This window comes from Brevibacillus sp. AF8, from assembly GCF_021270385.1.
Classification (GTDB): Bacteria; Bacillota; Bacilli; order Brevibacillales; family Brevibacillaceae; genus Brevibacillus.
This window is the reverse complement of record NZ_JAGQDN010000010.1, coordinates 57,672-115,342: the sequence shown is the minus strand read 5'-3', so window position 1 is coordinate 115,342 and position 57,671 is coordinate 57,672. Positions and strand designations below refer to the sequence as shown.

The 57,671-nt window shown below is 48.5% G+C and carries 50 protein-coding genes (1 of these 50 only partly in view); 12 read left to right on the top strand and 38 right to left on the bottom strand.

The genetic code is table 11. The annotated features are described in order from the left end of the window. The 8 genes from KB186_RS15070 to speE form a co-directional block, all read right to left on the bottom strand. Positions 1 to 927, bottom strand: partial view of a heterodisulfide reductase-related iron-sulfur binding cluster gene (locus tag KB186_RS15070; protein ID WP_173610434.1) — the start only. It extends 1,149 nt beyond the left edge of the window; 927 of the gene's 2,076 nt are visible here — the first part of the coding sequence; it begins with the start codon at positions 925 to 927; its stop codon lies beyond the left edge, outside the window. 267 nt (positions 928 to 1,194) lie between these two features. Beyond that, entirely contained in the window at positions 1,195 to 2,559 is a 1,365-nt protein-coding gene (gene kamA / locus KB186_RS15065; protein ID WP_173610433.1) for a lysine 2,3-aminomutase, read from the bottom strand. 164 nt (positions 2,560 to 2,723) lie between these two features. Then, positions 2,724 to 4,142, bottom strand: a complete 1,419-nt coding sequence (locus KB186_RS15060) for a sigma-54 interaction domain-containing protein (RefSeq protein ID WP_232773909.1) — start codon at positions 4,140 to 4,142, stop codon at positions 2,724 to 2,726. A 77-nt stretch (positions 4,143 to 4,219) separates the two neighbouring features. Further along, a complete protein-coding gene (locus KB186_RS15055) occupies positions 4,220 to 4,612 on the bottom strand; it encodes a hypothetical protein (protein WP_173610431.1) in 393 nt (130 codons plus the stop codon). A 74-nt stretch (positions 4,613 to 4,686) separates the two neighbouring features. Next, complete coding sequence (locus KB186_RS15050) at positions 4,687 to 5,100, bottom strand: YwiB family protein (RefSeq protein WP_173610430.1); 414 nt, start codon at positions 5,098 to 5,100, stop codon at positions 4,687 to 4,689. A gap of 55 nt (positions 5,101 to 5,155) precedes the next feature. Next, a complete protein-coding gene (locus tag KB186_RS15045; RefSeq protein WP_173610429.1) occupies positions 5,156 to 6,400 on the bottom strand; it encodes an MFS transporter in 1,245 nt (414 codons plus the stop codon). Between the two features lie 179 nt (positions 6,401 to 6,579). Next, entirely contained in the window at positions 6,580 to 7,449 is an 870-nt protein-coding gene (gene speB / locus KB186_RS15040) for an agmatinase (protein WP_017252411.1), read from the bottom strand. Positions 7,450 to 7,468: 19 nt separating this feature from the next. Further along, positions 7,469 to 8,302 carry a polyamine aminopropyltransferase gene (gene speE / locus KB186_RS15035; RefSeq protein ID WP_026043396.1) on the bottom strand — a complete coding sequence of 278 codons (834 nt, stop codon included), beginning with the start codon at positions 8,300 to 8,302 and terminating at the stop codon, positions 7,469 to 7,471. A 196-nt stretch (positions 8,303 to 8,498) separates the two neighbouring features. Between speE and KB186_RS15030 the strand changes: the two genes are divergently transcribed. Then, on the top strand, positions 8,499 to 10,550 hold the full coding sequence (locus KB186_RS15030) for a transglycosylase domain-containing protein (protein WP_232773908.1): 2,052 nt from the start codon (positions 8,499 to 8,501) through the stop codon (positions 10,548 to 10,550). Positions 10,551 to 10,601: 51 nt separating this feature from the next. Here KB186_RS15030 and KB186_RS15025 read toward each other — a convergent pair whose 3' ends face one another. From KB186_RS15025 to KB186_RS14985, 9 genes are all read right to left on the bottom strand, one after another. Further along, on the bottom strand, positions 10,602 to 10,859 hold the full coding sequence (locus tag KB186_RS15025; protein ID WP_015893678.1) for a hypothetical protein: 258 nt from the start codon (positions 10,857 to 10,859) through the stop codon (positions 10,602 to 10,604). 240 nt (positions 10,860 to 11,099) lie between these two features. Further along, on the bottom strand, positions 11,100 to 11,597 hold the full coding sequence (locus KB186_RS15020; RefSeq protein ID WP_173610426.1) for a YwhD family protein: 498 nt from the start codon (positions 11,595 to 11,597) through the stop codon (positions 11,100 to 11,102). Between the two features lie 97 nt (positions 11,598 to 11,694). After that, the gene (locus KB186_RS15015) at positions 11,695 to 12,012 is read right to left on the bottom strand and encodes a hypothetical protein (protein ID WP_173610425.1); all 318 of its coding nucleotides are present in this window, start codon (positions 12,010 to 12,012) and stop codon (positions 11,695 to 11,697) included. Positions 12,013 to 12,038: 26 nt separating this feature from the next. Continuing rightward, positions 12,039 to 14,825, bottom strand: coding sequence for a lipase/acyltransferase domain-containing protein (locus KB186_RS15010; RefSeq protein ID WP_232773907.1), 2,787 nt, complete (start codon positions 14,823 to 14,825; stop codon positions 12,039 to 12,041). Positions 14,826 to 14,891: 66 nt separating this feature from the next. Beyond that, positions 14,892 to 18,839, bottom strand: a complete 3,948-nt coding sequence (locus tag KB186_RS15005; RefSeq protein ID WP_232773906.1) for an ABC transporter permease — start codon at positions 18,837 to 18,839, stop codon at positions 14,892 to 14,894. Positions 18,840 to 18,877: 38 nt separating this feature from the next. Further along, entirely contained in the window at positions 18,878 to 19,780 is a 903-nt protein-coding gene (locus KB186_RS15000; RefSeq protein ID WP_232773905.1) for an S-layer homology domain-containing protein, read from the bottom strand. 36 nt (positions 19,781 to 19,816) lie between these two features. Next, positions 19,817 to 20,206, bottom strand: coding sequence for a thioredoxin family protein (locus KB186_RS14995; protein ID WP_173610500.1), 390 nt, complete (start codon positions 20,204 to 20,206; stop codon positions 19,817 to 19,819). Positions 20,207 to 20,389: 183 nt separating this feature from the next. Then, positions 20,390 to 20,920 (bottom strand): YwgA family protein, encoded by a 531-nt coding sequence (locus KB186_RS14990; protein WP_173610421.1) that lies wholly within the window; start codon positions 20,918 to 20,920, stop codon positions 20,390 to 20,392. Beyond that, positions 20,913 to 22,208, bottom strand: coding sequence for an HD domain-containing protein (locus KB186_RS14985; protein WP_232773904.1), 1,296 nt, complete (start codon positions 22,206 to 22,208; stop codon positions 20,913 to 20,915). The genes KB186_RS14990 and KB186_RS14985 overlap by 8 nt, the downstream gene beginning before the upstream one ends. Before the next feature lie 196 nt (positions 22,209 to 22,404). Between KB186_RS14985 and KB186_RS14980 the strand changes: the two genes are divergently transcribed. Next, positions 22,405 to 23,256 (top strand): CPBP family intramembrane glutamic endopeptidase, encoded by an 852-nt coding sequence (locus KB186_RS14980; RefSeq protein ID WP_173610420.1) that lies wholly within the window; start codon positions 22,405 to 22,407, stop codon positions 23,254 to 23,256. 59 nt (positions 23,257 to 23,315) lie between these two features. Here KB186_RS14980 and KB186_RS14975 read toward each other — a convergent pair whose 3' ends face one another. The 5 genes from KB186_RS14975 to KB186_RS14955 all read right to left on the bottom strand — a co-directional run bounded on the left by KB186_RS14975 (position 23,316) and on the right by KB186_RS14955 (position 29,807). Then, complete coding sequence (locus KB186_RS14975; RefSeq protein ID WP_173610419.1) at positions 23,316 to 26,426, bottom strand: efflux RND transporter permease subunit; 3,111 nt, start codon at positions 26,424 to 26,426, stop codon at positions 23,316 to 23,318. After that, positions 26,423 to 27,655: an efflux RND transporter periplasmic adaptor subunit gene (locus tag KB186_RS14970; protein ID WP_173610418.1), complete on the bottom strand. Its 1,233-nt coding sequence runs from the start codon at positions 27,653 to 27,655 to the stop codon at positions 26,423 to 26,425. The genes KB186_RS14975 and KB186_RS14970 overlap by 4 nt, the downstream gene beginning before the upstream one ends. Before the next feature lie 31 nt (positions 27,656 to 27,686). Beyond that, positions 27,687 to 28,313, bottom strand: coding sequence for a TetR/AcrR family transcriptional regulator (locus tag KB186_RS14965; RefSeq protein ID WP_173610417.1), 627 nt, complete (start codon positions 28,311 to 28,313; stop codon positions 27,687 to 27,689). A gap of 127 nt (positions 28,314 to 28,440) precedes the next feature. Then, on the bottom strand, positions 28,441 to 29,169 hold the full coding sequence (locus KB186_RS14960; RefSeq protein ID WP_173610416.1) for a bactofilin family protein: 729 nt from the start codon (positions 29,167 to 29,169) through the stop codon (positions 28,441 to 28,443). Positions 29,170 to 29,183: 14 nt separating this feature from the next. Then, positions 29,184 to 29,807: a YhbD family protein gene (locus tag KB186_RS14955; protein WP_232773903.1), complete on the bottom strand. Its 624-nt coding sequence runs from the start codon at positions 29,805 to 29,807 to the stop codon at positions 29,184 to 29,186. 139 nt (positions 29,808 to 29,946) lie between these two features. Between KB186_RS14955 and KB186_RS14950 the strand changes: the two genes are divergently transcribed. Continuing rightward, on the top strand, positions 29,947 to 30,960 hold the full coding sequence (locus tag KB186_RS14950; RefSeq protein WP_232773902.1) for a hypothetical protein: 1,014 nt from the start codon (positions 29,947 to 29,949) through the stop codon (positions 30,958 to 30,960). A 96-nt stretch (positions 30,961 to 31,056) separates the two neighbouring features. Here KB186_RS14950 and KB186_RS14945 read toward each other — a convergent pair whose 3' ends face one another. Next, on the bottom strand, positions 31,057 to 31,989 hold the full coding sequence (locus tag KB186_RS14945) for an RluA family pseudouridine synthase (RefSeq protein WP_232773901.1): 933 nt from the start codon (positions 31,987 to 31,989) through the stop codon (positions 31,057 to 31,059). A gap of 551 nt (positions 31,990 to 32,540) precedes the next feature. Further along, complete coding sequence (locus KB186_RS14940) at positions 32,541 to 33,653, bottom strand: aminopeptidase (protein WP_232773900.1); 1,113 nt, start codon at positions 33,651 to 33,653, stop codon at positions 32,541 to 32,543. 569 nt (positions 33,654 to 34,222) lie between these two features. On the opposite strand from KB186_RS14940, the gene KB186_RS14935 reads away from it, so the two are divergent. Together KB186_RS14935 and KB186_RS14930 are read left to right on the top strand one after the other, a co-directional pair. Continuing rightward, entirely contained in the window at positions 34,223 to 35,470 is a 1,248-nt protein-coding gene (locus KB186_RS14935) for an MDR family MFS transporter (protein ID WP_173610411.1), read from the top strand. Positions 35,471 to 35,550: 80 nt separating this feature from the next. Continuing rightward, positions 35,551 to 36,198, top strand: a complete 648-nt coding sequence (locus tag KB186_RS14930; protein ID WP_173610410.1) for a hypothetical protein — start codon at positions 35,551 to 35,553, stop codon at positions 36,196 to 36,198. A 53-nt stretch (positions 36,199 to 36,251) separates the two neighbouring features. On the opposite strand, the gene KB186_RS14925 is transcribed toward KB186_RS14930, so the two are convergent. Together KB186_RS14925 and KB186_RS14920 are read right to left on the bottom strand one after the other, a co-directional pair. Then, positions 36,252 to 38,966 (bottom strand): DUF4855 domain-containing protein, encoded by a 2,715-nt coding sequence (locus tag KB186_RS14925; RefSeq protein ID WP_232773899.1) that lies wholly within the window; start codon positions 38,964 to 38,966, stop codon positions 36,252 to 36,254. A 36-nt stretch (positions 38,967 to 39,002) separates the two neighbouring features. Continuing rightward, positions 39,003 to 40,160 carry a THUMP domain-containing class I SAM-dependent RNA methyltransferase gene (locus KB186_RS14920; RefSeq protein WP_173610408.1) on the bottom strand — a complete coding sequence of 386 codons (1,158 nt, stop codon included), beginning with the start codon at positions 40,158 to 40,160 and terminating at the stop codon, positions 39,003 to 39,005. Between the two features lie 207 nt (positions 40,161 to 40,367). Between KB186_RS14920 and KB186_RS14915 the strand changes: the two genes are divergently transcribed. Further along, a complete protein-coding gene (locus tag KB186_RS14915) occupies positions 40,368 to 41,174 on the top strand; it encodes an Fpg/Nei family DNA glycosylase (RefSeq protein WP_173610407.1) in 807 nt (268 codons plus the stop codon). A 17-nt stretch (positions 41,175 to 41,191) separates the two neighbouring features. On the opposite strand, the gene KB186_RS14910 is transcribed toward KB186_RS14915, so the two are convergent. Next, positions 41,192 to 42,100 carry a GNAT family N-acetyltransferase gene (locus KB186_RS14910; RefSeq protein ID WP_173610406.1) on the bottom strand — a complete coding sequence of 303 codons (909 nt, stop codon included), beginning with the start codon at positions 42,098 to 42,100 and terminating at the stop codon, positions 41,192 to 41,194. A gap of 143 nt (positions 42,101 to 42,243) precedes the next feature. On the opposite strand from KB186_RS14910, the gene KB186_RS14905 reads away from it, so the two are divergent. Together KB186_RS14905 and KB186_RS14900 are read left to right on the top strand one after the other, a co-directional pair. Beyond that, a complete protein-coding gene (locus tag KB186_RS14905; protein ID WP_232773898.1) occupies positions 42,244 to 42,648 on the top strand; it encodes a 2Fe-2S iron-sulfur cluster-binding protein in 405 nt (134 codons plus the stop codon). 33 nt (positions 42,649 to 42,681) lie between these two features. Beyond that, on the top strand, positions 42,682 to 43,323 hold the full coding sequence (locus KB186_RS14900) for a thiamine diphosphokinase (protein WP_173610404.1): 642 nt from the start codon (positions 42,682 to 42,684) through the stop codon (positions 43,321 to 43,323). A gap of 80 nt (positions 43,324 to 43,403) precedes the next feature. Here KB186_RS14900 and KB186_RS14895 read toward each other — a convergent pair whose 3' ends face one another. Next, positions 43,404 to 44,093 (bottom strand): uracil-DNA glycosylase, encoded by a 690-nt coding sequence (locus tag KB186_RS14895; RefSeq protein WP_173610403.1) that lies wholly within the window; start codon positions 44,091 to 44,093, stop codon positions 43,404 to 43,406. 223 nt (positions 44,094 to 44,316) lie between these two features. On the opposite strand from KB186_RS14895, the gene KB186_RS14890 reads away from it, so the two are divergent. Further along, positions 44,317 to 44,832, top strand: a complete 516-nt coding sequence (locus KB186_RS14890; RefSeq protein WP_015893706.1) for a stalk domain-containing protein — start codon at positions 44,317 to 44,319, stop codon at positions 44,830 to 44,832. 202 nt (positions 44,833 to 45,034) lie between these two features. Further along, positions 45,035 to 45,886, top strand: a complete 852-nt coding sequence (locus tag KB186_RS14885; RefSeq protein WP_221867326.1) for an arylamine N-acetyltransferase — start codon at positions 45,035 to 45,037, stop codon at positions 45,884 to 45,886. 52 nt (positions 45,887 to 45,938) lie between these two features. On the opposite strand, the gene KB186_RS28455 is transcribed toward KB186_RS14885, so the two are convergent. Next, a complete protein-coding gene (locus tag KB186_RS28455; protein WP_312027523.1) occupies positions 45,939 to 46,307 on the bottom strand; it encodes a DUF6713 family protein in 369 nt (122 codons plus the stop codon). Positions 46,308 to 46,513: 206 nt separating this feature from the next. On the opposite strand from KB186_RS28455, the gene KB186_RS14880 reads away from it, so the two are divergent. Continuing rightward, entirely contained in the window at positions 46,514 to 46,837 is a 324-nt protein-coding gene (locus tag KB186_RS14880) for an antibiotic biosynthesis monooxygenase family protein (RefSeq protein WP_173610400.1), read from the top strand. A 67-nt stretch (positions 46,838 to 46,904) separates the two neighbouring features. Here KB186_RS14880 and KB186_RS14875 read toward each other — a convergent pair whose 3' ends face one another. From KB186_RS14875 to KB186_RS14860, 4 genes are all read right to left on the bottom strand, one after another. Continuing rightward, positions 46,905 to 48,359, bottom strand: coding sequence for a sigma-54 interaction domain-containing protein (locus KB186_RS14875; protein ID WP_232773897.1), 1,455 nt, complete (start codon positions 48,357 to 48,359; stop codon positions 46,905 to 46,907). Positions 48,360 to 48,385: 26 nt separating this feature from the next. Next, positions 48,386 to 49,594 (bottom strand): trans-sulfuration enzyme family protein, encoded by a 1,209-nt coding sequence (locus KB186_RS14870; RefSeq protein WP_232773896.1) that lies wholly within the window; start codon positions 49,592 to 49,594, stop codon positions 48,386 to 48,388. A 219-nt stretch (positions 49,595 to 49,813) separates the two neighbouring features. Further along, positions 49,814 to 51,535, bottom strand: a complete 1,722-nt coding sequence (locus KB186_RS14865; protein WP_173610397.1) for a GMC family oxidoreductase — start codon at positions 51,533 to 51,535, stop codon at positions 49,814 to 49,816. Between the two features lie 15 nt (positions 51,536 to 51,550). Beyond that, complete coding sequence (locus KB186_RS14860; RefSeq protein ID WP_217367147.1) at positions 51,551 to 52,291, bottom strand: gluconate 2-dehydrogenase subunit 3 family protein; 741 nt, start codon at positions 52,289 to 52,291, stop codon at positions 51,551 to 51,553. Between the two features lie 155 nt (positions 52,292 to 52,446). On the opposite strand from KB186_RS14860, the gene KB186_RS14855 reads away from it, so the two are divergent. Then, a complete protein-coding gene (locus tag KB186_RS14855; protein ID WP_232773895.1) occupies positions 52,447 to 53,148 on the top strand; it encodes a hypothetical protein in 702 nt (233 codons plus the stop codon). Between the two features lie 39 nt (positions 53,149 to 53,187). Here the strand turns inward: KB186_RS14855 and KB186_RS14850 are convergent, their stop codons facing one another. The 5 genes from KB186_RS14850 to KB186_RS14830 are packed head-to-tail and all read right to left on the bottom strand — an operon-like array spanning position 53,188 to position 57,099. Next, on the bottom strand, positions 53,188 to 54,036 hold the full coding sequence (locus KB186_RS14850) for an alpha/beta fold hydrolase (protein ID WP_221867324.1): 849 nt from the start codon (positions 54,034 to 54,036) through the stop codon (positions 53,188 to 53,190). 16 nt (positions 54,037 to 54,052) lie between these two features. Beyond that, positions 54,053 to 54,841, bottom strand: coding sequence for an energy-coupling factor transporter transmembrane component T (locus KB186_RS14845; RefSeq protein ID WP_232773894.1), 789 nt, complete (start codon positions 54,839 to 54,841; stop codon positions 54,053 to 54,055). 1 nt (position 54,842) lies between these two features. Then, entirely contained in the window at positions 54,843 to 55,658 is an 816-nt protein-coding gene (locus KB186_RS14840; RefSeq protein WP_232773893.1) for an energy-coupling factor ABC transporter ATP-binding protein, read from the bottom strand. Then, positions 55,655 to 56,497, bottom strand: a complete 843-nt coding sequence (locus tag KB186_RS14835) for an energy-coupling factor ABC transporter ATP-binding protein (protein WP_173610391.1) — start codon at positions 56,495 to 56,497, stop codon at positions 55,655 to 55,657. Before KB186_RS14835 ends, KB186_RS14840 begins: the two co-directional genes overlap by 4 nt. Then, complete coding sequence (locus KB186_RS14830; protein WP_173610390.1) at positions 56,494 to 57,099, bottom strand: QueT transporter family protein; 606 nt, start codon at positions 57,097 to 57,099, stop codon at positions 56,494 to 56,496. The genes KB186_RS14835 and KB186_RS14830 overlap by 4 nt, the downstream gene beginning before the upstream one ends. Positions 57,100 to 57,671 lie beyond the last annotated feature (572 nt).

The window sequence follows — 57,671 nt, the reverse complement described above, 5'->3', positions numbered from 1 at the left end:
CAAATGGTCGCGCATTTTCGTAATCAGATCCATCGGGGAGAGCATTTTTCCCGTTCCAGAGGCCGGGCACATATTCGTGCAGCGACCGCACTCCACACAAGCGTACAGGTCGATGAGCTGCGTTTGTGTAAAATCCTCGATTTTGCCGACACCGAATTCTTCCTGCGTCTCGTCCTCGAAATTAATGCTCGTCAGCTTGCCTGGCGGGTCCAGCTTCTTGAACCACACGTTGACTGGCGCAAACAGCAGATGCGCGTGCTTGGACTGCGGCACATACACCGCGAAGCCGAGCAAGATGATCAGATGCAGCCACCAGAAAACGTAAAAGCCTACCACTGCACCCGTTGTCCCTACCCCAATCGCAGAGAGAGCCATCGCGAAAACAGAAGAGATCGGAGCGAACGCCGATGGCTCATGTCCGAGCCAAATTTGTTCAAAAGCGAGCGAGAGCAATACAGTCGCCATCAGGGAGGAAATCAGCAAGAGAACAATCCCTGACTTGAAGCCGCGCTTCAGACGCTTGAGCTTTTCGATATAGCGGCGGTAAAAAGCGTAGCCGACTGCAGCCAAAATGAGAAACGTGGTGATCTCCTGCATGACAGAGAAATATTTGTGAGCGCTGCCAAAAGGAAGCTCGTAGCCTTTCGAAAGCCCTTTGATAATCAGCTCGATGGCCCCGAATTGCAAGGTGATAAAACCGTAAAACATCACAACGTGCATCACGCCGCTCTTTTTGTCCTTTAGCAGCTTCTTGTGGAAAATGACGTTGTCGAGCATCAGATTGATGCGTGCCCCAAAGTCATTTTTCACATCCGGCTTTTTCCCCAGCTTGATAAACAAGTATCTGCTGTACACGACATGCCCAGCTAAATACAGCCCGTAAGCAAGAACCAGGAAAAAGGCGATCAAATTAATGAGTGCCAGCATGTTTTCTACTCCCCTCTATTGCGAGTTTGTCTTTGGACGTGGAAATCGTTTTTTCTATCTTATCAGAATCATGGAAATAAATGAATGAGTATTCAGTCAGTGTGTTTATTTTTTTCGAAAAATGAAACGATACTGAGCGACCGCTCATAATGGGTACAACTCGATCTTAACACACAAGTTGCGAATCATCCATCCTCTTCGAAGAGTTGGAAATATTCTTACGAAAAAAGAAACAGCTACCTTCATACGGGTAGCTGTTCAACATGCTTATTTTCCTGAAGCTTCTTTGGTCTCGGCAGTGGTCTGTTCTTTCTTGGCCTTTTGCTCCGTGCGAACATCTGCGAGTGATTTGACCTTGGTTGCTTTGATACGCTTGTTGCGGGGCAGATCAGTCGGCTCCAGATTGTCTACCTCGTCTTGCATGAGTGCTGCAATACCAACTGCTTTGCCTTTTGCAGCCTTGCAGTATTCGCAGTTTTCTTCATCATGCTCATGGTATTGCTTCGGCTCTGGGTAGGACGTGATAACGCCTTCAAAATTACGCAGGACAACTTTATCGGACGCTTGCGAAATGATGTAATTCGGACTGACTGGAATTTTACCGCCGCCGTGTGGAGCGTCTACTACAAAGGTCGGAACTGCATAGCCGGAAGTATGGCCGCGCAGGTGCTCAATGATTTCGATCCCTTTGCTGACGGGCGCGCGGAAGTGTCCGATTCCCTCAGACAGGTCGCATTGATAGATGTAATACGGGCGAACGCGGATTTTCACCAGGTCCTGCACCAGCTTTTTCATCGTATTCGCGCAATCGTTGATACCGGCCAAAATAACTGCCTGGTTGCCGAGCGGAACACCAGCATTGGCGAGCATTTCGCAAGCCAGCTTCGCTTCCGGTGTAATCTCTTTTGGATGGTTGAAGTGTGTATTGAGCCAAACCGGATGGTATTTTTTCAAGATATTGCACAGGTTTTCAGTAATGCGCTGCGGGAATACAACGGGTGCGCGCGTACCGATCCGAATAATTTCAACATGCGGGATGTCGCGCAGGCTGCTGATGATGTACTCCAGTACGCGGTCATTGATCAACAGACCGTCTCCACCGGAGAGCAGTACATCGCGGACTTCTGGTCTTGAGCGAATGTAATCGATACAGGCATCCAGTTGTTTCTTTGGCACGCCCATGCCGATCTGACCGGAAAAGCGACGGCGCGTACAGTAACGGCAATACATGGAGCATTGGTTCGTCACCAGGAAAAGCACGCGATCTGGATAACGATGTGTCAGACCGGGTACAGGAGAATCGGTATCCTCGTGGAGTGGGTCTTCCATGTCGTATTTGGTACGAACCATCTCAGAGGACAATGGTACAGACTGCATGCGAACGGGATCGCTTGGATCGTCTGGATCCATCAGATTAGCATAGTACGGTGTGATGTTGAGTGGAATCGTTTGCGTAGAAATACGTACGCCCTCTTCCTCTTCCGGTGTCAGGTTGATCACCTGCTTCAAATCATCGACCGTCTTGATCGTGTGCGTAAGCTGCCACATCCAGTCATTCCATTGCTCGTCCGTGACATCCTTCCAAAGTTCTATCGAACGCCAATCGCGTTTTGTCGCTACTGTCATGTGCATCCCGTCTCCTCTCGTCTTATGGTGAACCTCTTCGTTTCACTCAATCAACAAGAGATGCAAGTGCCATGCCAACAAATCAAAAGATTTAGAAAATAGGGAATAGAGCGTTTTGTGAGCGCTTCTATTCCCTGTAATCCTTCGCGAGTCTGCCGAATTTTCGGCAATCAACAGGGAGGGATCATCCGCTGCGAGAGCTTGTATTGCAGCGTCTGTCTTGGGATGCCCAAGAGCTTGGCGGCGCGAAGTACATTGCCATCCGTTTGCTGCATCGCATCTTTGATCACTTTTTCCTCTACCTCACGCAAAATTTCGGGCAGCGTACAGCCTTCCTTTGGTAGGAGTTGAGCCGAAATTGACGCTTCTTTTTTCTCGGACTGCGAGCGTTCCAGTAAATGAGCCGGAAGATGATCCAGCAAAATAATGTCTGACTCCACCATATTCATGGCTGCTTCTATGACATGTTCCAGTTCACGGACATTCCCTGGCCACTCATACGCAGCAAACAATTGAGCCACTTCCCTGCTGATTCCACGCACATTCATGCCGAAGATCCCGTTGAACTTTTGCAAGAAATGATCGATCAGCATCTCCACATCTTCTCTGCGCTCGCGCAATGGCGGCAGTTCAAAAGAGACGACGTTGATCCGGTAGTACAGGTCGGCACGCATGACTCCTCGCTCCACGAGTGACTGCGGTGCTTCGTTGACTGCGGCGATTACCCGCACGTCTACTTTGGTCGAATGGCTCCCACCGATCCGTCTGATCTGACCGTCCTGGAGGACTCGTAGCAGCTTTGCCTGCAGGTCGAGCGGCATGCTGTTCAGTTCATCCAAAAATAGAGTACCGCCATCCGCCAGCTCGAATAATCCTGGGCGATCATCGGCTCCCGTGAAGCTTCCTTTTGTCGTGCCAAACAGCAAGCTTTCGAGCAGCGCGGCAGGCAGCGCGGCACAATTTTGCGCGATGAATGGCTTACTGCTGCGGACAGACGCGTGGTGAATGGATTGAACAAACAGTTCTTTTCCCGTCCCGGTTTCGCCGTATATCAATACAGGAGAAGTTGTCCGGGCAGCCTTTCGAGCGCGCTCTTTGAGGCGCTTCATTTTTTCACTCATCGTCAAAATGTCTTCGAAATGGAAAGTCGTTTCATCAACCGTGCGTTTTGTCCGTTTCGGCTTGCTAATTTTGGCCTGAAGATCGACCAAGCGTTCCGACAGTTCTTTTAGCTTGCCGATATCCTTCGCTACCTCGACTGCGCCGACTAACCTTTTGCCTACTCTTACCGGGAGTGTCGTGTTGATTGTCTCTACACGCATTCCCTTCCAGTTCTTATATGTCTGTGTCTGGTTGTAAATTGATTCGCCACTATCGATAACACGCAGCAGGGTACTCGACTGTCGATCAAGCGAAGGAAAAACCTCCAACAATGGCTTTCCCAACACCTCTTCTGGGGTCAACCCATCGAGCTTGGCTGCGACGTGATTGTAGAAAATCGTAATGCCATTTGCATCCACAACGTGAATTCCTTCATCGATAGCACCCAAGATCGCCTGCAACATTTCTACCGTATCTGACAACGGCATCCCGGCTTTCACTCCTTCCTTTCATCCATACTGCCAAAAAATCATCACTTCGCCGAATATTCGGCACTTTTATGCATTTATCGATTACGCCCTACCTGAATGGCAAGCATTGCGGTATACAGTAAATGTCCCAATATCCAGATGAGGAACGCTGTCATACTCATCGGGGATTGACTCAGCACACTAAATGGGAAAAACGCAACAGAAAAACTGAGCATCCAGTACAGCAAATATCGTACCGACCGGGCTTTTCGTTCCCGCGGGTAAAAGTGCATGAGAAAAAAGGCGACGATCACACTAATCAGCAGATGAATCAATAGTTCTACAATAGAGGGCAGGTTTTCCATACCCGGTACATAGCTGACATCAATTAAAACGGGAAAGGTATTGGTATCAAACAAACCATCCCCGAGCGCTAAAAAAGCAGCAAGACCCAGACCGGCTATTAGTCCATTTGCGAGTACAAACATGCTGTATCCCCCTCCCACTTCAGCCGCAAGTACTCCTATTGTACGTGCAAAAAACCGCCCTTGCAAAGGGCGGCTTATTTTCCTAGCTCTATTTTCAGCTCATGCTCACCAGCGTACTGCTCATTCATCCATAGCTGGTACGCGATTTCTACCTGTACAGGAACCTCTGCTTCGTAGCGGATTCGCAGCTTGTTCGTATGCGTCTCCATTGCAAACGGACCATAGGGACTTTGATAGGTAGAATGAGTGCTGGCACCTTTTTCGAATTGCTGCCTGGTTGAAACTCCGCCCTGACGAACCAACGTTATGGACGTATCTGTCAGCTTCAGTGTCGTGCTTACTTCGCCTACGCCCTCCATCTGCTCTTTGTAGGTCAAGTACCACGCGGATGCTTTTTGTACGCGCCTGCCCTCATAGCTGTGGGTCGTTTCTTCCCAGTTGCCTTCGACATGATGCCGTGCCGTCAATTTCACTTGTATGTCTTGCATGCTGCTTCCACACTCCACTTTCTTTCGCTTCCCATTTATCCCTACATTCTACCCTTCATCGCTCTTCTGTGGCAACCGCAGCCTCTGCTTTGGCATCAGCCAGCAGGTATCTCATGGTAGCAGCAATCCCGATTGCCGCCAGCAGCAGTAGACCCGCCAACACCAAGTACCCGACTCCTGCCCCCGTATAATCAATCATAGCCGTAAACAAACCGATCAGGACCAGACGCATCATCATGCCGATTGAGTTGAAAAAGCTCATCACCCGCCCCATCTGATGCTTCGGCACAACTGTCATATAGAGCGATTGCCGAATCAAGCGCACAGAAGCGTTACTCCACCCGTAAAACGTGTACGCCGCAATCAGCGCCCAGCCATACGGCAAAGCAATCATGACGACAATGGCAATCGCGAACAACAACGTATTGCCGATCATGGCTGCCAGCTGTCCCATCTTGCGAACGACGATCGCAACGAGTAAACCTGCCGCCACAGCCCCCAGTGCATATGTGACCTCTCCCAGCGAATAAACCGAGACACCCTCCTGCAGCGTTTGGCTTATGTAAACAGGCTTCAATAAGTTCGTCGCCATAACAGCGATGAAGGGCATGAGTGCGGATATGCCAAACAGCAGGAATCCTTTCTTTTGCTGAATGTACCGCCAGCTTTCCATCAACTGCCCCGTCCACGCGACACCCTGGTTTTGCTTCGCTTCTTTTTCCAGCGTGAAGGTATACGTCATGGTAGACAGCAAGGTAAAGGCGAACAAGTACGTAATCGCATTGAAAATAATCACCACATGCAGTCCATAGGAGCTAAGCAGAATCCCTGCAAACGCGCCAGCAAGAACGGATGCCGTCTGTCCTTCGATCTCGAGCAGACTGTTGATGCTGTTGTAGTGCTTGGGCTCAAACGTCTCCTGTACCAGCGCGGACTGCGTCGGGTAATGAATTTGGTACATAAAAGTCGTTGTCAAATAGATGACAATCAGCATCCACTCGGTGTACTCTCCGAAAAAGCCCCAGATTGCAAGCATGCCAAGCACGCTAAATCCGATCAAGTTTTCTATCAGCAGCATCTTCTTGCGGGAGTAACGATCGATGAGCGTCCCGATATACGGCCCAATGAAAAACATCAGTACCGCAGAAGTAAACATGGTCGAGCCCAAAAGTTGAGCAGAACCTGTCGTTTCCACGAGGAACCAGGCAATCCCGATCATCGTCATCCCTTGCCCAAAACCGGAGAACAAATTGGAAAAGAACAGCTTTCGAAATGGTGCGTAGGCAAATACCTCTTTCATGCAGACAACTCCTTTGTAGGAAACCCTCCGTCGACTTTTCAATCATCTTACTATTATGATTGTACTGACAATTTTATACTTTGTAAACTAAAATGTTTATTAATTGAAATTGACGTCCCAACTAATAGGAAAAGCCCCCGGTTCTTTTGCAAACCGAAGGCTTATTTAAAGCGGATATCTTATTTTACAAAGCTCAAGAGCAGCTCGCGCACGATTTTGGATGCCGCGATTTGCGTCATTTCACTGTGGTCATACACAGGAGCAACCTCCACCAGGTCACAACCGATGACATTCGCACCGTTGTTTGCCATGAAGTGAATAGTATCGAGCAGCTCACGAGACGTGATGCCGCCTGCTTCTGTTGTACCTGTTCCTGGAGCGTGCGCAGGGTCCAATACATCGATATCAATCGACAGGTAGATCGGACGGTTGCCGATGGTAGGCAGCACTTGCTTCACTGGCTCCAGTACATCGTATTTGTACAGGTGCATGTTTTCTTTTGCCCACTCAAACTCGTCCTTCATCCCGCTGCGGATTCCGAAAGAGTACACATTTTTACCGCCGATCAGGTTGCATACCTTTTTGATCGGGGTGGAGTGGGAGTATTCGTATCCCTCGTAGTTGTCGCGCAGGTCAGTATGCGCGTCAAAGTGGAATACGACCATGTCCTTGTACTTTTCATAAACCGCTTGGAATACTGGCCAGGAAACCAAGTGCTCTCCGCCCAGACCCAATGGGAATTTGCCATCTGCCAATACTTTTGCCACGAATGTACGGATCGCGTCCAGGCTACCTTCCACGTTTCCAAAAGGAAGAGGAATATCGCCGGCATCAAAGTATTTGATGTCTTCCAACAGCCTGTCCAAGTACGGGCTGTACTCTTCCAGTCCGATAGAAACCTCACGAATACGGGCAGGGCCAAAACGAGAGCCCGGACGGAAGCTCACTGTCCAGTCCATCGGCATCCCGTAAATAACCGCTTGGCTTTCTTCGTAATTCCCGTGACTACGGATAAAGACATTTCCAGAGTATGCTTCGTCAAAACGCATAGGTGTAGTTCTCCCCCGATTAGTCGCGGGTCAGCTCAGCCACAAAGTTAGGCAGTTTGAAAGCAGCGTGGTGAACTTCCGCATTGTAGTATTTGGTGCCCAGATCTTTGATTTTCGCTGGGTCTACTTCCAACGGATCATGTTGCTTGGAAGCGATGGTGAAGCTCCACAGTCCGGATGGATAAGTAGGGATGCTGCAAGTGTAGAGACGAGTAACCGGGAAGATCGATTTCAGGTCTTTGAACACACGCTTAATCAGTTCACGGTTGAACCAAGGAGATTCCGTTTGAGCAACCATGATACCGTCTGGTTTCAAAGCATCGTGGATGCCTTGGTAGAAACCTTTTTCGAACAGACCTACAGCCGGGCCAACTGGCTCTGTAGAGTCGACCATGATCACATCGTACTCACCTTTGTGGTCGTGAATATGTTTAATGCCATCGATTACTTGTACATCTACACGTGGATTGCCTGTCAATGCACTCGCAATCTCAGGGAAGTATTTTTTGCAAGACTCAATGACGCCACCGTCGATTTCAGCCAGAACTGCTTTTTCTACAGACGCGTGCTTTACGATTTCACGAATAGCACCGCCATCGCCGCCGCCTACAACCAGAACCTTTTTCGGGTTCGGATGCGTGTTCAACGCGATATGAGAAATCATTTCATGGTAGACAAACTCATCGACATCGGTAGTCATAACCATGCCGTCGAGCACTAACATGCGACCAAACTGCTTCGTATTAATTACGTCGATTTGTTGAAACTCGGATTTCTCACTGTATAGGGTTTCTGTAATTTTCGTTGTTATCCCGTGATTTTCCGTCTGTTTTTCGGTGTACCACAATTCCATGTTCATGGCTATGTAACCTCCTTCAATTAACCGCATGAAAATACAATATAACAAGAAAATTATAGTAGCTGTCTTCCAAATTGCAAGATATTTTTCTAGCAAGGAAAGTTTAACCAGCTTGCAAGCGACACATACTACTAGTAACGTAGTATGTCCTATTTTATTGATTCAACCGCAGAAAGGAGGAGAGGCACACATGGAAGTCATTCGCGAAGCCCCATTACTGCGCTATTTGCGTTGGGCTAAGAAATTTGTAAAATTTACCATTCTCAGCCTATTATGTTTCTCTTTTGCCATCTTGCTACTCATTTTGTACTTACGCTCACAACCACTCCCGGAAACGTTTGTGAAGCAAACCACGACGATTTACGCTTCCAATGGAGAGGTTTTGGATACGATGCACCGTGGCGAAAACCGGATTTCTGTGCCACTTGCAGAGATTTCACCAGCATTGCTTGATGCGACCATCGCTATCGAAGATCGTTCGTTCCGCGAGCATTTTGGTTTTGATTGGAAACGGTTAGCCATGGCTGCTTATGTCGATGTCGTTAACATGGACATGCGTCAAGGTGCCAGTACCATCACCCAACAATTGGCGAGAAATCTGTACCTCAGCTTGGACAAGACCTGGGAGCGAAAAATCAAAGAAGCCCTTCTTGCGATTCAGCTTGAACTGAATTACAGCAAGGATGAAATATTAGAAATGTACGTGAATCAGATTTATTACGGTCATTCAGCCTATGGCGTACAAGCTGCTGCCCAAACCTATTTCGGCAAGGACGCCAAAGATTTGACGGTAGCAGAGAGCGCCATGCTCGCAGGCATCCCGAAGGGTCCTACTTATTATTCACCGTTTGTCGATTTGGAGCGCGCAAAAGCCAGACAAAAGCTCATTTTGAATGCGATGGAGCGCGACAATCTACTGACATCGAAGGAAGCAGAGCAAGCCTACGCGGAGCCAATCAAGCTGAAACAGCGAGCAAACGAGAATGTAACCGAGCCAGCTCCTTATTTCCGCGATTACATCGCGAATTTGGTAAAAAACAAATATGGCATTGACGAAGAAAAATTTATTCATGGCGGTCTGAAAATCCACACGACCCTTGATCCAGTTGTACAAAAAAAGGCCGAGGATATTGTTGCTTCTGTCTTACCAAAAAATAATTCGAATTTGCAGGTAGCCCTCGTCGCCATGGACCCTGCTACCGGCTATATCAAAGCGATGGTAGGTGGACGTGACTACAAGGTGAGTCAGTTCAATCGCGTGCTTGGCAAGCGTCAGCCCGGTTCCTCCTTCAAGCCGATCATGTATTTGTCAGCCTTGCAAAACGGCTATACACCGCTCACGTTGATGAAAAGCGAACCGACCGTTTTTACCTACGATAACAATAAGCAGTACATCCCCGGCAATTTTGGTGGAAAATATGCAAACGCACTGATCAACATGCGTGAAGCAATCAAAACCTCCGACAATATTTATGCCGTCAAGACTATTGATTTTCTCGGGCCACAAAAAGTGGTTGATCAGGCAAAGCAATTAGGTATCACCAGCTCGATGCAAGCAGTTCCCTCTCTCGCACTAGGAACTTCACCTGTCTCTCCCTTGGAGTTAAACGCAGCTTATGCAGCAATCGTCAACAAGGGACAAGCCGTTAAGCCCATTGCCATCACCTCCATCGAGGACAGCGAGGGCAACATTTTGGTTGAAGAAAAGCCTGAGAAAACACAGGTAGCTGATCCGGTCGCCTCTGCTCTCTTAGTGAATATGATGCAAAGTGTATTTGAACAAGGCGGTACGGGATATCGCGTAGCTGGCGAAATGAACCGACCGGTAGCAGGGAAAACAGGATCCACGGATTATGATGCTTGGCTGAGCGGATTCACTCCGCAGCTGGTTTCGACCGTATGGGTAGGTTACGACAAAAATCAAAAGGTCGATGATGTAAAGGAAGGCTATCTGTCCAAAAAAATCTGGGCACAGTTCATGGAAAGTGCGCTCAAAGGTCAGCCCCCTGCGCTCTTTGACATGCCAGCTGGTGTTGTTTCTGTCTATATCGATCCCGCTTCTGGAAAACTGGCGACCGAGCATTGTCCGAATCCACAGCTCTTTTATTTCGCCAGTGGAACAGAGCCTCAAGATTACTGCACGGATCACATCCCGACAAATGAGACACCGACACCTTTAAAGCCGCCAGATTCTTCGACCTTTTGGCAGCGCATGGGCAGTTGGTGGAAACCGAATCAATAAAGAAAAAAAGGACGTTTCTCTTGATCGAGTACGTCCTTTTTGATATACCTATTAACCTAGCGTGCTCTGATTGTCCCCGCCGCCCACGACTCCGTCTCCATCGGCAAAAACATGGTCGTTGACGATTGTAATCAGGCCGGCATGATCAAGCTGTTCCAATACTTCGAACAAGCTGTCCCTTTTTCCAGCAGGGAGCTTGCGTACAAAGTTGTTTATCTCGGTCGGAGTCACGTGTGTGCGGAAATGGACACCACCGTGCCTCACAAAATGATCATGCGATTGTTCATTACCACGGAGATCTTCTTCCAATGGGTACCGCCCCTTCCGTCAAACAGTTTGGTTCAATCCCCATTAGTGTTCCGCGATTTCCCAAAAACTATGATCAGCAATGATAATTATATATAAGACAAACAGGGAAAGAGTGACGGCTCTCTCCCTGTTTGCTGACCAAGTGTACATGTACACAATATGGAAATAAGTTTACCTGACTTCAATTGTGTGAACAATTGATTTCACGATTTGTTCACAGACCGTTCACGATTTCCAACTTTAGGACAAATTTTGCTTTAATTCCTCTGTGGAATTCTCATACATCGCTGCGTTATTTTCAATCAAAAGCTTTTTCAAAGCGGCCTTTTCCTTATCGGATAGATCGGACAGCATAATACGTCTCTTCATGGAGTAATCCATGCGATTCACATGATCTGCCAAAATTTTGTAGCCCCGACGCGCTTCCCGATCGATTTCCATGTAGCACGCAGTTGCCCCTGCATAGTAAGGACCAGCTTCATTGCGATCGACTGTTACCCAAACGAGCCAATAAGGCTTTCCATTTGGTACTTCTTCTTTATTTGTCGTCCATTTGATGCCCTTTTCTACAGAACTTTTGGCATGCAAGGCACCCATGTCAATGTACGCTTCGTCCCCATCGATAATGACCGAGGATACAGCATTCAGGTCGAGTACACCTTGACCAAAACCGCCATGTACATCGGTTTTTCCACTCATGATGGTAAAGCCGCCTTTTTTATTATCAAAAATATCCATTTGAATAACCTCCAGACAATCATTCTCCTTCCTTTATTCTACTCGAAAAGCGTGCGATGACGCAATTTGCCTATGTGCCCAGTTATTTATCCATGGGCTATTGGGTGTTTCGTTTTTTGTTTACGAGCTGGATCATTTTTTCGATGCCCCACATGATCAGGATTGTTACGACGGCTGTATGGACCGCCATGGCAACCTTCATGACTAACAGTTCACCTAGCATCGTGTCAGAGGGAACAATAAACAGGTAGTACACAAAGCTGATAAAAAGAACACTTAGAAAGATCAACCAGCCTCGAAAGCCTAGCATGAAGCGAATGGAAGCGGCGATGAACAAACCGATCAAAGGCCCCGCAAACATCAATGAAAATACGAAAGGACCGAGTATGAACCAGATTATCCAATTATCATCCATTGTCTTACACCCTTTGTTTTTGATGACTACACATCATTGGAATCTGTAGATTCTTCTACCTCTGTCAGTCCACGCACATCAAGCACGTAACGTCTTCCTGTTTCTTTGTAACGCTCCGAATCATCTGAAGAAAAGCGTTTGATCAGAAAGCGCGCTGGCTCCTCTCCCTCTACAGCTACAGTCGGCTGGAATTCCAAGTTTTCACCATCTCGAACATGGATAACAACGATGCGATCGTGATATTCAATTGACAGGTCTTCCCGTACTTCTTTTTTATTGGCGTCGAGCGTAAAGGTCTGACCGGATTTGTTTATCGTCACTTCAGGAAAGCTTTTGTCATCTTGTGCAATGATGTAATACAGGTAGTCAGCATTTTGGTCCGGAGCATTGCGCAATCCTGATTGTAATTCCTCATCTCCCTGTAGCAATCGCGTTACTTGGTCGATGACTTCTGGTATGGTCGGCAGTTTGGCGTGTTCGCCTTTCACGTAGTATCGTTTTTTCATATCCTTCTGGGCGTAATTGGCACTCATATACGGAACGGTGCCATCCCCAACGCCAGGATCGAGAATCGGGGACCATTCGTTATAAAAAGAATCGTAAAAGTAACCAAGCAGTGTTACTTGACCTGTACCCACGATGGAATACTGGGGAACATTGATCGTTTTGTTATCCCACTTTTCATGCATTTTGCCGCCATGTTTGACGAGCGGCGCATAGTCGAGGCGAATATTTTTGTCCTTTAAAAATTCATCATAGGTGTAGTACTGAATGTTACTCCTTTTCAGGAAGCCAACCGTTTCAAAGTATTTTTTAGAGGGTAACAGCTCGTAAACGGCAGGTGCATAAGAGGAAATCACTTTCCCTGTTTCCTCATCCAGCCAAGGGATCGAAAAATTGTATCCGTGCTTAAGAGCCTGATAGGCCCGTGGAGAGCCAAGGAAGGGTGTGCCCATGTATACGACACGATTCACTTTGCGCTGGTAGGACACATTGGATAGAAGTGTTTCTTTTACCAAGAGCCCACCCATGCTATGTGCCACCAAATGCACCTGATTTGCCCCACTTCCCTTCAGTGCAGCGTCGATTTTCTCTTTTAGAAGTTTGGCATTTTTGGTGCTGCTGTATCGCCAATCGTACGGCAGTGCAAATAAGGTGCGGTGCTTTTTGTATCCCGTCTTCTCCAATTCCTTTACCATGCTGTAATACTGTTCGGTAAGTTCTTTTAAAAACGGTGCATAGGAAAGATACTCGATGGCGTAAAAATCATCTTTTTCCGGGTGGATCGTCGCATCACGGACGACTGGCTGAACATCTACACTATTTGGCTTGATCGGCTCCAACGAGAGTAGCCGACGGTGCTTAGGATCATTAATACCAATGAGACTATCGCCAAGTCCCAACCATATTTCCGATCTCTTTCCATTCTGCTCCACTTCCAGGCGCGATCCACCCACTCCCGGGATTAAGATAACCGGAATCGTTCTGTCTCCTATATAAAGACTGTACGAGTTAGCAGTAAATCCCGAGCGTTGGCTGGCCATGACCTTGACTTTGTAGGTTCCAGGATAGGCATTGAAGGTAATATGTTCATCCGAATTTTTCGCTTTCTCGGATCTAGCGACGACTTTTCCGGCCTCGTCGAGGAGAAATACGTCCATATCCATTCCAGTAGGGATATCCTTGAGGGAGACCTCCACAGTAGAGGAGAGCTTAATGGATAAGCTGTAAAAATCCACATCCGTCTTTGAATGAAGATTCCCTACGATATTTCGGTTATACGCATCCAGCTCGTAGGCCTCTTCCATTGTGTCGTTTGGCTCGTATCCATCTGCCTTGCCCCCTCCTTGATCTGCGGAGAAATCAGCTCGCAAGCGGTAGTAGTAATCTTTCGAAAACGAGCCCTGTTTTCCAACGACCTTGATGTAGTACCATTTGTCTTTTTCAAGTGCCAGTCCCTCGATGAGCTCAGGCTCATTTCCATGCTGCTCTGAACGGGCAAGCTCCCGTTCCTCCTCATCATACACATACAAATCGTAGTCTTCGTTTGCCCGAATATCTGTGAGGGAGATATTCATCTGTCCATTTGTTGTTCCTCTGATTTTCCAAAAATCAACATCATCCTTGCTGCTAATCTTTCCATGGCTGTCCTTTCCATCAAAGAGCCAATCCGATTTGCTGCCCAAGGTATCATTCGGTTCTACCTCAAAGCGAGCTTCTCGACTGCGCAGTTCCGCTTCTCCTGGCTTATTCTCACCTGAAAATTCCGCATAAAATTCCTCTGCCAGCCGCGAAAGCTCTTCATCAGTGGCATCCTGCTCCTGTTTTTGTTCTGCCTCTTCCGGCGGAGCTGCGTTTTGGTCTTCAATCTCTAGTTCAACCAACACTAACGGCTCTCCCTGATCGGCAGCCATTTCATCCCAAGGCGCCTTTTGGATTTTTATTTTTTCTACGGTAGGGTCTATGTGTTCAGGTAACGTTAGCTCCCAGCTACGTAACGGCTCCTCTGAATCATCTATGAACATCGTTATCTGGATAGGGCTATCATCCGTAGGCATTACAGCGAGGGAAATCTGAGACTCCTCGTGAAAAGAACGAGTTTTGCTGTCGCTGCCCTGATTGACAGACAGCTCTACGTTATCCGGAGTACCCGATAATTGTGCCTGAAACCGCACCTCTCCCTCGTCGATCCATGCCCACGCCTCTTCTACGAATATCTCCGGTTCTTTTGCCCAGCCCTGTTCTACTATATTTCCCAAGCATAAAGCGAATAGGAGAAGTACACATAGCAAGCGCCGCGTGATTATTCCCACAAAAATCCCCCTCATCCTTTTTCTAGCTTTACTGTAGAAAAAGACAGAGCGGGGGTGCAAATATTTTTACTGAGTCGTATGGTTGCGGATTCCTTGTCGTTCCCATGCATTTGCAATGATTCGGAAGGGTAGTTGATAATCTTTTAGCTCGTGCCCTTGCCCGGAGGCTTTATTTTGATAGGGGAAGCCTTTGTTCACGTCAAAACGAAAGGAAACAGAGTAATAGACTGCGTAGCTCGCATCCTTTTGGAAGCCATGCTGTTTATCCCCCATCAAAGGCGTATCTACGCCCACTTCACGAGCTCCTAGCTTGGATGCGGAATAGGAGGGGCCTCTCCAGAGCCGAGGAGTCGCTTGTTGCAAGGCTAACAACGACTGTAACGGCGTTTGGCGTATGCCAGTTTCTGAAATCCACGCCCGCCCAGATGTCACGACGGGAAACTGGTTACTCACAGGATGACGGTGTCGATCCTGCAGCTCCACTTGTGTCAAGATGCGCTCACCCGCGTAATAATCGTTAGGCTGGCTGTTTGGATACCTGTCTCTGGCATGATACGCTTCCCATTCGGCTGTATGGCGAATCGAGCCTGTTGCATTAGGCTCAAAGACCTCAAAGGAGCGCTCTCCCCCTTTTACCGTAATCGTATAGCGTCCTGCCATCGTTTTGGATAGGTTCTGTGGTTCACACACCTCTTCATCTTCGTCGTTCATAGCACAGCTCTCGTAGGACAGCTCAAAATCGACCTGATAATCCATCACGATGACAAAGCCGTTGATTTCTGCTTTGTACTTTTGCGATTGGAGTACTTGGCGCCAAGTCGTCTGTGTTGGGACCGTAGTTCCTGTGTACACGACCTCAGTGCCTGTAGATGCACTGCTTACCTGCCATTGCATCGGCACTCCGGGGCCCGTCAGCTTCAGATCGAGCTGTGTTGGTGTATAGACAGCCATACTCTTGGCATCTGAAATCCACCCCGGATTCGCAGTGACAGTTACGTTTTTAATATTGTCCCCGCTGACTGCACTCTCCAATTGTGCTTTAAATTGCGTAATTTTCTGATTGATCTCCTGCTCTGTTTTTTGGAAGCCTTCGTTTATTTTCGTCTGATCTATGACCACGCGAATCGTAGCAGGCTCACGTTCCCACACGCCGTCTGCATGTAATGGCAGTTTTTGTAGCTGTCGACCGTCACTGTCATAAATCTCCAAGCCAATTTCACCACCATCAAAATCGCCCCCACCGCCAGGCGGCTCCGGAACTTCTCCACCGACAATCTTCACTGGCCAAGCCGCACGATTGTCTGTCCAGATCGTCTCGTTTTCCGGCATGGATTTCGCAGGATTGATATGGGCGATAAAATCCTCGGATTTTTGCGGATACTTCGTCGGAACCGTGATCTTGCGCACCTCACCCGGCTTGAATTCATTCACGTCCAAGCGAGTTTCCTTTTCTGAGCTAGCCCAGCGAACAGCCAATTTCGTATCATGTGTTAATTTCCCGGCATTCTTCACGTTAAATGTAATCGTCGCATCGGTTCCTGCAGCTCGAGGGCTCTTCGGATCAATTTGAAAGCTCGATTTCACAATGAGTAAATTCTCTCCATCCGGTTTTGGATCACCTTTGCCGATTTGCACAAAAAAATGACCGTCGCAGCCGTCACTCTGGGTTGAATAAAATTGCACCTTGTACAGCCCTTCTAAAAGAAGACCATTTTCGTCTCTCGGGAAATACACCCAGTGGCTATTTGTGGAGCTGTTTGAGCTATCGAGTGCCTTTCCGTCTCGCTTTCTTTCCCAAGAGCCAGACGCAGGATCAAACCATCTCATCGAAAAGTGACTATCATCCGACAAAAACATCCGAAACCGATACTTGTCTCGAATCTCATCTGCTGCTATTTCAATGGTTTCCCCACGTTGGATATCCTTGCTCCACTTCTGATTGTTTCGATCAATTTCTACTGACGCTAGAATATCCCAGCATTTTTGGTCAGACTCAATGGTGAATCGCACCTCACCTGTACAGCCCGTCTCGGACTCGAACAGCAATACGATTTCATCGCCAACATCTACGTTTGCTGGCAACATGAGCCTGAATGGCTCGCCCGCCGCAAGCTTGTCGGTTAACGCTGTTTTTCCACCGGGGCTCTTCCAATACCAAGTACCAGATACCTTCGAAGAAAACGATAGATTGGTATCGTATTGATCTCCAACCTCTGTAAAGTACTTGATGTATACGGGGTCTTTCAGTGTAAAACCTGAGCTGACCGATCCGTTCATACTTTCCCCTTCGGGAGAAAATGGCAGAGGTGGTTCGCTATGCACCAAAAACGCAACCTTTTTTTGATCAGCGATTGAGCAGGAAGCATCTTTTACCACAATCGTTATTTCCCAATTGCATTCAGGTCGCTCCCCCCACTTTGTTCCATCGAAGTTTAGCTTCAGTTTGTACGTTTTTCCTCGCTCGAATGGAAAATAGTACGGGTTATGAACATTTCCGTCCGGAAGCTTTAAACTGGAGGAATCATAGGGTCCCCATCTGCCATTATCATTTTCTTTGACTGGCAAGGTATAGATTTTTCCGTTTGGAAGCGATACATCCCACTTGAGAGATGCCTCCGAGCTATCTCCGTATTTGGTTGTGTATTTGGCTCGGAACGCAAGTGTATCGAACGGCATAATCTCAATCGTTTCACCGTTTCTTACTGCAGATGCCGATAGCGTAACGATGGGGCATGAGTCTTCGCCGTCTGGCGACTCGACTCTCAAATATTTCTCCCAGCACTCTGTTCCATCATCACTGATGTAGACGACTTTTACCCGTCCAGAGCTACCCACCCTACCTGTCGCGACCTTCCGATCCCCATTCGCTCCAGGCTTCATGTCATAACCATTCATCGTGTATTTTCCTGGTTTATTGGCAGAGAGAGTGATATCGGCATTTTTTTCGACAGCAATATCTGAGCCGCCGCTTGCAACAGCATTGTGGTCTTTTATATCCTTGTCGCCAACGACTTGAATGTTCAGTTTGGTTTTTGTTGATCCGATCGAACAAGCTGGGCCCGGGTCAGGCTTTTCGGGATCAGGCTTCTCCGGCGGGATTACATCTCCTACTGTGAATTGTGCTGTGTAAGGTGTGGAAACGCTTATGCTGCTTGATCCTTGGCGGCTTCTTTGATGCAGGTCAGTGATTGTTAGCGATACTTCATACACGCCTGGCTCGGTAGGCTTATATTCGGTATTATTATAGGTCCACTTGTAGCCCGGAGGATTGCTTGTCTCATTTACTGTGGGTGTAGCCGTGCTTGGATCGTTGAATTTTTGATCAGACAAGAGGCTCTTGTATCCACGTCCTGTTGTCTTGTTGATCACATTTAAAGACCATACAAAAATGCCGCGGTCATAGTAAGAAAAGTCCGTGGCATTTGCATGGATCTCAACGGTTTCGTTGAGGTTGTATTTGGTTTTGTTGGTGGTTATGCTGCCGCTGGGTTGTGGGGTTGTTCGGAAGTGGCCTACTGAGATGTATCCGCCTTTGCCGTCTGGGACGAGGTTGTCTCCTTTGGTGTAGCCTGCGCCGCCTGAGGCGGAGGCTAGTTCTGCGAGGTTGTAGGCTTGGTACTCTACGAAATCTCTTATAGTACTACTAGAAACAGTTTTACTATAAACATTAGCAGCTCCCCCCAAGATATAATTGGGATTTCCGCCAAACTGTTTGATCCAGTAGCTTGTTTCACTTTCGTCTACGAAGTACCATCCTCTGTCTGCCTTTTTGTTGATATCAGCGAATCCTAGTACTCTATTTCCATCAATGACCCTATCTACTTCAATCTGTGATACTGTTGCACCAAGTTCTCCATCTATTCCTGAGATCGCAAGAATGTCAAACTGATTTTTTGGTGCAAGCTCTTTCTGTGAATCTACAGTAGCAACACCGATGCCGTGGTAGTTTGGTGTTGCACCTGCAAAATTTGAATAAATAGTAAGTAGCCCGCTTAAGAGACAAAAGGAGAGCACAGAAAAAATTAATTTCCTGTGCCTTATTATAAGTCGTATCATTGTTTTGTACCCTTCGCTTTATAAAATTTCCGTGTGTTATCAACTCTCTCAAAAGTAGGTAATTTGGGATACATAAAAGCACCAGCATCCGTTGAGTCGTTATTATTTATTATTACTAAAGACATATAGTCTGCACCATTTATTGAAATACTGAAGGATTCATTATTTAAAAAACCTTCTTTAACGTTTTGTTTTGAGACAAACATCGCCCTTATCATAAAATCACTATCACCCTTAGGCACCTTCCCACTAATCTTCCCATTCACAATCTTCAAGCTCTTATGAAACTCATCCGCAAATTTAGCCCCTTGCTCAAGCTGCCACTTATCCTTCCACAAATAACGCAAAATCTCCGCCGCTTCCCCTCGTGTCACAGGCAAATCCTCACGAAATTTGGGCTGTCCACTAGGCGCAGGCTTCATCCATCCCCACGTGATCAGCGCCCCGGTATTGGTTAAATTCGGATTCTTTTCACCCCGAATCGGCTTCCATGCAGCATACACCAGCGCTGCTGTTTCTTCCTTCGTCATCAGTCTGTTCGGCTCGACTTTCACTCCCGCCAAAATCCCCGCCTTCTGCGCCTTCTCATAGCTCATCTTCGCCCAGTGCCCTGCTGGGAGCTGCGGTACGGGCGCTACCTCCTTCAATCCGCGAATCGCTACTAAACTCGCAATAAACTGCCCCTGCGTGATTTGACTATTCGGATAAAAGTTTCCCTTGCTATCCAGCCATAAGTATTTCTTCTGTACACCGAAATCAATGGCTGCCTTTGCTGTATGTGAAGCGTAATCCTTCGCTGGCGCAGCAGCCTGTACGCTAGAACTGTCAGCTACTCCAGTAAGCCCTGCCATTGCGAGAAAAGCTGCTAGTAGGCATGACATCATTGCACGTTTGTTCATGGAATGACCCCCTCTTTACCGGATATTTTACCTATATTATCCATTTTTAGAAAGAGTCTGATTTAGGTGCCTTTGCAAAAAGCTTCGCAACGTATTCTCGGGTACCGCCCCTTCCAGCTTGTCGACCACTTTACCTTGTTCGACGACAAAAACAGTGGGGGTTGCCTCTGCCCCGAGGCGCGACGCTTCATCCAGCTCTTTCTGCTCATGGATATCCAGTCGTTGAATCATTTCCGGTGGATATTCCTTCACGACTCTCTCAAATGTCGGCCCAAACTCCGTACAATACACGCAACTATCACTATAGACATACACCACTCTCACTTCATGCGCACTGGCTGTCCCCCACGCGCTTATACCGGCGACAAGTATCACAACACCGAGCGCGATCCACAGCCACCATTGCTTGCTTCTGCTCACGACCATCTCCCTTTCGCTAAGCAAAATGTTTCATACCTATGCACTTGTCAAAGAACGATGCCCGTATTATGCAGCTCCGAACTGAGACAAAAAAAGCCAGCCCCATTGGACTGGCTGACATATATAAAAAAAAGACGTACCACAACTCTTGCAAGTTCGTACGCCGTGCTTGTCCTTGTATGGTGTTCCCTATTGCTTACGTGCAGTGCCGCCGTCTTCCTTCATCAGCGCACGCAGTTCTTCGATAAACGCTTGCCCTTTTTGAATCTCTTCCTCGGTGTAGCGCTGCTTGCTCTTAAACGTAAAGATTTTGCCCTTCATTTCCTCATAAGGCAGGTGGTTGAAATACAGAATCGTAGAAACCAGCTCGAGAAAACGGGAATTCTCCTCGTTCATGCGCAAAATCGCACGTTCTCCACTCCCGAAGTCAACCTCATGAAACTTGAGAAAATCATGACCGGTTTCGTTCAAAGAGTAACGATACATATGAATGGCACCTTTACTCTCCATTTGCTCATCCAGAAGCCCCATGTTGCACAGCTCATCTACTCTAAGCGTCAGTTCCTCCGAATATGGACCGTACATGTGAAACTCGTAGCGCTCATCGAAATCCATCTCCAGATGTTTTCCTATGTACACCATCTTTTGCAATTTTTTTCGCCCGCTCACTTCGCCGACTATCTCAATCAGGCGTATGATCTTGGCGTGACGATTAAGCATCCTCCATCACTCCCAGACGTTCTCGAATCTTACGGGAGAGATCCCCCGGCAAAGCCATGACTTTATCCAATGGAAAGTACAGCTTGTAATCAAAGCGCCGCTTTCCGCTAATGGCCTGTACAATTTCTGACTTCTGTGACAGCTCGACCAGCTCGCCTGAAGGCATTTGAAGCATAATCGGAATGCGCTCCTCTTCTTCTCCGGCACGGTAAAAATCATACGGAAGATCGGAGGTCGTGTCTACCTCCAAATAATACATCGGATCAATTCCGGCAGATTGAAATAGTTCTTTTAGTTCAGACAGCAAGCGAAAATCCCTCGGATTATATTCGACGTATTTAAAGAGATTCCTGTCCAAAAAACGGGCGCACAAATCTTTCAACACAGGGTCTTGCTCTCTGCGCCAGAGTTGCATATAGAAAAGAATAATGGATTCATCAAGCGCCAAATAATCAGCAAGCTCTACCTTTTCCTGCAAAAAAGGCAGCAGCATGACAGGTTCCTGCATGAACGGATAGCCTTGGGAGAACAAGAGCTTCGCCCGTTGAAAAATTTTGCACAAGATGACTTCCGCACTTCGTGTAACGGGATGGAAATAGACCTGCCAGTACATTTGATAGCGAGACATGATGTAGTCTTCGATAGCATGCATCCCGCTGAATTTAAAGACAATGCCATCCTCCTGCGGCCGCATGACACGCAAGATACGCTCAATCTCGAAATTGCCATAATTAACGCCCGTATAGTAGGCATCACGCAGCAAGTAATCCATCCGATCGGCATCGAGCTGGCTGGAGATGAGGCTTACGATCAGTTTATTGTCATATGTCTTATTAATCACTTCTGCCAATTTCTTCGGGAAGCTATCATCAAACCGACGAAGAATGCGGTTGATTTGCGTATCTCCAAGCAAAATGGCGCGCGTCCAATCCTCGTGATGGTACTTGAACACCTTTTCAAACGAATGGGAAAACGGACCGTGGCCCACATCGTGGAGCAAAGCCGCACATAGACACAGCAGCTTTTCCTCGTACGTCAACTGAATCCGACCTTCGAACGTCTCCAAAATTCTGCGCATCAGTTCATACACGCCAAGCGAGTGGTTAAAGCGGCTATGCTCTCCACCGTGAAACGTAAAAAAGCTGGTGCCCAGTTGCTTGACTCTGCGCAAACGTTGGAATTCTGCGGAGTTGATCAAATCCCAAATGAATTTGTCCCGCACGTGGACGTAGCGGTGAACAGGGTCTTTGAATACCTTTTCTTCATGAAGAAGCTGGGGCTGTTGCATCCTGGACACTCCCTTCCTGTACTGCTCTCTATCTATTACTGACAGTGAATTTTGATTCTATCATATCATACGTCTGATACCATTTCTTGCTTAATCAAACTCTTACAAAAATCTGAAGAATGCCATTTTCGCCTAGACCGAGTAAAAGGCATATAGGATTATATGGAAAAATGGTTGGAATGAGAGGTTTTCGCAAATGTGGACAAATACATTTCGATACGTAACCAAAAGCCCACTTTTCCTTCTTCTATTGATGATGATGCTCTTTCTGCCCCTGCTCGCCTCCTGGGGACAATTTCTCTCCTCAGGTTTTTTGGGACAAACGGTTTACGTATCTCTCCTATTCTGGCCGAAAACCGATTGGAAGGTCGCTGTCCCTCTTCCTGGCTGGCTTATTTTTGGTGTGATCTCGCTGCTTTACGCTGGCGGCATCTTATGGCTTGTAGGGAGGAAAAAATTGGGGCAGGCATTTCTGTTCATCCTTGTCGGTCTCTTATTGGCAAAAGCGGCTGGAGCTGCTTTTCAGGCGATTAGCGGATGGTCTAGCACGCAGCCAATCGGTGCACAGTCACTCGCTGGCAAAGCAAATCTGCTTGTGTTTGCCATCTGGCATAATCCTTTGTGGGAGGAGCTTGTCTTTCGCGGCATCCCTTTTCTCATGCTAACACTCCTCTATCGGAGGAACACAGATCTGCCCACTGGTGCAAGATGGATGTATCTACTCATTCCTTCGATAATTTTCGCCTACTATCACGTACCTGGGCATGGTCTGGGAGCTATTTTTGAATCGTTTCTCATTGGTGTTTTGTGGGCATGGGCAGCACTTCGCTGGGGACTGCTAGCTCCAATCGTCCTGCACATTTATGCAGACGCGATGATCATTCCTTCACTCCCCAAAATGAAAAACATGCCTCTGGAGGAGATTCCCTGGCTAGTCAACCAAAGCATGCTGCTACAGTCAATCTGGGCTTTATGTGTACTTGTTTTTCTCATACTGATCCTTGCTCTTTTGATAATCGGCTGGCGAAAAGCAAGAAAAGCTTACTAAAAAAACAGCGACAAACTCCCGAAAGAAATAAATCGGAGAGTTTGCCGCTGTTGCATGTATTACAGTGTCTCCGCCTCAGGCCCATACAAGTCCGGGCGCTTCGCGGCTTTTTTCGCCAGCTTTTTGATCTTGTGCTGCGTCAGAACCATATAGAAGGACGGCACGACGATCAAGGTCAAAAGGGTCGAAAACGCCAATCCGGAAATAATGGTTACCGCTAGCGGTTTGAACAAAACGTCACCTGAAATAGCGAGCGGCATCATACCCGCAATCGCAGTAAGCGAGGTCAAAAGAATAGGCCGCAGTCGTGCCTCACACGCAGAAATAACCGCCTGCTTCAGCTCCATTCCTGTATGGCGTGCCTCCTCGATGAACTCGATCAAAACGATTCCGTTACGCACCACGATGCCCGCCAACGCAATAATCCCCATCATTGTCATAAAGCCAAGCGGTGTCTGGGTCACGAACAAGCCGATCAAGCTCCCTGATACAGCGAGATAAATCGTACTTGTAACCAGTACCGGAATGGTCAAGGAATAGAATTGCATCGCGATCAAAATCAGGATCAGGAAAACGACCAGAATCGAGAGTTTGCCCATGTCGATGAAAATATCAGTCTGCTCGGAAGTCTCGCCGCCAATCTCATAGCGGTATCCTTCAGGCAAGGACATATTATCGAGCATCGGCTTGATCTCTGCCATTACTTCTGTCGCGGTTCTGCCTTTCAGATCACTGGTAACTGTCACGCTCCGCGACAAATCACGATGCGGGATCGTCTGTGTACTGAAAGTCGGTTTTACCTCCGCGAGCTGTGACAGCGGGATCAGCTCTCCTCGCGCATTGGCGATGCTGAGTCGCTGGAACAACAAGGCAGGGTCTTCCTGGCCTTTTTGCAAGAACAGCTTCATATCTATCAAGTCTGAGCCCGTATCAAACTCGCTGACGGTAATGCCTTCGCTCACCAGACGCAATGTCGTGGACAAGTCCGTGTAGTTGACGAGCTTTTGCTCCATCAGCTCTTTGTTGACGACAAATTCCAAGGTGTAGCGTTCTACCCCGAAATCGTCTTGGACATTGTACGTTCCCTCTAATCCGGCAACCTTTTCTTTTGTTTGTGCAGAAAGAGAGCGCAGCGTCTCAATATCCTCTCCATACAAACGAATCACAACTGGTTTTCCAACCGGGGGACCTGCCTCCAACTGCTTCATCAAGATACTCGCTTCTGGATACAGCTTTTTGAATTCCTCCGTCCACGGCTCCAGCATGTTCTCGAGATGGGTCTCTTTTTCATTATAACGAACCACCAGCTGTCCGACGGTAATGCCGCTTCCGGCAGCCGTATCTCCGCCGAACATTTTCGGTGCACTGCCTCCAGCGTAGGCAGATACTGCCTCGATGCCGGGCTGCTTCAACACCCAGTCTGCCGTCCCACGCACCACCCGGTCTGTTTCTTCCAGACTGTTGCCCACGGGAAGACGGATATCGATGAGAAACTGCGGGCGATCATCGTTCGGGAACAATTCCACGGGAGTGAACGGTATCAATCCATATGCTGCCGTTCCAATCAATACGCCAATCATTCCTGCCAAAAGCGGTCGCTTCAAAATTTTCGGCATGAACTTGCTCGCATACCACTTGGTCAGCTGCAACAATTGTTTCCCCAAAAGTCCGGCAGGCTTGCGATACCCTTCTACGCCAGCCTTTCTACGTTGCTCATACCATTGGCGAAAGATCGGGATGATCGTCAGCGACATGAGCATTGATGCCAGCATCGTCATCGAAATAATGACCGGAACCGGGCGAATGAACTGCCCGACGTTGCCGCTCAAAAACATCAAGGGCGCAAACGACGCAATCGTAGCCAGCGTAGCGGTCGTGATCGAAATTGATACTTCCTTGGCACCATTAACCGCCGCAGCCATCGGTTTTTCGCCCAGGACAGACAGTCGCCGCTCGATATTGTCATTGACCACCACGGCGTCATCGACCAAGATCCCGAGCACAATTATCAAGGAAACGATCGAGATCATGTTGAGTGAAATACCCAGAGATGGCAGGAACATAAGCCCCACAGCCAAAGAAATCGGAATCGCCATCGCAACTACCAACGATGTGATCAGGTTCAATCCGAGCGCACACACCACCAAAACAGCGATGATGGCAATCATCATTTCCCGGGTCAGGTCGCTAAAAAGCTCATCTACGCGTTCATTTTGACTATAAATCGAGTGTCTTTCGGCCCCTGCCGGAAGTGTTTTATCCAGCGTCACCATCATCTCGTCTACGCGCTTCTGCAAGGACGGCACATCACTTCCCGTCTCTGCATTGACGCTGATCGTGATCGAAGGCTTCCCATTGAAATACGAGGTTGTTTTCACCGTCTCCGTCGTCATTTTGATCGATCCGATGTCCTTCAGATAGATCGGGAAGCCCTCTTTTGAACGGGAGATAATGACTTTGTTCAGTTCTTCGACATCTGTATTTTCCGCCAGCTTGAGCTGGTAGGTCCGTTTTTCTGTGGTCAGGTCGCCAAGCGGGATTTTTTCATTTTCCTTTTTGACAGCCATCATCACCTGACTCCACGTGATCCCGTACTGGCTCAGCTTTTGCGTATCAACCTCGATGTGGACTTCCTGCTCCGGTAGACCTTCCACCAGTACATCCGCTACGTTTGGAATGGTGCGCAGCTGTTCTTTCCACGATTTCAGCATGGTACGCATGCTGTACAATTCCTCACGCGTGTCTGCAGTGACCGCAAACGATTGGACAAACGTACGGTTCAAATCATCATTGATGATCGGTTGTTTCGCATCGGCTGGCAGATCAGCCTCTGCGTCTTTTACCTTCTTCCGCAATTCATCCCATTTTTGCTTCGGGTCTACGTCACTCTTTGCTTCCACCATGATAAATGAGACGCCGAGGGAAGATGAGGATGATATATAGTTAAGTCCCTGCAATTCATTGATTTTTTCTTCCAGCTTTTTCGTAACAGCCTGCTCGACCTTTTCCGGCGAAGCTCCCGGGTACACCGTCGTGATCGTCGCCATGTTCACGATAATATCCGGCATCTCTTGCTTGGGCAGTTGAAAAAAGCTGAGGGAGCCCACAAGTACGATCATGCTGAAAAACAGGAGCGTAATTTTGCGCTTTTGTACGATGTACTTGATCACGGTTGTGTACCTCCTGCCGCCTCGATTGGGTCACCGTCAAACAAACGGTCCACCCCTTTGACGATCAGTTGGTCTCCTTCTTTTAGTCCGTTCTTGATCTCGAGCTTGTCACTTACAATCTGCCCGATAGCTACGCTAGTTTTGACAGCCTTGCCGCCTGCATTGACGAAGACATGCGCATCATCTTGTCCTCTACTGATGACTGCTTCTACTGGTACGTAGACACCTTCCTGCCCCGTTACCGTTTTGGTTGCTTTCACCACCTGACCAGCAAACCAGTCTCGAGCTTGGTTGGCGATTTGGACCTCTACGCCAATCGTTCCGGTATTTTGGTTCGTGGCAGGAAATATTTTTGTCACTTTGCCATCCCGTTTTTGTCCATACAGGTCTAAGGAGATCGTCTCGCCTACTTTCCATGCAGAAATCTCACGGTCAGGAACGGGCAGTACGACTTTTAATGTGTCGATGTTGCCGACCTGATAGACGGGGGTACCTGAACCGACCAAATTGCCCGCAGACGAGAGCTTGGCGATGATCGTCCCATTAATCGGCGAACGAAGCTGCGTTTTGGCAAGTGTATTGGCTGCCACTTCTTTGGCGATAATCGTCTGATTGTATACAGCCTGCGTCAACTGTTTGTCTTCCGCACGAGCCCCTTGAGTAACCAGTGAATAAGACTGCTGTGCGTTTTGCAAATCCTTTTGAGCAATCGTCAGTCCATTTTGTGCACTTTCATACTCGCTTTTGGAAATGGCATTTTGCTGGTAGAGCTTTTCAATCCGATTGAAATCATCCTGCATTTTTTGGAGTCCAACTGTTGCCTTCTCCACAAGCAAACGCGCCTGTGTCACTTCTTGCTCTCTCGCCCCATTGTTTACCTTGCTAAGATTCGCCGCACTCTGCTGCACGGCAGCGCTGGACGAAGCAACCTGGAGTGAATAATCTGTGGCGTTTACACGGGCAAGCACATCTCCCGCTTTAACCGTGTCCCCTTCTTTTCGGTTCATCTCCACAATACGACCGCCTACTTCAAAAGAAACGAGTGCTTCCTCCAAAGGAGCCAGCGTACCAGACAACTCCGTAACGGTGACAGCCTCCTCCTTCTTCACTGGCGCAACAACGACATGTTTCACTTCCTTCTGGGGTGCCGAAGCGGGCTGTTGCTCGCTGCAAGCCGTCGTTGCCAGTAGTCCGATCATCATTACAGATACAAGCCATCTTCTCTTCATGACTTCCTCCGCCCCTATGTAGCTATGCTGTTTATTTGAGTCCTCTGATGCCTTGTAGCAAGATTTCAGAAGCATTTTCAAAAAGCTCTTCTTCTACCATTTGGATATCGAGATTGACCCGATACTTCGCCATGAAGGCGTAGAAAAAAGTGGAGACGAACATAAGAGCTGCCGTGAACGGATCTGCCTTTGGCAAATGCCCTTGCTCCTGAAACGCAAGGAGCTTTTTGGACAATACCTCGACTGCGGTCATCGGCAAACTGCTGAACATCTGCACGACTTCCGGGTGGTTATCCGCTTCAATCATGCAGATCATGAAAATTTCTTTGCGCTCGACCAATAAGCCGTAATACGTACGTGCGTAGCTGACCAGCATTTCCTTGATATCAGAAAACTCGCCTTGCAACCCTTGCTCCAGCTGCTCCCGGACATCCATGATTTCTTTCAGGAGCTCTGTCAAGATGCCTACCTTGTTCTTGAAGTGACGAAATACCGTTACCTCATTAACCCCCGCAAGCTCAGAAATCTTGCGTGTAGTCGCTCCCTTGTATCCCTTTTGTGCCATTAGCTGACGTGCGGCCGATAAAATTCGCTCACGGGTTTCCTGTTCCTCTTCGCCTCTCCCCCCCAGCTTCTGTTCTATATCTGGGTGATCCATAGCGCACCTCCATGCCAAGCAAGCAATTACTTGCATTTTCATTTTTTTCCAAGCTCATTATATAAAAAGACTGCATGCATGTAAATACTTGCATACAGTTTGGAATATTCATTTTTCCTTGTCAGTCTTACCGTTGTGTCAGCGTCTTAATCTGTGAGCTCGGGTCTTGCTTGCATTCTGTGCTGTATTCGACCAGATCAATTTCGCAGTCGGGACCTATCTCGATCTTGTTGCCGCGAACGACCTTGGCCTTTGTGTTTTCCAAATAGATTTCGTCACCTTCAATCGTCTCTACGGACAAGGTATTATTGAGAAAATGCTTCAACAGCTTGCCCAAAGTGCTATTGCCTGTTCGGCGCACCTCGATGTGCTCTCCGCCCATTTCTTTTGCCTCACAGCTGCCATGCAGAATGACCTCGATTCGCCCCGCATTCAGCAGTCCTCCGATATTAAACGCACCGTTTGCCCGGAACACTTCGGCTTCACAATCCCCTGCGGTCTTCAATGATCCGTGAACCTTTACATCCTCTCCAGCCATATTGCCCTGTACTTTGACATTGCCACCGACTTTTAGACTCGTAAAATTCAAATCGTCCGCAACATCAAGCTGACCATATACAGACAATGTATCCATTTTCACTTTGCCTTTAATCGACGCGTTGCCCTCTACTTTTGCCGAAGAGCCAATGAGATTTCCCGTGATACTGACATGTCCGGCACAATGAAGCGACTCGCACTCTACATCGCCATTGATCTTGCCATAACCTTGCACATCTACTTTGTTGTATACGCCACCCGTAGCATTCACTGCCCCATGAAAGATCAAATCTAGCTTGTTCTTATTCTCGTTCTGCATGGTATGGTCTCCCCCTACAAATATTTTCCTTTTAATTCCTCGATGCAATTGGCTAGATCGAGCCGTTTCACTACCTTTACACCGCTATCAAAATACATTTCGGTAGAGCCAGACACTAACACGAACGTGGAAATCCCCATCTTGCGCATAAAGATCAGCTCACAAGGCTTCCCTTCGAATTTGGGATAGTGGCTAGCCAGTACCTGCAGCAATCCGCCGCCTTCATCTACACTTAAGTCTCCTGCGGCCAAAAGCTTTTCTAACACATAGGCGTATAGTGCTTGCTGGAAGGTAAAGGTCCGCAGACTCCCGAGAAAAACGTTAAACACTTCTAAAGCAGTTGTCGAAACAATGTTTCGTGCCAATAATTCCTCTGCGGTCAACGACGTGTCACTCATACTTGGTGAAAACATGTCCGCCAGTTCATCCAGCGACAGGTCGTCTTTCATGTTCAGGATCTTGTCGATTCGAGCCAAAATCTGTTCCCGCGGGAAAAAGGTTTCTTGCCCTGTAAAAGTTGCTCGACGAATGAACCACTCCTCTGGAATCAAGTTCTTTCGTTTCCAACGGTACAATTGTCCATACGAAATGCCAGTAAGCTCCAGCAGGTCCTTCTTCGAAATTACATTTGTGTCCAAGTGAAGCACCTCCAAAGACAATGTAACATAACACTGTTACGTTATTCAACTGCAGATTGTTTGACACTCGAATGATTGTCACAAAATCTCATGAGCTGGATCAAATAAATGATTGGAATGTAGAAAGGAAGAAGGACATATGAAAAAACAAACACTAGCTGTGACAAGTATGATTGCCTTGCTGTTAACCGTAGCATCTCCGTTTACAAACACACAGACACCAGCATACGCAGCTGGTCAGGCGCCAGCATTAAAGCCAGAAATGAAGACCCTCGCCCAGCTTGACAAAAATGTCGTAGAAGCCGCTAGACAAGCGATGCAAAAGCAGGCGGGCGATGTGCCGATCGAACTGGACGAGATCAGGGGAGAAACGGCAAATTCCTGGGTGATTACGGCAAAAAACAACAGAGGTGAGGTGCTCGTTACCAAGCAGGAGGGAAAGGTTGTATCTGTAAACGTAAAATTAAAACTTAGCGAAGTGGCAGCTGATTTGCAGAATACTGTTACGAGCACGTTAAAAGGAATGGATAATCAGCATGCCTTTACGATTGATAGGGTAGAACGGATCAACTGGGAAAAACAAAACATTTGGCTGTTCAAAGGGCAACATGCATCGGTCAGCATTGACGCTGCCACCGGGAAGGTCAATGCTGCGAAATTGCATTATACAAACGAGCAAATAAACCCCAAAGTGACCGATACAGCGCAAAAGGCGCTGAAGTCTCTTTCCAACGATAAAGCATCGGCGCTGCTCCCTGAGGTAACACTGGTGAAAGAATCGAAAGAACGCTTGGATCAAGTATGGGCTTTCATGGATACCGAAGGGAAATACAGTATCGTCATAGGGGCGAAAACAGGGAAAGTGGTGGCAGCTACCCTGATCAGCGAGTTCATAAATGAGAACTATACCGCAGACGAAGATATTCCCAAGGTGTTTGCCAAACCATTCTTTACAAAAGAAAAGGCGATTGCTGCTGCCAACCCGATGATGAAAAAGGTTTTCAACCTCGATCTGACCGGATACAATGTTTCGTCCAAATATAACGTATATACGTTTACGAAAAAGGGGAAACCGACTGTTACGGCATCGATCAACCACAAAGGAGTCTTCCATGATTTCGTCGTTTCGCCGGAAAACGGCTTGATCAACTAGGGATGCTCTAAAATATTGGGGGCACAATCCACCTTTACCAAATACACCAATGAAACCACCTTTCTATTAAAGGTGGTTTCAGCTTCTTGGCCGTTCTTATGTAAACTCTGCTTGCATCAAGCGCTTCATATCCGATGGTATCGGTGCCTCGACTACAATCTCTTTTTCGAGAAGCGGATGTAAAAAGGACAATTTCGAAGCATGCAGAGCCTGTCGGCGTAACAAACCTCTCGCTCCCCCGTACATCGTATCGCCAGCAAGCGGGTGTCCAATGTGGGCAAAGTGAACGCGAATTTGATGGGTACGACCCGTTTCCAGCCAGACGCGAGCAAGCGTCATTCCCTCAGAGGTCTGCTGTACCTCGTAATGCGTGATGGCAGGATCGCCACTCTCCACGACACGGCGCTTCGTAGGATGACGCGCATCTCGGCCGATTGGCGCCTCAATCGTTCCAGCTCTCTCTGACAGCACCCCACTGGCAACCGCAAGATACTCGCGATGAATGCCCCCTTCGCGCAACAGCCTGTCAGCCAATTGATGACCATAGCTGCTTTTGGCTACCAGAATAGCTCCTGATGTATCCTTATCCAGCCGATGCACAGGATGTACGCTCGTCTGCTCACCACGTGCCGCCAGTACGGCAGCGAGTGCATGTACCAATGTGTCGGTCTCCTGTTTAATCGGGTGCACCATCATGCCTGCCGGTTTGTTTGCAATCAAGAGATGATCGTCTTCGTACAAAATGTCGATGGACGGCATTGGTGTGATCGGTCCCTCTGGCTTTGTATCATGCTGGGGCTGCCTAGGCGCTTGCTCTTGTCTCTCGATGACACGAACAGCGATTGTATCTCCTGTTTTTACTTGTCTTTGCAGGAAGGGCTGCTTGCGATTGAGCAAAATCCCCTTGCTTCTCGTCAGCCGCTGCATCATACGACCTGACACGTTGAGCTTTTGCCGGACGATTTGTTCCACGTTCATTCCCGTGTCTTGTTCACTGACGATGTATTCGATCCACTCTTTGCGGCTCACGTCTAATCCCTCTGTTCCATGCTTTTTTCTTATTGTAGCAAAAGGATGTCAGAGATGCTCGTTTGTAGTCGTCCAACGTTTGTGGTTGTGGAAGCCCTGCCACATGTCTTCCAGTCGCCTGTATCCTCTCTTCGTTCGGGCGGTCTCCTTCCAGACATGTGACAGTGCTTGCGTACAGCTTGTGATTACTTCGTGCTTTTAGAGCGTTTTGATTGTGATACAAGGGAGGTTTAGAACTTTCATCAACATGAATCAACTTACAAGAAGTTAAACAACAGCCACGTAGAAGAAGCGCATTTCCAGTCCAAGCGCCTCTGGAGCCCAACTCAGCGTAGGAAAAAATGGCGGGGGTTTTCAGCTTCACTCATGGAATACTTCCTGGAACTTCTACGTTTGAAGCGCTCCCGCCATTTATTCCGGAGCGAACAGTCAATCCCCTTTGCGGGGCGTAGGCCGAAGCGTAGACTGGAAATGCGCTTCTTCCCTCACCGATAGCTACGTTAAAAAACAAAAAAGCCACCATGCTCAGCATGATGACTCTGTTGTACCAATTACCCTTTTAGGTTTTCCGGATTGAGTCCTTGCAGCTCTGGCAATACGAACAAACCGTCTTTACGAATCAGCACATCATCAAACCAGATTTCGCCGCCGCCGTACTCAGGACGCTGGATGTTTACCATATCCCAGTGGATTTGGCTGCGGTTGCCGTTATCTGCGGTGTCGTATGCACGGCCTGGTGTGAAGTGGAAGCTACCAGCAATTTTCTCATCGAACAAAATATCATTCATTGGATGCAGGATGTACGGATGTACGCCTATCGCGAATTCCCCAATGTAGCGCGCCCCTTCGTCCGTATCGAAAATTTGGTTGAGTCTTTCTGTATTGTTAGAAGTCGCTTCGACGATTTTTCCGTCTACAAACTTCAGGCATACATTTTCGAATTTCGTGCCCATGTAGCTTGTTGCGGTGTTGTACGTAATGATTCCATTCACAGAGTCGCGCACAGGAGCTGTAAAAATCTCGCCGTCTGGAATGTTGCGAAGTCCGGAGCAGATGACACTAGGGATGTCCTTGATCGAGAATTGAAGATCCGTTCCCGGTCCAACCAGACGCACTTTGTCCGTACGATCCATCAATTGCTGCAAAGGCAAAAAGGCTTCGTGCATCTTTTTATAGTCAACGGAACATACGTCAAAATAAAAATCTTCAAAAGCAACGGTAGACATGTTGGCATTTTGCGCCAAAGCCGTTGTCGGGTAGTTGAGCAGTGTCCAACGTACATTGTTGGTCAGGTAGTCATGCAATTCTTGCATCACGCTTTGATGCGCACGACGACACTCTACCGGCACATCTGCCATCTCACTGTCGTTGGATGGACCATTGATGACGATATAGGTATCCAAATCTTTGTACATTGGCTCTTCCCATTTCGCCAAATGAGTCGCACGCTCTGCACTTGCACCGAGCATTAGCTCACGTTGGATAGACGGGTCAATAATCCGTACGAACGGATAGGCTCCCAAGTCGTATGCCTGCCTAACCAATTCCTTCGCCAAGGCGTGACCCTCGCCACGAACTTCAATCAACAAGCTTTCTTTTTCCTTCAGGCGTACAGAATGGCTCAGCAAATTTGTAGCCAACTTGACGATGCGTGTATCCAGCATGCGATATCCCCCACATTTCTAGCATGATTTGGTTGTTGTTAAAAAATATTTTACCGAATAGAAGCCCCTTTTTCAATTCTATATGTTCTTGGTACTATTCGAAAAAAACTAAAAAATTATCTTGCATAAATTCGACGATTTCGAGTATTCTAATCAACAAGAGTTTACCTATGTAAAAAATTTGAAAGACGGGAGTGCTGAGTTCATGGTATTTTCTGTAGTTATCTTCGCTTAGGTGGGGCCTCTCTTAAGGGGCACTGCCTCTTATAACCCTATCAAAAGCTAGAAGCTGCAGGATGCCTGAACCGCTTCCGTCTTTTTCCCGATATGAATTGCGGGCCATGTTCTCGGGTGAACAGTCGGTTTACTGTACCTAAAACCATAGGTAGGTAACCGTCTCTCTTTTGTCCCCCGTTGAATTGGTTATTTCCCGCCACCTTTGTATCGTTTGATGAAGCGCAAGCGGAAGAGCAGTGTCTCTACCCCGTTTGCGCTTTTTTACGTGGAATTTTTCCAAAAAGAGAATCGAGGTCAAGGCACCTGCCGAAATGAATGGAGGAATTCGTGTCATGATTTGGCGTTCGTGGGATCTAAATTTGAAAGTACGTCTCTTTGGTGAATTGATTACGCACACATTCTTTTGGATGTACTTTCCGTTTATGGCGATTTATTTTAGCGATACGTTCGGGAAGGATGTAGCGGGTCTTCTATTGATGGTGCCACCGCTGCTCGGGATGCTGTCCAATCTGTTTGGCGGGTATTTGGCCGACCGGGTAGGGCGCAGATTCACCATGCTGCTCTCGCTCTGTACATCGACGGTGATGTTCGCACTTTTTGCGTTCTCTCCGTCACCTTGGATCGACTATCTTGCCTTCATCGGGATCGGGATCGCTGGGGCTCTCTACTGGCCTGCCAGCTCTGCCATGGTAGCTGATTTGACCACAGAAGAGGATCGAAGAATTGTCTTTGCTACCTTTTACACAGCGATGAACATCGGGGTGGTTGCAGGTCCCGTATTGGGTTCTGTCTTTTTTGTCCATTATCGCCCGCAGCTGTTGATGTTCTGTACCATCGTTGAATTGCTTTTTGCGATCACCGTCTTTTTCCTGATCAAGGAAACGCTGCCTGAACACGTCCGTCAGGAGAAAGCAAAGGAGCGTTTTTCCCTGATTGAGCAGTTCAGGAGTTACGCCATTATTTTCCGAGACAAAGCGTTTGCCCTGTACATTGGCGCAGGGATTTTGATCGCCATTGGATTCATGCAATTGGATATTTACATGGCTTTGTATGTCAAAGAGCATGTCATGCAGCAAGTATTATTCTCATGGGGCAATTGGACTTATACAGTCGGGGGAACCAGCGCATTCGGCTGGCTCATGGCGTTGAATGGCTTTTTGGTGGTTCTGTTTACACTGCCAGTCACACGCTGGTTCGAAAACTGGAGTGATCGCAACAGCCTCGTCATCTCCTCCATCTTATTCGGTGTCGGTCTGTTCTTGATGGCCTTTACGACGAATATTTGGCTTCTGTTTGGCTGTATGGCGATTTTGACATTCGGCGAGCTGATGCGGACACCAGTCGCCCAGAGCTTCATCAGTAAATACTCGCCGGAGGATGCACGCGGTCAGTACATGGGAGCCTCTTCGCTTCAGTTCTCGATTGGTCGCTTCATCGCTCCCCTGACGATCGGTCTATCCCAATGGCTTGCTCCTGTTGGCGTATTCGGTGTCGTCCTGGGCTTAACCCTAGTCAGTGCTTATCTGTATATCATTTTGTTCCGCATGATCGGTACCAAAGAGGTTAGCAAAAATAGCTAGAATAGAGGTATGTCCGTTCTACCAAATCCCCTCCTCTCATATAAATGGATCATAGATAGCTTGACCAGGAGGGGATCGTCATGAACCAGCCGAATGCCTTTGCTACCTTTAAGGAGCATCGAGGAGTCGTCTATCGAATTTCTACCTATCTTCAATGGGGACCGAATTCAGAGGGCCATCGCTCTCTTGGGAGCTGTCTCTTACTGAACCCTGGTAGTGCCAAGCTTTTTCGTGAAAGACCTGCATCCGGTCATAGCATCATGGGTCAGACCACACTCGATCCCACCATGCGACAATTGATCCGACTGGTGGAAGCAATCTACGGAAAACAGGCATTGGTAGGCAGATTTCATATGTACAACCTGTTTTCTGTGCAAAATGCTGCTGCCGTGAGTGCTATATCTCATTTTGAGCAACTTATTCAGGAGAAAGAGACGACGCTTGAGGCTCAGCTCGTATCTACGCGGGAACTGCAAAAACACCCGTGGCTCCTACTTGGTTGGGGGCTTTCCCACCACCATTCGTGGCAGCAGTTTTCTTCCCTCAAGAAACGGTGGAAACAACGGATCGCAGCAGCAGGGGTACCGACTTTTGGCAAGCCCTGCCCAAAAGGAATCGATTACTACCATCCGAGTCCCCCTCTACATGCGACGAAAGAAAAGATCGTGCAGGAGCTGGTGGGGATCTATAGGAAAACGATTGGGGGAGAGTCTGTCCATCTGCTTTAGATAAAAAAGAGTCTGTCTCCCCTTAATGCGGGAAACAGACTCTTTTCCATTCACTACGGCATCTCGCTGCCCTCGAAAAATTCTGTTCTGTCAAAACGACCACGCATCCATTTGTACGTATCATCATAGATGGCGCGTTTGACAGGGTCCGTGCTCTTGACAGACTCTAGCAATGTCTTGGAGCCGAAGTAGTAGGCGTGTACGTTGTTTTTATCCATCCCCAGCTTGTGGGTGGCAACTAACTGATTGTAGTAGGTCTGATAGAACTTCGGATCATTGTACATCTTCCAGTCGCCTTCGATCTCGATGTCCATGTCGTACTTGTTGACGACATCCAGTACCCCTTGAATACGGTCAATTCCTACCGGCTTGTCGCTGTAATAGCTCGGCTGCAGGAATGCCTTATCGAAATAAAGAGATTTCCACTCGGACACTCCCGGTGATCCGAAATACGGAATCCAGTAGTAGCGCAACGCCTCGTCATGCACCATGCTACCCATGTCACGAATCAACTGACGCTCTTTCGGTGCGCTATCCTCCACCAGCTCATGGAACCAATAGATTCCTTCCAGCTTCAGATAAGCGTATCCTTCCTTGTTCCAGCGCTTCATGAGCTCCTGGAAGTACCATTCCAACGCAGCTTTGCGATTCAAATACGCTTGCTCTTCCCCAATTCCCGCAGGGTTGAAGGAGAGGGATGGTTTCTTTTCATCCAGCTGACCAAAATTGGTCTGACTGGCATTCGGATACGGCAGTGCCAGCACGACATTTTCCTGCGTCGGTGTCGTATACAGCGTTCCACGCAAGCGGTTATACTCCCGCATAGCCTGGTTGAGAGCGTCGAGCTGCTTGTTCGAGCCGAACAAATCATTCATGTACTTTGTCCAGCTTTCTTTCGTAGCAGGAATGGTCTGATATGGCAGGAACAGAATCGTATCAAACATCTGGTCACGCATATAACCATCTACAGTGCGGTAGCCAACCATCGGGAGGAAATCCTCTTTGGTCCATGTCCCGAGTTCGCCATGCTCTCCTGAATAAGCGAGCAGCATATTTTCCACACGACGCCCTGCTTGTTTGGCTTCTTCCAGCTTCGCCGGATTTGGTGGCGGCAGCAAGACAGCGCCATTGTTCCAGTCGCTATCCGTTTTTGCCCATACTTCCAGCTGGCGAGCGAACGTAAATACTTTCACCGGGAAGGATACCCGGACATAGCGGGTGTTCACGTCAGGCAAGGTCACGCTCAATGTGCGTGTAACCAGCTTGTCCTCTTTGGCGGAAACATCGTGAACAGCTCTTCCCGCATACGACCACACTTTCCCGTCGCGAGATACCTCGACTTCCATGTATTCTGGCATCGTGATACCCGAAGTCTTCTGCTGCTTAAACGTCAGCGCAATTCTTTCCAATGGCTTCGCCTCGTCGAGCTCAACGGTCACCTTGCGTCCAAACTGACGGTGGTATCCCGTCCAGTCTTCTGTAGGCGTTACAAGTCCCCCTACTGGACCAGGATATTGCTTCTCCAGCTCTTGGAAATACGAGTCTGGCGTTCCAAAAGTAGTAACCGATGTATAACTGCCTGGTGCGATATTGACCAGTTCGTCCTTCTCTGCTGGCTCCTTCGCCTCTTCTTTTGGATCAGCAGGCTTGGTTGCATCCGTTTCTGTTGTTCCTTTGTCTGCGTCTGGCTTTTCTCCCTCTACTACCGTCTTGCTTTCATCGACTTTCGTTGCCGAGTCATTGGAGGAAGTCACAGTTGCAGTCTTTGGCGTGTCCTCCACCTTTTCGACAGCTGGCTTACCAGCGTCCTTGATCTCAACCGGAATTGTCGTCGTTTGGTAGCCGACTGTCACCGTGAGATTTCCTTTTCCTGCTGTAGAACCAGCTACAAAAGTTCCGTCAGCCGAAATGGTTCCCAACTCAGGACGATCAAAAGCGAAAATCGGTGTAAAAGGCAGCTCATCTCCACTGATACTGCTTACCTTCAAGCGTTGGCTCGTGCCAGCAGCCAGACTCAGCCGCTCTACATCTACCTTGTATTTCACCTGCTCTGCTTGCTGGTAGCGTGCATCCAAGACGCGCTCAGCGATCACAGCTGCCTCCGCACGTGTGACGGTTCCTGTCGGATTAAACTTGCCGCCTGCCCCTTGCATCCAGCGCTGATTCGTCACTTCTTCCACAGCCGTTTTGGCGTAGTCGGCGATTTCTTCTTCATCGCTGTATGTAACAGGAGTCTGACCTGCCACTTTGGTCACAGAGCCCTCTTTCATCAAACGAGACAGCATGACAGCCAGCTCTTGACGTGTAAGCGGGTCTAAAGCACCCATGGCATACTCACTTCTGCCGTTCATCACACCCAATTCGGAGAGTCCATAAACGTACGGTGCATAAGGACTTTCCAACGGAACATCTTCAAAAGCGGCATCCTCAATTTCTGTTGGTTGAAGACCGATTACTTTTGTCAAAAGCACCGCAATATCCTGTCGAGAAATCGTGTTTTGCGGGTTAAAACGGTTTTCTCCCTGACCACTGATCATATGAAGCGCTGCAAGTCTGTTTACGGCTTTACTAGCGTAACTGTTTCCCAAATCGGTAAACTCCGTGTGGGCTTCTTCTTGTTTTTTGAATTGATCTTCCAGCTTCTTGGTGTCTGCTGCCGGTGTCTCTGGCTCTGTTGCAGCATGAGTCAACGGCGTACTTTGGACCAGTAATGTAGTCGCTGCCAATAAAGCAGCCAGCATTCTGCTCCCAAATCGTTTCTTGCTCATTACATTTTCTCCTCCAATTATGCCCCTTCTTTCTGTTTATTCGGTCGGGGTAACCATTGGTCCGCGCGGCGGTCTAGGTCCGAAAAACTGATAGTAATCTACCTTGATATTTCCGTTGTAGAGCTTGCGCTTTTTGCTTGCTGTACGACCAAAATGCTCCTCGAACTGTTCGTCGGAAGTAATAATGTAGAAAGACCACGTATCCATGGCAGCAAAGGTTTTCCCCATTTCGCCATACATCTTGGCAACCTGCTTCCATTCTCCCAAGCGCTCCCCATAAGGTGGGTTGCAAATCAAGTAGCCGTACTTGCGCTTGGTTCGCACATCCCGTACATCCATGCGCTGAAAATGAATCAGGTCATCTACACCAGCCTCCGTCGCGTTGCGGCGGGCAATTTTCAGGATTTCGTCATCCATATCTGTCCCGATAATCTCCAGCTTTTGATCATAGCGCGCCAAATCATGCGTTTCTGCGCGAGCTTCACGCCAAGCTGTTTTCGGAATGATAGGCCATGTCTCGGAAACGAATTCCCGGTTCATTCCCGGAGCGATGTTTTGTCCAATCAACGCCGCCTCAATCGGAATTGTACCCGATCCACAGAATGGGTCCATGAATACCCGATCAGGCTTCCAGCGAGACAACATAATCATCGCCGCAGCCATGGTTTCCTTCAATGGTGCTTGTCCGATCAATTCCCGGTAGCCGCGCTTGTGCAGGCCCGGACCTGACGTATCAATCGTCAGCGTCGCCACATCCTTGAGAAGTGCCACCTCGATCTTGTACAGCGGTCCTTGCTCATCGAACCACTCGCGCTTGTAGGTCTTTTTCAGACTTTCTACGACTGCTTTTTTCACGATGGCTTGGCAATCCGGCACACTGAACAAGGTAGATTTGACCGATTTTCCTTCCACAGGAAACGTCCCATCCTCTGTGATCCAATCGGCCCACGGCAGTGCTTTTGTCTTTTCAAACAGCTCGTCAAACGTAGTTGCTTTGAACTCCCCTATCTTTAGACGCACGCGGTCGGCAGTTCGTAACCACAAATTTGTGCGGGGAATCGCAGAAATATCTGCGGTGAACGTTACCTTGCCGTTTTCCACCTGTACCGGACCGTATCCGAGCGCCTTCACTTCTTCTGCTACTACTGATTCCAAACCAAAAGTCGCCGTAGCGATCAATTCTACTTTTTGCATATGTAATCTCCTGTCCATCCAATAATCCTTCGGGTCATGCCCTCATCCTACTTACCTTACATATTATATTACCCCATTTCCTAATAGCGTTGGTAAACTTGTCTAAATTCAAAAGACCCATCACCAAAAAACAGTGACGGGTACGGCATGTGGATCATCCATATGGGAAATCCTACGAAAAACTTTGTGTAACGGGAGGGAGTCAGCGTGCCAGAATTACCTGAGATGGAGACCTATCGCCGACTGCTACAGGAGAAAATCGGTGGAGGAACGATAACAGCCACACACGTTCAGCGGGAAAAAACGATTAATCTGCCGCCTGCGGAATTTGCTCGTCTTTTGCAAAGCAATCGTCTGACACTTGTCGACCGGCGTGGCAAGCATCTTCTTTTCCATCTGGAAAGTGGACATGTTTTGCTGCTTCATCTGATGCTCGGCGGCTTTCTTTACCTGGGTTCTGCGGATGACAAGCTAAAGAGAACCGCCCAAGTGACTCTTGCTTTTGGAGAACGCATCTTATATTTTCACGGCCTCCGTTTAGGTTATCTGCATTTACTCACCAACGTTCAGATCGACGAAAGGCTGGCTCCTCTTGGGCCAGAGCCATTGGACATGCTGTTTACCTTTACCCGATTTACGGAGCTGCTCGCTGATAAACGCAGTGTCCTCAAAACAGCATTAGTCAATCAGCATTGGCTTGCGGGCATCGGCAACTGCTATGCGGACGAAATCTGCTTTCATGCCGCCATCCTGCCTACCAGGACGATCCCGACACTTTCTCTCGAGGAACAAAAACGACTGTATCATTCCATGCAAACCGTGCTTAAAGAAGCAATTCGATTCGGCGGTTACATGCAGCCGCTTTTTCAAGGCGATTCCCTGACAGGGGGCTTCGATGAGCGCTGTCAGGTGTACGATCGCGGTGGAGAGCCTTGCCCGCGCTGTGGACAGCCTATTGAAAAGAGCGAGCTCTCCTCCCGCAAAGTATTTGCCTGCACGAACTGCCAGCATTGACAGACTTCTTTACTCCCTTAAACAACAGGGGTCTGTGCAGGTTCCATCTGCTTGATCATAAACACCTGCTCTGTCTCGGAAGGACTGAATCCCGTCGCTTGCAGTATTTCGACAAGCAAGGTATCAGCCGCACGCAAATTAAACGTAGACCGGCGGCAATCGTGTGCAAGCGGCCCATACACATGCACGAGTGCGGTTTTCAAAATGTCTGGTGCATCAGGATGCTCTGGCTGTGCTACACATTGACGCAGCACGATCCCACTCACTTTGCCTTCTTCGTTTACCGCACACTTGTACATCGCATAGCCGACCGCCTGACCCTCTCTGTCTTCTACGAGCACGGCCTGCGCGTCTCGCAAGTTCACCCAGTAGTTTTGCCAAGGGACATCGGTCACGTAAAACGGCAGCGTCGCGGCTTCCTGGGCCAAAATGCGCCGAACCCGATAATCAGCCTGTTCATTTGTCTGAAAGGCATTCTCTGCCAGCGATCCACTCTGCTGCAAAAACAACAGACGATCCACGACGTCATAGCCTTTTTGCTCATACAAAGCAATCGCTTTGGTATTTTGGCTCAACGCCTCCAAGGTAGCTACTTCCACCCCAGCTTCCCTGTACAGATCCAATGTCGCCTCGATCAGCTGCTTCCCTACTCCTTGGCGACGATATTCCGTGGCGACACCCGTTCCACCATTCCACGCGACTTTTTTCCCTGCAACGGTCCTCATCCCGCTGGCCACTAAGCCAATCGGCTCTGTGCCGTCAAAAGCAACCACAGACAGGGACAGCACGTAGCCCTCGCCCCCCAGTCGCTGGACAAGCATTTCTTCTGTCATCGTAAACTCGATAAAATAGCCTTCAAAGCCTCTGTTCCACGCTTTGGTCACTTCTGCAAAGGTACAGTCGCTCATCCGCTTGATGGTAATCATGGTATCACCTTCCTGGTTTTTGATAAAATTATTTTAATCGATAAAATCTAAAAATTCAATTATCTTCGAACACTTTCTCCAGCTTTGTCACCTACACGCCTGACATGGTAATATGAAAAAAATCACTTACTCGGGAGGTTCCTATGCGCAAACAGCTTACGGTCGGCTCGCTCATTCCTGGACGATCTGACGTACAGATGTCGAGTCCAGCTCCCGTTCCCGTGCATACGCATACGTCGTTGAAAAAAACAGATCCGGCTCGCCCACAATCAGAGCAAAAGCTCATACAGGTGAAGCAACGCTCACAAACGATGCCAATCCGGTACACTCCCTCCGAGACATTATTACAAGCTGCGCTCACGCAAGATCAACCCATCGCTTACAAATGCCAACAAGGGCATTGCGGCAAGTGCAGTGTACAAATCGTAGCTGGTGCATCATTACTCGACACCCCGACTGGACAGGAAAAAGCAAAGTTGGGAGAAAAACTCGCTACAGGCTATCGTCTCGCTTGTCAGAGCACATTTCGCTCTTCGATTCCTACATAGAGGATATTTCCAATAGAAAAAGGTGGCCGTAGCATGAATCCTACACGCATCCTACTATTCGCAGGAGGCAATCTGGGCAACTGGGCGATCCAAGAGATACGAGAAAATGATTGGCTCGTCGGTGTTGACAGAGGTGCCTTGTTCCTCGTTCGCAACGGTCTTGTGCCAAAATTGTCGATCGGTGACTTTGATTCTGTCAGCTCCGAGGAAATGGCGGAAATTGAACGCCACAGTATGCACGTCTCCTCTTGCGATCCTGTTATGAAAGATTTAACCGATACAGAGATGGCCCTTACTTGGGCAATCGAGCAACAGCCCGAGGAAATTGTGTTGCTCGGTGTGCTCGGCTCTCGTTTTGACCATATGCTGGCAAACGTACAGTTGCTGAACAAAGCGTTACAGACGGGCACCAACTGCCGCATCCTCGATGAGACCAATGAAATCCGTCTGATTGACCGCCAGAGTACGATAGAGCAGAATCATTTTGATCATATCTCCCTGCTGCCTTTTACACCGGAAGTCACAGGGATTACCTTAACCGGATTCCTCTATCCATTGGAGGACGCAACCCTGCGGATTGGTGACACTCTTGGTATCAGCAATCTGCTAACGGAACAGACTGGAACGATCACGATTCAAACGGGCATGCTGCTCGTTGTCAAAAGCAAAGACTAATCACATCAATAAAGAAAGGATCTCCCTTGCATGCTGAAAAACAATGGAGATCCTTTTCCTTTTACCTTCACAAATGCAAGCTACTCTTCCTCTACATGCATTGGCAACTGCCAATCAATCTCTTGAAGCCCGCGCGAACGCAAAAACTCATTAGTCCGCGAAAAAGGACGACTGCCAAAAAAGCCGCGATTCGCCGAAAACGGGCTCGGATGCGGGGAGGCGATGACGAAATGCTTGTTTCGATCAATAAATGCCGCCTTCTCCTGCGCATGCTTACCCCACAGGATGAAAACAAGTGGAGTCTCCCGGTCGTTCAACAAATGGATAATTCGATCCGTAAACGTCTCCCACCCAATGTCCTTGTGCGAATTCGGGGTGCCCTGACGAACTGTCAGAACGGTGTTCAGCATCATGACGCCTTGCTTCGCCCAATGGTTCAGGTAACCATGCTGGGGAATTTCAAAACCGACATCGCTTTTCAACTCTTTGTAAATGTTGACCAGAGACGGCGGCGGCTTGATTCCCGGCCTGACCGAAAAGCTCAATCCATGTGCTTGTCCGGGTCCGTGATACGGGTCCTGCCCCAAAATCACAACCTTTGCATTCTGATATTCAGTCAGGTGCAGCGCTGTGAATATATGATACATATCCGGGTAGATTGTCTGCGTCTGATACTCTTCCTTCAACGTTTGACGAAGCTTTACATAATAGGGCTTCTCGAATTCATCGGCCAACACGGGGGCCCAGTCATTTTGCAATATGGTAGCCATGTTCCTCACCTTGTCCGCTGTTTTTTTCTACCTTACCACAAACTTTCCAATCACTGAACCACTGATTCGAGAACTAGGACTATTCTGATTTAGTCCTAGTTTTCCCATGATTCCTAGTCTTTGTTTCCTAGTACCCTCGTTTGATAGCTTTTCTCCTATGATCTTTGACATAATGATGGCTGGGAAGATTTAGAGAAAAGAGAAAGGGAGAGGGTTTCACATCATGAAATGGGACATCAAGTCATTTTTGGGGGGCATTGTTGTAGGTTCGGTGCTCTTTTCCGGAATTGCCATTGCAGCACCCGCTTTTCCAGACGCGGAAGAAGGAATGAAAACACCGTTCACCTACTACTTTGACGGGTTGCCAAAATCACCAAACAGCGACGTACAAGGCATCATGTACAAAAACTCCGTCTATGTTCCAATCCGTTTCGTAGCTGAGAACCTGAACAAACCGGTCATTTACGACGCGAGAACCAAATCGATTTTCATCGGTAAAATTCCATCAGCAAAAATGTACTCCAAAATGGAAGCGATCGAGCTGGTGAAAAAGAAATTCGCTGGCAAACTCTCGCCGACACATGTAGTCGAGTACGCTCATGACGACGAAAAAGGTCACTATGTCATCCAAGTCTACCAAACGGTCGTTAACAACTTCCAATCTGGCGACAGCTACACCAGTACGTATGGCTGGTTCGTGGTGAACCCGAATACCGGGGAAATTAAGTCGTTGTTATAATTTCTTCTGCACTTATTTATTCGTACGAAAAAGACAGCGGACTAGGGACCCGCTAGCACCGGAGGATATCCTTCCGGTGCCTTTTTGTTTTCTGGGAAAATTTAGGTTGAATACCACTTGTCCCTTGTGATACGATCTCCTTACCGACACTTAACAAACATTTTTATTTATTAATTATTTTATGAAAGGAGTGAACTTGTTTATGTCTGACTTACCGAACTGGGCGAGTGTATACCTACAACGATTACAGCTAGACCGCAAGTCCCCTAGCCTCTCTTATCTCAGTCAGCTCTGTCGTGCGCATCTGCAAACCTTCCCTTATGAAAATGTAAGCAAGCTGCTCTTCTTTCGTGACCGAAAAAATGATATACCTTCCCCGGAAGAATATGTACAAAACGCAATCAGTCATCACTTCGGCGGCACGTGCATGACAAATAATCACAGTTTTCTCGCACTGCTTCGTGCACTTGGATTTTCTGGTAATCTGGTCTTGCCAGGCGGAGGGCATGCTGCCATCCTGATCGATGGTCCCAATACGGGAGAAACACCTGTCTATGTAGATACAGGCGCTACTGCTCCTATCTTTGAGCCGATTCATTTTCTGGAAAGCGGGAACCACGCCAGAAGTTTTGGCACTGTCTCGATGGATTTGACCAAAAGTCCCGATCATCCTGAACACTATCGCTTTACGCGGTATGAAAACGGAAAAGTGGCAATTCCTCCGTGGGATTTTCATCCGAATGAACGAAAAGAACTGTCCGACTTGTCCGAAGTCATCCGCTCCTCTTTTTTACCAGACGCCTTCTTTTTGAATCGACTTCACATCCATCGTTTTCAGCTGGAGCAAGATCGCTTCGTGGTCCTCAAAAACAACACTCTCCACATCGGTTATTCAGATGGCACAGACCAGATAACACCCCTCCACACTATCTCTGATATAGAAGCTGCCGTAGCCGATGAAATGCAACTGCCACTTCTCCCTGTTCGCGAGGCGGTAGAAATCCTGCTTGAGCGTGGTATTGATATTTTTACTGCTCCCAAAAAGGACACATGAGTTTTCATATTGCTATCGAATCAAACATCTTTGTCTTTGATATTATTGGTACTCAGTTATTAAATAGTAATGCTAAATGAATAGCCGCAAGGATTCCCATTGGATAAATAATTGTTCTTGAAAATGTATTTTTAAATCCATTACGGGGGTGCTTTTCAAAAAATAGGTGCAGAATTGTATGTATGATTAAAAATAAATCTAGGACCCAAAAAGTTACTGTCTGATATTTACTAAAAAGTAAACAGAGTATGATTGTGTAAAGTGGAAGGTGGATAAATGTGAATACTTGATAAGCTTTAGAATCTTCCATATCCTTAAGCACGATAAACAATCTCCACTCAGAACGTCTTATCGAATCCATTTCGTGCAAAAGAAATAAAGATAAGTTTATCAAGAATATCACAAGCAAGAGATCAGGCATTTAAAGCCCCCCTACAATTTTATTACTTTATGTTACTACACCCTAATAAATAAAGAGGTCAAAATACAAATCGAACACAACATTATCACAATTTGGAAAACCATGGCCTGTTCGTCCTGCCATTTCCTAATATCTGGTTGACAATGATAATATTTCTCAATAATATGGGAAAGTAGGGAAATGGGATATAAGGAGTGTCGCACTTCATGATGATGGAAATAAAAACTTACGTCGTCCAGGAAGGTCATTCAGACAAAATCGTACAAGGCTTTAGCGAGCCTGGTGCTGTTGAGAAGGCTCCTGGCTTTGTAGATTTGAGCGTGCTGGTACAGAAGCCACGCAAAGGCGAAGAAGAAGTGGTCGTCATGATCCGTTGGGAATCAAAAGAGGCGTGGAAGCAGTGGGAGCTGAGTGATGTTCATCTGGCAGGTCACCGCCAAGCACGTGAAGAAGAAACTCCTGAGTGGTACATTAGCGGCAAAACCGGCCATTACGAGCTGAAAGCGAAAAAAGAACCGCAGCCTTCGTAAATACAAGCAAACCAGCCCAGACCTCGGAAAACTCCGCGATCAATTCTGGCTGGTTTTTTTATTTCCTCTACCCTTTTTCCAATCCGTACTTCTCCATCTTCCGATACAAGGTCGACAAGCTGATTTGCAGCTCATTGGCAATCGCGGCTTTGTCCTGTCCATACTTGCCTGCATTCAAATAGCGCTGGAGAATGGAGCGTTCGTATTCTGCCACCAGCTTTTCCAGTCCCAAATCGCTGCCTGCTGTCGGCGGCCCATCCTCGAACAGCAAATACTCAGGAAGCTCCTCGTTGCCGATGACTTGCCCCTCCGCCATGTTGACCATATACTCGACGGCATTTTCCAGCTGACGTATATTCCCCGGCCATTCGTATGCTTGTAGTCGTTGGACGAGCTGGGCTTCGAGCTCCAGTCTGCCTTTTTGCAGCAACGTCCCGTACCGATACAGGAAGTGCTGCAAGTAAAGCGCGATATCCTCCGTACGTTCACGCAACGGCTTTAACCGCAGCGGGATGACATTGAGTCGATAATACAAATCCTCGCGAAACGTCCCTTCCCTGACCATGCTCTCCAAATCTCTGTGTGTAGCCGCAATGACACGTACATCCACCCCTAACGTCTTCACGCCGCCTACCCGATCTACTGTTTTCTCCTGAAGGACGCGCAGCAGCTTGGGTTGGAGGGACAACGGAATATCGCCGACTTCATCCAGAAAAATCGTTCCCTTGTGGGCCAATTCAAATTTCCCCGGCTTGCCTTCGCGTCTGGAGCCTGTGAATGCGCCGCCCTCGTACCCGAACAATTCGCTTTCTAGCAGAGTCTCGGGAATCGCTGCGCAATTGACTGCCACAAACGGCTGTCTGCTGCGCACACTCTCGCAGTGAATGGCTTTGGCCAACAGCTCCTTGCCCGTTCCGCTCTCTCCCCGGATCAAAACAGTGGATATGCTGTTCGTCACTTTTTTCGCTTTGGCAATCACATCGCGCAAGCCTGTTTCCGCCCCAATCAACTGGGCGAAATACACCGGATGAACCGAGGCCTGCGGCATTTCCTCCTGAATATTGCAGCTCTTCTCCCGCTCCGCATCCAGCTCTAGCAGCTTGTGCTCTATCAAGGAACTCGTATGCTGCAAAAACGGCATCCATTTTTCCGAGTGGTGCAGCATTTTTTCCTTTTGTTCAAGGGAAAAGCCGATAATTCCGATGACTCCTACCGTCTTCTCCCGTTTGTGCACAGGAAATCCAATCGTCGCCAGCTCCTGGCATTGCTGCAAAAACTTGCAATTGCCACACTCCGACTCGTTTTTTTTCATGTCAAAAATCATTCCCGGCTGTCCGGTTTGCAGGATCATTCGGAAAAACGATCCCTCCGGCGCAGGCAATCCAATCAACTCCTGATAGTAGCCGGTTCCGCTTACACGTATCCCTTGTTCATCCAGGATGGTGACATCGAGTCCCAGTACCTTGGAAATATTGTCGGCGTACGATTGAATGAATTCCTCGATCCGGGAAAACTCTGTCATGCCAAATCCTCCAGTTTCACGTTCCTTTATCCCCTGGTCGCTGCCGCCATTGGCAGACTAGCCAGTGCCTGCTCCAAATCTGCGATGATATCCTCCACATCCTCCAAGCCAGTCGATAAGCGAATCAGACCGTCCGTGATGTTGAACTTGATCCGCTCAGAGGCAGGGATCGAGGAATGGGTCATCGAGGCAGGATGCTGTACCAGTGTCTCGGGATCTCCTAAACTAAACGATATCATAGCCAAGCGCAGAGCGTTAATGAAAGATTTGGCTGCCTCGTAGCCGCCCTTTACTTCAAAGGAAACGATCCCGCCCATTCCAGCCATTTGCCGTTTAGCCAGCTCATGCTGTGGATGCGAAGGCAGACCAGGGTAGTAGACGTGCGAGATCGCAGGGTGCTGTGCCAAAAACTCCGCCACTGCCTGTGCGTTTTGTCTATGCTGTCTGACGCGCAAGCCGAGTGTCTTTAGCCCACGCAGGATTAAAAAAGCATCCCAAGCATTCAAATTTTGTCCCAAGTCACCCATGACATTTTTGCGCATGAATTGGATATGCTCCTGCTTCCCGACGATGAAGCCCGCGATGACATCGCCATGTCCGTTTAAATATTTGGTGGCGCTATGGACGACGACATCCGCCCCCAGCTCAAGCGGTCGCTGCAAATACGGCGTTAAGAAGGTGTTGTCGACGATTACCACAATGCCATGTGCGTGCGCCAATCGCGACAGCGCCGAGATATCTAACACAGTCAGGCACGGGTTCGAGGGTGTTTCGATGTACAAGACTTTTGTGTTTGGCAAAAAGGCACTCTCGACTGCGTGCAAATCGGTGCAATCGACGAAGTCCGTCGCAATGCCATAACGCGGGGCCATGGTCGTAAGAAACTTGTAGCTCCCCCCGTACACATCTCGCGTACACACCACATGATCACCCTGCTTCAAAAAGGCGAGCAAAGCCCCCGAAATGGCTGCCATCCCACTGCTTACACCCAAGGCAGCTTCGCCATTTTCCAATGCGGCGATCTTTTGTTCCAAAGTGGTAATGGTAGGGTTGCCATATCTTCCGTAGTACGTTCCTTCCCGCTCGCCAGCCACGCACGCTGCGGCGGAGTCTGCATCTGGAAACGCGTAGGCCACGGCAGGCACCACTGCGGATACGACGGCTCCTGTTTTTTGGCAAGGCGTTTGTGCGGTATGAATAATGGAGGTGTCCATCTTCCACTTGTTTGTCGTCATTGATTGTCTCTCCCTTTGGTTTGTGCTGTTACCAAAGGGTATAGCAAGGAGCATGCCAACATGAGAAACCGCATTATACCAGTACTTTTCGCTTTTGGTGCTTGTAGACATTCGCAATCATGCAAATGAACTTTTTCAAATGCACGCAAAAAAGCCGTTAGTTGCCCCAACGACTTTTCTCATAGTTGCAATTACGTTTTGCATGACTAGAAAAACAGCTTATACGAGCATGCCACCCGCGCTTTTCCTGTACTTCAAAATACCCTCTGCCGCTCGATAGGAGAGAGCACCCATCGTTCCAGTCGGATTGTAGCCGCTATTGTGTGCAAAGGCAGAAGCTCCGACGACAAATACGTTTTCTGCATCCCACATCTGCAAATAGTTGTTGACTGCCGAAGTGTCAGGTGATGCGCCCATGATGACGCCGCCTGTATTATGCGTCGATTGGTATGGTGTGATATCGTAGGGCCCGAGCTTACGGTTGATTTCGAGCTTATCGCTCGCACCCATTTCTTTGACAATTTCCGCGCACTTATCTGCACAAAAAGCCGCCAGCTCTCTGTCCTGGTCGACGAAATCATACGTTATGCGGATTAACGGATCACCAAATGCATCCTTGTACGTCGGGTCCAGATCAAGGAAGTGCTGTTGAAATGGCATCGAAGCTCCTTGGGCGCCTACGGATATGAACCGATTCGCGTATTTGATCGAGGCAGCCTTGAAATCCTTGCCCCAGCTAGGCGTTCCCGGCGGTACCTTATTCGTGCCGATTGGTCGGAAGCCGGTTTGTGTGACAGAGATATTCGCGCCATGGATAAATTTCAAATCGGAGTGATCGAAGTTATCACCGTTGTAGTCATCCAGACACATTCCCAACGATCCCGCGCCTGCATAATTGTTAAACTCCTTGTCGTCGAAGAAGCCCACCGCGCCTCCTCTTATGACCTGATAGGCGTAGTTTTTACCGATCACGCCTTTTCCCGTTGCTGGATCATATGGTTTTCCCAGCTTGGACATGAGCAAAATTCGCGTGTTATTGAATACATAGCTGGTCATCACCACTATATCGGCGGGCTGTTCGAATTCCTCCCCTGTCGTGACATCTGTATACAAGACGCCTGTCGCCTTGTTCCCTGTATGTAAAATTCTGCGGACATGGGAATGCGTGCGAATCTCAAACTTTCCTGTCTTCTTGGCGACCGGGATCACAGTCACTACGGGATCGGCTTTTGCTCCGTACTCACAACCAAACCTTTCACAGAAGCCGCAGTACTGACAAGCTGCCCGTGCCACCCCGTCTGGATTCGTATAGGCTTGCGAGAGATTTGCCGATGGAAGGATGTATGGATGCAGGTTTTTCTTTTTCGCGGCATCCGCAAACATTTTCATGCTCGGTGTAGTACGCATCGGAGGTATCGGATAAGGACTGGAGCGTTTCCCCCCCAACGGATTCTCCTCGCCAGCGATTCCCGCCATCTTTTCAAACTTATCGAAGTACGGCTCCAGTTGATCGTAGGTAATGCCCCAATCCTGGATCGTCATTCCCTCTGGAATTTTCTTTGCCCCATACCGTTCAATCGTCTTGGAGCGGATCTCGAAATCATACGGCAGGAAGCGGAAGGTCTGTCCGTTCCAGTGGACACCAGATCCCCCGAGTCCTGTCCCGAGCAAAAAGGAACCGTAGGACCGCATGGGAAGCGCACGAACGTTCATTCTACTGCGGAACGTAATCGTTTCCTTGGACAAATCTTGCATCAACTCGTAGCGAAGAGCGTAACGCAATTCGTCGTGTACCATGAAGTAGTCTTCCGTTTTGCGCTCCTTGCCTCGCTCTAGTCCCACTACGGTCAGACCTTGCTTGGTTAGCTCAGAAGCGATAATGCCTCCTCCCCAGCCCACCCCTACGATCACGACGTCAACCTTAGGCAACTTTTTGGCCATATGTACTGTCCTCCCTTAATGTTGATGATCCCGCAAGCTTAAGGGAGCCATCTTCACAAACTCAGGCTTGTCAATCACCTGTGTATACGCCATCTGATTACCTGGGAAATTCTTCATTTTCCAGCCGTCCATATTTTTATTGCCTCCGTATAGAGGGTCTGCATAAACGCCTTCGATCGTACTGGCCCGCAGCATGTTGAAAAAAGTGCTCGCCGAAATGGTCGTCAATTTTACTTCATCGGTTTCAAAAGCCTTTAAAACAGCGTCTTGCTGTTCCGGCGGGAGCTCATAAAACCGTTTTCCGTGGGTACTGTTACTGTAGTTGTTCATCTCTTGAAGGCCGATATCGAATATTTCCCTTCGTTTCAACCTGCCTTGATAGCCCTGTGTAATCTCACCTGGATAAAAGGGAGCTTGCATGTATTCTCGAGCATTAAAGCCCCAATCACCCGCTAGCTGGTGGTCAATGAAATAAGCTGCACCGAGTGCCTTCGCGCCCGGCCCCAGCTCATCCTCAGGAAAAATGCGCTCACAAGCAGCATCCGCCACCTTGAATTGTTCAGGCGTAAAAAACATGAGCGCCTGATTGTAATCGGCCGCGGGGGGCGGTGCTGCTGGCTGCGCCGGGGGTTCCGGTTTGCGGAGCAAGCTCCCTGCCACGCCACCCACGACCAAGCTACCAAGCACCAAGCCAGAGTTTTTCAAGAAGTTCCTTCGGGATACTGGCTGCTCCTTCACGTTGTTTGAATCTGCCAAGTCTACCACCTCCAGTGATTTCCTTCCTTTGGTTTGTGCATTTTTTACCCAAGATAATCGTGGTAGCGGAAATTTTTCCAACAAGCTCCACTCATAACTTCAGGCAGCGAACAAAAGATAACTTTACATAGGTAGGAAGACTTGGAGGGATTGTGATGAAGCACTTCCACAAATGGGTTGGAACCGCAGGATTAGGAACTGTACTTTTACTGACAGCTTGTATGAATCAAGCCGCTCCGCCTACGAAGCCACAGCCACACACGCCAGCACGGACACAGTCCGTTGCGGAAGCTCCAAAAGGTGCTACGGTTATTCCAAGCGTGGATCGCGATAAGAAACTCACGACAAACGCACACGGTCATACGTATAGCGGTATGGGCAATGCTCTCTACAGCTCCATGGGCAGCTCACACCTGCACACGGGTGGTCCTTCTACTAAGCTGGAAGCCCAACTGAAAGCAGCGGGCGTTCACGGCGTCCAGGCATTGATTGTAAATGATGCGATCTATTTGGCACCTTCTACTGCCAATGCACAATCAATCAATCAAATGGACCCGATGCAGTCCCATCTCATCAGCAATTACTCTGGAAGCTCCAGTCGCGGGCACGATGATGCCCGGACAAAATCAGGGAGCGGAACCTCAGGGACATTGGGTACGAGCGATCATCGGAACACATTTGCACAAGCTCGCACCCAAATCGAGCGAATCTATGGAACGGATACACCCGTGAAGTTCGTGAGCTCAAAAAAAGGCATCAAAGCGCTAGAAACGGTGAAAAAGCACATAAGAGATCAAAAGAATCAGCAAGCCATGGCAGAACAGTTGAACGTGCTCATTCGTGAAGCGAAGCGGTAAACAAAGAAAAAGGGACAAGCACACTCGCTTGTCCCTTCCTTATTTCGATAAAAAATCATGGATTTCGTTCACGGTCTCTTGCGGATGCGTCACCATCAGCAAGTGTTGTGCTTTCGGTATCATTTTCACCTTGGCCTGCTTCACAATCCGTTGATAATGGACGACTGCCTGACGATGAAACTGCTGCTCTTCTTTTGACATTAGGCTGTCGTCAGCCAGTAGTAAAAGCACAGGGCATGTCAGCAGTTGGAACAATTCCGGCTGGCTGTGGACGCTGTACTCCTGGAAGTAAGCAGAGAACGCTTCCCTCGGCAAACGGTAACCGTAGCTGCCGTCTTCCCTTTTCAAAAGCTCGTCTCGCATCCAGCCCTTTGGCATCATTTTCGTACCATACCGCTCTGCGAACTGCCTTTCTGCTTCCTCTACCGAAGAAAACCGCGTGGTAGTCAGCCGGTCGACAACCTTCTCCCTATTGAATCCGGGCACTTCACCCAAGGAATAATAGCCTCCATCCAGCAAAACGAGCGAAGCTACGCGCTTGGGCTCGCGAATCGCAAGCATCTGGGCAGGCACAGCAGAAAAGGATGCTGCGACAATCGTGACTTGTTCGAGCTGTTCTTTCTCCAAAAGTTGAATCAAATCCGTGACGATCCGCTCAAATGAAAAGGAACCATGGCTCACAGAATTCCCGTGACCACGGATATCTACCGCAATCACCCGATATCGCTCTGCCAATGCTGGCAAGATGGGCGCAAAGAGTAGCTTGGTGTTGCGAATGCCATGCAAAAGCAGCAGGGCAGGTGCATCTGGCTTTCCTGTTACGCCGTACTCCAGCGTGCCCCCTTCTACCTGCAAACGATTGACTTGCGAGAACAATTCTTCGTTCATTTTGCCTGCCTCCTTACTAAATACGCCCTGGAATTAGTACGCCAATATGATCGGGATGCAACCTGGTGATGTAAAATAGTGCCGCGACGATGCATAAACCGACCACTAATGTGATTACTTCCGTTTTTCTCCACCGTTTACTGCGGTAAAAACGATGCTGACTGTTACGCATGCGAAAGCCTTTGGCATCCAATGCATTGGCGATCAATTGCACACGCTTGAGAGAATTGAAGATGAGCGGTACGAGCAAATAGCTGTACTTCCTAATGCGTTCTGGAACACTTCCTTCACTCGTCGACATCCCTCGTACCATCTGCGCTTCCCGAATGATCGCCAAATCATTTTTGACGAGGGGGATAAAGCGAAAAATGAGCGAGAGCAAATAGCTGATCGGAAATGGCACGCCAATCCCGCGAAGTCCCATTGCGATTTCTCTGGGCGTTGTCGTAAACACATAATACATGGACAATAGTGCTACATTTGCCAATCGTAGTCCCATTCCCAATGCCCATAAGACACCGACATCCGTAATTTGCACGGGATAGTGGATCAACGGAATGGTGCTGCTCCAGTACGGAGTGCCTACATTGGTAAACGGCAGCCACGTAATCACTGCAAAGCACGAACCGATTCCACCAACCAGTACATACGCCTTGATCATGGAGCGCTCCCAGCCCAGCTTGGCAATCAGTGCCATGTTTATCGCCAACAGAATGATAAGCGCGCGCGGGTCCTGGAATAAAAAAGGGAGCAAGCCCAGCAGCATAAATACAAGCAGCGCGTAGCTCGGATGGGCATTCTTCATCTTAGTTCCCCTCTCCCAGCAGCTGTTTTTTCATCGCTGTCAGCGTGAGTGGAATCGGGTCAAGGACACCCACCGCTTTCCCGAAACGATACATAGCAGGCGCTTCTACTTGGGCAGCAGCTAATACTTGCGGCTGCGAAAATACGTGCTGTGGGTCCCCGTCGCATAGCAGCTTTCCTTTATGCATAACGATCACTCGCTGGGCGTACTCCGCTACCAGACGCATATCATGCGTGATGACGATAATGGTATGGCCTTCCGCGTGTAAATGCCGTACCAACTCCATCATTTCCTGCATCCCTCGGTAATCGAGACCGGTCGTAGGCTCGTCCAGTACGATCACTTGCGGCTTCATCGCCAAGATCGAAGCCACCGCAATTTTTTGCCGCGTGCCTTTGCTCGAAAAATGAGGCTCTTCTTCGCCTTTGTCGGATAACCCCACTGCTGCCAACGCCTCCGCGACAGCTTGCTCAATCTTTTCAGACGGCCAGCCCATGTTTTTGGGCCCAAATGCTACCTCCGCCTTGATGGTCGAATGAAAGATTTGATGATCAGGATTTTGATAGCAATACGCCACGACTCTTGATAGTTGGGCAACATTCATCGTCTTGGTATCAAGACCATTCACTTTGACGGTACCCTGTGTCGGTTTGTATAAACCGTTACAATGCTTGGCCAACGTCGTTTTACCGGAACCATTTCCCCCGATGATCGCGACGAATTCTCCCTGTTTTAGTTGGAGCGAAACGCCATGCAGCACCGGCTTTTCTTTTTCATAGCCATACCAGACCTCATCGAATTCAATGACGGTAGTCACAGGCTTCCCTCCCGAACGAGCTTTCCTTCCTTGTAGTGGAGTGCCAGCTCCTCAACAGTCAGAGGCACACCAGCAGAGGAGGCCGACATGACGCCTCCCTGACATAGCTGGTGGTAGAGTCGGATGACGTCCGGGACCAATATACCATGCTCGTCCAACATGTCCACTTGGGCAAAAAATTGGCGAGTCGGCTGGTCCAATACGATTTTCCCCCCGGCAATCAGAATCATTCGGTCGCAAAAGGCCGCGAGCTCTTCCGTTGCATGGGACGATACCACAATCGTCATTTCTTTTTCCTGCTTCAGCCGTGAAAGGAGCGAGAAGACCTCCCGCGCTCCCACCGGGTCCAGCTCGGAAGTAGGCTCATCCAAAATGAGCACCTGCGGACTGTGGGAAAGAGCGGATGCAATTGCGACCCGCTGCTTTTCTCCCCCCGACAGCTCAAGAGGCGAACGATTAGCAAAGCCGTGCAAGCCGATCAGATCGAGTACTTCTTCCATTCTTTTTTCCATTCGCTCGTCCGACCAACCGGCATTCTCAAGCGAGAAAGCAAGCTCCTCTTCGACGGTCAGCCCGATGAACTGGGTTTCCGGGTCTTGAAAGACGATGCCTTGCTCGCTTTTGGACTCGACACTCCCCACGAAGTGTCCGCCGTAGTTAGACGGAATCAGACCCGACATCGTCAATAGCAGCGTCGTTTTCCCTGCGGCAGCAGGCCCGACGATGCCAACCACTTCCCCTGGATAGAGCGCCAGATGAATGTCCGCTAACGCAGGCATTGCTCCCTCTTCATAGTGCCAATAGACTCCGTTTACTCGCAGCAATGGTTCTGTTTTCACCTTGCGATCCTGCTTTCATTTCCAAGATAGTTGAATTCCTGCAAGGGACGGCCTCGGTATAGTCCAGAGCGTTTCACAAATGGGTACAACAGCTTCAAGAGGATTGGCCCCAGAATCGCCGTTGAAATGGCTTGGTTCAAGAACACGGTTGGGATGTACCAGACCGCCACTTCTTTTGGTGTCAGACCCAGTGCCACGTTAATCAAAATCGCGCACGCTACCACAATCGAGCTGATAATGACAACAAACACGATGTATTGAAGGATGCTCCGCTTTGTTTTCAGTGCAGGGTGACTCACAGCGAGCAACCCGATAAAGCCTCCCATAAAATTAGAAAAGAAACCGACCGCGATCGCATGAGGCGGGGCGCTTCCGGTTAACAAATCACTGACCATATTTCCAAAGGCAAGGCCAATGCATCCCGGCAGGCCGAATAACATGCCAAATACGGGCTGAAGGGCATTGGCTGGACGGATCGGAACGGAAGGAATGAGCTTGATATTGGCAAGCATAATAATGGCAACAGCGTAGAGCGCGGCAGTGACGACAATCAGAACGTAATCTACTGTCGTCCATTTCCGCCGGAATAGAGTCGAAAACATCAGAATAAACCCTCCTTGTGTCAAGCGCTAATGTTTGGAATATTCCTGTAGCCAGTTTACTCTCTCTTTACCTGATCGTCTAGAAGAACCCCTTTGTTCTGGCTGTAGTGGTGGGGAGGAAACAGAAGAAAACGCTCAGCTTCTAGGGCCACCCCCTGGGGGATTGACTGCACGACTCCATGCAAAAAGCGAAACCGCGTCCAAAGTGGTCCAATCAGGATGTGCTTCAGAGGTGGACGCTTAAGGGCATGTTTCGCTTTTTGCATTCCGTCTCGGTCGGTGTCCCTAAGATCTTCGCTTATTTCTCCTGTTTCCTCTGCGAGCTGCTTGTTTTACCCCTGCTTGATTGGGGCGAATCTGGATGAATAAAAAAGAGAGAGAATCATTGTTCTCTCTCCTGAATCCACTTTCAAAAATGATTACCAAAGCCACGTGAGAAGAAGTGCATTTCCAGTCCAAGCGCCTCTGAAGCCCAGCTTAGCGTAGGAATGAATGGCGGGGGTTTTCAGCTTCACTTATGAATTCCTTCTTCGAAATTTCTACGTTTGAAGCGCTCCCGCCATTTATTCCGA

What these genes read in the sequence shown, in the direction of transcription:
- kamA (WP_173610433.1), bottom strand. Translation starts at nt 2,559, where the DNA reads ATGCACATGACAGTAGCGACAAAACGCGATTGGCGTTCGATAGAACTT.
- KB186_RS15060 (WP_232773909.1), bottom strand. Translation starts at nt 4,142, where the DNA reads ATGCCGTTGTCAGATACGGTAGAAATGTTGCAGGCGATCTTGGGTGCT.
- KB186_RS15055 (WP_173610431.1), bottom strand. Translation starts at nt 4,612, where the DNA reads ATGTTTGTACTCGCAAATGGACTAATAGCCGGTCTGGGTCTTGCTGCT.
- KB186_RS15050 (WP_173610430.1), bottom strand. Translation starts at nt 5,100, where the DNA reads ATGCAAGACATACAAGTGAAATTGACGGCACGGCATCATGTCGAAGGC.
- KB186_RS15045 (WP_173610429.1), bottom strand. Translation starts at nt 6,400, where the DNA reads ATGAAAGAGGTATTTGCCTACGCACCATTTCGAAAGCTGTTCTTTTCC.
- speB (WP_017252411.1), bottom strand. Translation starts at nt 7,449, where the DNA reads ATGCGTTTTGACGAAGCATACTCTGGAAATGTCTTTATCCGTAGTCAC.
- speE (WP_026043396.1), bottom strand. Translation starts at nt 8,302, where the DNA reads ATGGAATTGTGGTACACCGAAAAACAGACGGAAAATCACGGGATAACA.
- KB186_RS15030 (WP_232773908.1), top strand. Translation starts at nt 8,499, where the DNA reads ATGGAAGTCATTCGCGAAGCCCCATTACTGCGCTATTTGCGTTGGGCT.
- KB186_RS15020 (WP_173610426.1), bottom strand. Translation starts at nt 11,597, where the DNA reads ATGGATATTTTTGATAATAAAAAAGGCGGCTTTACCATCATGAGTGGA.
- KB186_RS15015 (WP_173610425.1), bottom strand. Translation starts at nt 12,012, where the DNA reads ATGGATGATAATTGGATAATCTGGTTCATACTCGGTCCTTTCGTATTT.
- KB186_RS15000 (WP_232773905.1), bottom strand. Translation starts at nt 19,780, where the DNA reads ATGAACAAACGTGCAATGATGTCATGCCTACTAGCAGCTTTTCTCGCA.
- KB186_RS14995 (WP_173610500.1), bottom strand. Translation starts at nt 20,206, where the DNA reads ATGGTCGTGAGCAGAAGCAAGCAATGGTGGCTGTGGATCGCGCTCGGT.
- KB186_RS14990 (WP_173610421.1), bottom strand. Translation starts at nt 20,920, where the DNA reads ATGCTTAATCGTCACGCCAAGATCATACGCCTGATTGAGATAGTCGGC.
- KB186_RS14985 (WP_232773904.1), bottom strand. Translation starts at nt 22,208, where the DNA reads ATGCAACAGCCCCAGCTTCTTCATGAAGAAAAGGTATTCAAAGACCCT.
- KB186_RS14980 (WP_173610420.1), top strand. Translation starts at nt 22,405, where the DNA reads ATGTGGACAAATACATTTCGATACGTAACCAAAAGCCCACTTTTCCTT.
- KB186_RS14970 (WP_173610418.1), bottom strand. Translation starts at nt 27,655, where the DNA reads ATGAAGAGAAGATGGCTTGTATCTGTAATGATGATCGGACTACTGGCA.
- KB186_RS14965 (WP_173610417.1), bottom strand. Translation starts at nt 28,313, where the DNA reads ATGGATCACCCAGATATAGAACAGAAGCTGGGGGGGAGAGGCGAAGAG.
- KB186_RS14960 (WP_173610416.1), bottom strand. Translation starts at nt 29,169, where the DNA reads ATGCAGAACGAGAATAAGAACAAGCTAGATTTGATCTTTCATGGGGCA.
- KB186_RS14950 (WP_232773902.1), top strand. Translation starts at nt 29,947, where the DNA reads ATGAAAAAACAAACACTAGCTGTGACAAGTATGATTGCCTTGCTGTTA.
- KB186_RS14940 (WP_232773900.1), bottom strand. Translation starts at nt 33,653, where the DNA reads ATGCTGGATACACGCATCGTCAAGTTGGCTACAAATTTGCTGAGCCAT.
- KB186_RS14935 (WP_173610411.1), top strand. Translation starts at nt 34,223, where the DNA reads ATGATTTGGCGTTCGTGGGATCTAAATTTGAAAGTACGTCTCTTTGGT.
- KB186_RS14930 (WP_173610410.1), top strand. Translation starts at nt 35,551, where the DNA reads ATGAACCAGCCGAATGCCTTTGCTACCTTTAAGGAGCATCGAGGAGTC.
- KB186_RS14925 (WP_232773899.1), bottom strand. Translation starts at nt 38,966, where the DNA reads ATGAGCAAGAAACGATTTGGGAGCAGAATGCTGGCTGCTTTATTGGCA.
- KB186_RS14920 (WP_173610408.1), bottom strand. Translation starts at nt 40,160, where the DNA reads ATGCAAAAAGTAGAATTGATCGCTACGGCGACTTTTGGTTTGGAATCA.
- KB186_RS14910 (WP_173610406.1), bottom strand. Translation starts at nt 42,100, where the DNA reads ATGATTACCATCAAGCGGATGAGCGACTGTACCTTTGCAGAAGTGACC.
- KB186_RS14905 (WP_232773898.1), top strand. Translation starts at nt 42,244, where the DNA reads ATGCGCAAACAGCTTACGGTCGGCTCGCTCATTCCTGGACGATCTGAC.
- KB186_RS14900 (WP_173610404.1), top strand. Translation starts at nt 42,682, where the DNA reads ATGAATCCTACACGCATCCTACTATTCGCAGGAGGCAATCTGGGCAAC.
- KB186_RS14895 (WP_173610403.1), bottom strand. Translation starts at nt 44,093, where the DNA reads ATGGCTACCATATTGCAAAATGACTGGGCCCCCGTGTTGGCCGATGAA.
- KB186_RS14890 (WP_015893706.1), top strand. Translation starts at nt 44,317, where the DNA reads ATGAAATGGGACATCAAGTCATTTTTGGGGGGCATTGTTGTAGGTTCG.
- KB186_RS14885 (WP_221867326.1), top strand. Translation starts at nt 45,035, where the DNA reads ATGTCTGACTTACCGAACTGGGCGAGTGTATACCTACAACGATTACAG.
- KB186_RS28455 (WP_312027523.1), bottom strand. Translation starts at nt 46,307, where the DNA reads ATGCCTGATCTCTTGCTTGTGATATTCTTGATAAACTTATCTTTATTT.
- KB186_RS14880 (WP_173610400.1), top strand. Translation starts at nt 46,514, where the DNA reads ATGATGATGGAAATAAAAACTTACGTCGTCCAGGAAGGTCATTCAGAC.
- KB186_RS14875 (WP_232773897.1), bottom strand. Translation starts at nt 48,359, where the DNA reads ATGACAGAGTTTTCCCGGATCGAGGAATTCATTCAATCGTACGCCGAC.
- KB186_RS14870 (WP_232773896.1), bottom strand. Translation starts at nt 49,594, where the DNA reads ATGACGACAAACAAGTGGAAGATGGACACCTCCATTATTCATACCGCA.
- KB186_RS14865 (WP_173610397.1), bottom strand. Translation starts at nt 51,535, where the DNA reads ATGGCCAAAAAGTTGCCTAAGGTTGACGTCGTGATCGTAGGGGTGGGC.
- KB186_RS14855 (WP_232773895.1), top strand. Translation starts at nt 52,447, where the DNA reads ATGAAGCACTTCCACAAATGGGTTGGAACCGCAGGATTAGGAACTGTA.
- KB186_RS14850 (WP_221867324.1), bottom strand. Translation starts at nt 54,036, where the DNA reads ATGAACGAAGAATTGTTCTCGCAAGTCAATCGTTTGCAGGTAGAAGGG.
- KB186_RS14845 (WP_232773894.1), bottom strand. Translation starts at nt 54,841, where the DNA reads ATGAAGAATGCCCATCCGAGCTACGCGCTGCTTGTATTTATGCTGCTG.
- KB186_RS14830 (WP_173610390.1), bottom strand. Translation starts at nt 57,099, where the DNA reads ATGTTTTCGACTCTATTCCGGCGGAAATGGACGACAGTAGATTACGTT.